General features: G+C 38.6%; 46 protein-coding genes, 2 pseudogenes and 1 riboswitch. Of the genes and pseudogenes, 39 read left to right on the forward strand and 9 right to left on the reverse strand.

The window, feature by feature from the left end; translation table 11 throughout:
• The first annotated feature begins 484 nt into the window (after nucleotides 1–484).
• From ACFX4L_RS17380 to ACFX4L_RS17415, 8 genes are all read left to right on the forward strand, one after another.
• The gene (locus tag ACFX4L_RS17380) at nucleotides 485–1,213 is read left to right on the forward strand and encodes an amino acid ABC transporter ATP-binding protein (protein ID WP_089364249.1); all 729 of its coding nucleotides are present in this window, start codon (nucleotides 485–487) and stop codon (nucleotides 1,211–1,213) included.
• 22 nt (nucleotides 1,214–1,235) lie between these two features.
• A complete protein-coding gene (locus ACFX4L_RS17385; RefSeq protein ID WP_289337499.1) occupies nucleotides 1,236–2,063 on the forward strand; it encodes a transporter substrate-binding domain-containing protein in 828 nt (275 codons plus the stop codon).
• A gap of 107 nt (nucleotides 2,064–2,170) precedes the next feature.
• Complete coding sequence (locus ACFX4L_RS17390; protein WP_089364247.1) at nucleotides 2,171–2,809, forward strand: amino acid ABC transporter permease; 639 nt, start codon at nucleotides 2,171–2,173, stop codon at nucleotides 2,807–2,809.
• 14 nt (nucleotides 2,810–2,823) lie between these two features.
• Complete coding sequence (locus ACFX4L_RS17395) at nucleotides 2,824–3,474, forward strand: amino acid ABC transporter permease (protein ID WP_034307000.1); 651 nt, start codon at nucleotides 2,824–2,826, stop codon at nucleotides 3,472–3,474.
• Nucleotides 3,475–4,063: 589 nt separating this feature from the next.
• Nucleotides 4,064–4,345 carry a DUF4190 domain-containing protein gene (locus tag ACFX4L_RS17400; protein WP_284470611.1) on the forward strand — a complete coding sequence of 94 codons (282 nt, stop codon included), beginning with the start codon at nucleotides 4,064–4,066 and terminating at the stop codon, nucleotides 4,343–4,345.
• 109 nt (nucleotides 4,346–4,454) lie between these two features.
• Complete coding sequence (locus ACFX4L_RS17405) at nucleotides 4,455–4,775, forward strand: type II toxin-antitoxin system HicB family antitoxin (protein ID WP_061463409.1); 321 nt, start codon at nucleotides 4,455–4,457, stop codon at nucleotides 4,773–4,775.
• A 392-nt stretch (nucleotides 4,776–5,167) separates the two neighbouring features.
• Entirely contained in the window at nucleotides 5,168–5,593 is a 426-nt protein-coding gene (locus ACFX4L_RS17410) for a nucleoside 2-deoxyribosyltransferase (RefSeq protein ID WP_284470612.1), read from the forward strand.
• Nucleotides 5,594–5,703: 110 nt separating this feature from the next.
• The gene (locus tag ACFX4L_RS17415; RefSeq protein WP_377385689.1) at nucleotides 5,704–5,832 is read left to right on the forward strand and encodes a hypothetical protein; all 129 of its coding nucleotides are present in this window, start codon (nucleotides 5,704–5,706) and stop codon (nucleotides 5,830–5,832) included.
• Nucleotides 5,833–6,231: 399 nt separating this feature from the next.
• On the opposite strand, the gene ACFX4L_RS17420 is transcribed toward ACFX4L_RS17415, so the two are convergent.
• Nucleotides 6,232–6,978, reverse strand: coding sequence for a L,D-transpeptidase family protein (locus ACFX4L_RS17420; protein ID WP_284470613.1), 747 nt, complete (start codon nucleotides 6,976–6,978; stop codon nucleotides 6,232–6,234).
• Between the two features lie 217 nt (nucleotides 6,979–7,195).
• Between ACFX4L_RS17420 and ACFX4L_RS17425 the strand changes: the two genes are divergently transcribed.
• On the forward strand, nucleotides 7,196–7,648 hold the full coding sequence (locus tag ACFX4L_RS17425) for a YueI family protein (protein WP_377385694.1): 453 nt from the start codon (nucleotides 7,196–7,198) through the stop codon (nucleotides 7,646–7,648).
• A 438-nt stretch (nucleotides 7,649–8,086) separates the two neighbouring features.
• Here the strand turns inward: ACFX4L_RS17425 and ACFX4L_RS17430 are convergent.
• From ACFX4L_RS17430 to ACFX4L_RS17440, 3 genes and pseudogenes are all read right to left on the reverse strand, one after another.
• Nucleotides 8,087–8,228: pseudogene (locus ACFX4L_RS17430) on the reverse strand (IS5/IS1182 family transposase); the annotation flags it as partial.
• A 556-nt stretch (nucleotides 8,229–8,784) separates the two neighbouring features.
• The gene (locus tag ACFX4L_RS17435; protein WP_284470615.1) at nucleotides 8,785–9,852 is read right to left on the reverse strand and encodes an AI-2E family transporter; all 1,068 of its coding nucleotides are present in this window, start codon (nucleotides 9,850–9,852) and stop codon (nucleotides 8,785–8,787) included.
• A 309-nt stretch (nucleotides 9,853–10,161) separates the two neighbouring features.
• The gene (locus tag ACFX4L_RS17440) at nucleotides 10,162–11,430 is read right to left on the reverse strand and encodes an L-lactate MFS transporter (protein ID WP_284470616.1); all 1,269 of its coding nucleotides are present in this window, start codon (nucleotides 11,428–11,430) and stop codon (nucleotides 10,162–10,164) included.
• Nucleotides 11,431–12,123: 693 nt separating this feature from the next.
• Between ACFX4L_RS17440 and ACFX4L_RS17445 the strand changes: the two genes are divergently transcribed.
• Nucleotides 12,124–13,212 (forward strand): branched-chain amino acid aminotransferase, encoded by a 1,089-nt coding sequence (locus ACFX4L_RS17445; protein WP_377405739.1) that lies wholly within the window; start codon nucleotides 12,124–12,126, stop codon nucleotides 13,210–13,212.
• Between the two features lie 40 nt (nucleotides 13,213–13,252).
• Here the strand turns inward: ACFX4L_RS17445 and ACFX4L_RS17450 are convergent, their stop codons facing one another.
• Nucleotides 13,253–13,939: a helix-turn-helix transcriptional regulator gene (locus ACFX4L_RS17450; protein WP_377385698.1), complete on the reverse strand. Its 687-nt coding sequence runs from the start codon at nucleotides 13,937–13,939 to the stop codon at nucleotides 13,253–13,255.
• A 138-nt stretch (nucleotides 13,940–14,077) separates the two neighbouring features.
• On the opposite strand from ACFX4L_RS17450, the gene ACFX4L_RS17455 reads away from it, so the two are divergent.
• Nucleotides 14,078–14,965: a R2-like ligand-binding oxidase gene (locus tag ACFX4L_RS17455; protein WP_284470619.1), complete on the forward strand. Its 888-nt coding sequence runs from the start codon at nucleotides 14,078–14,080 to the stop codon at nucleotides 14,963–14,965.
• Nucleotides 14,966–15,971: 1,006 nt separating this feature from the next.
• On the opposite strand, the gene ACFX4L_RS17460 is transcribed toward ACFX4L_RS17455, so the two are convergent.
• Complete coding sequence (locus ACFX4L_RS17460) at nucleotides 15,972–16,226, reverse strand: alpha/beta-type small acid-soluble spore protein (RefSeq protein WP_061463398.1); 255 nt, start codon at nucleotides 16,224–16,226, stop codon at nucleotides 15,972–15,974.
• A 265-nt stretch (nucleotides 16,227–16,491) separates the two neighbouring features.
• On the opposite strand from ACFX4L_RS17460, the gene ACFX4L_RS17465 reads away from it, so the two are divergent.
• The 8 genes and pseudogenes from ACFX4L_RS17465 to ACFX4L_RS17500 form a co-directional block, all read left to right on the forward strand.
• Complete coding sequence (locus ACFX4L_RS17465; RefSeq protein ID WP_377405741.1) at nucleotides 16,492–17,226, forward strand: YqcI/YcgG family protein; 735 nt, start codon at nucleotides 16,492–16,494, stop codon at nucleotides 17,224–17,226.
• Nucleotides 17,227–17,453: 227 nt separating this feature from the next.
• Nucleotides 17,454–18,095 carry an FMN-dependent NADH-azoreductase gene (locus ACFX4L_RS17470; protein ID WP_375166223.1) on the forward strand — a complete coding sequence of 214 codons (642 nt, stop codon included), beginning with the start codon at nucleotides 17,454–17,456 and terminating at the stop codon, nucleotides 18,093–18,095.
• A gap of 114 nt (nucleotides 18,096–18,209) precedes the next feature.
• On the forward strand, nucleotides 18,210–20,006 hold the full coding sequence (gene pepF, locus ACFX4L_RS17475; protein ID WP_284470621.1) for an oligoendopeptidase F: 1,797 nt from the start codon (nucleotides 18,210–18,212) through the stop codon (nucleotides 20,004–20,006).
• 234 nt (nucleotides 20,007–20,240) lie between these two features.
• Entirely contained in the window at nucleotides 20,241–22,487 is a 2,247-nt protein-coding gene (locus ACFX4L_RS17480) for an AAA domain-containing protein (RefSeq protein ID WP_284470622.1), read from the forward strand.
• Between the two features lie 288 nt (nucleotides 22,488–22,775).
• The gene (locus tag ACFX4L_RS17485) at nucleotides 22,776–23,774 is read left to right on the forward strand and encodes an LLM class flavin-dependent oxidoreductase (protein WP_377385710.1); all 999 of its coding nucleotides are present in this window, start codon (nucleotides 22,776–22,778) and stop codon (nucleotides 23,772–23,774) included.
• Between the two features lie 92 nt (nucleotides 23,775–23,866).
• A complete protein-coding gene (locus tag ACFX4L_RS17490) occupies nucleotides 23,867–24,889 on the forward strand; it encodes an LLM class flavin-dependent oxidoreductase (RefSeq protein ID WP_377405743.1) in 1,023 nt (340 codons plus the stop codon).
• Between the two features lie 92 nt (nucleotides 24,890–24,981).
• Nucleotides 24,982–26,727, forward strand: coding sequence for an aminodeoxychorismate synthase component I (gene pabB, locus ACFX4L_RS17495; protein ID WP_377385713.1), 1,746 nt, complete (start codon nucleotides 24,982–24,984; stop codon nucleotides 26,725–26,727).
• Between the two features lie 315 nt (nucleotides 26,728–27,042).
• Nucleotides 27,043–27,653, forward strand: a pseudogene (locus ACFX4L_RS17500) (D-serine ammonia-lyase); the annotation flags it as partial.
• 426 nt (nucleotides 27,654–28,079) lie between these two features.
• Here ACFX4L_RS17500 and pdxR read toward each other — a convergent pair.
• Complete coding sequence (gene pdxR, locus ACFX4L_RS17505) at nucleotides 28,080–29,474, reverse strand: MocR-like pyridoxine biosynthesis transcription factor PdxR (protein WP_089364658.1); 1,395 nt, start codon at nucleotides 29,472–29,474, stop codon at nucleotides 28,080–28,082.
• A gap of 133 nt (nucleotides 29,475–29,607) precedes the next feature.
• On the opposite strand from pdxR, the gene pdxS reads away from it, so the two are divergent.
• From pdxS to ACFX4L_RS17580, 15 genes are all read left to right on the forward strand, one after another.
• On the forward strand, nucleotides 29,608–30,495 hold the full coding sequence (pdxS, locus tag ACFX4L_RS17510; protein WP_089364659.1) for a pyridoxal 5'-phosphate synthase lyase subunit PdxS: 888 nt from the start codon (nucleotides 29,608–29,610) through the stop codon (nucleotides 30,493–30,495).
• Between the two features lies 1 nt (nucleotide 30,496).
• Nucleotides 30,497–31,096 carry a pyridoxal 5'-phosphate synthase glutaminase subunit PdxT gene (gene pdxT / locus ACFX4L_RS17515; RefSeq protein ID WP_061463386.1) on the forward strand — a complete coding sequence of 200 codons (600 nt, stop codon included), beginning with the start codon at nucleotides 30,497–30,499 and terminating at the stop codon, nucleotides 31,094–31,096.
• 166 nt (nucleotides 31,097–31,262) lie between these two features.
• Nucleotides 31,263–32,009, forward strand: coding sequence for an SDR family NAD(P)-dependent oxidoreductase (locus ACFX4L_RS17520; protein WP_089364661.1), 747 nt, complete (start codon nucleotides 31,263–31,265; stop codon nucleotides 32,007–32,009).
• Nucleotides 32,010–32,143: 134 nt separating this feature from the next.
• Nucleotides 32,144–32,731, forward strand: coding sequence for a TetR/AcrR family transcriptional regulator (locus ACFX4L_RS17525; RefSeq protein WP_089364662.1), 588 nt, complete (start codon nucleotides 32,144–32,146; stop codon nucleotides 32,729–32,731).
• Nucleotides 32,732–32,956: 225 nt separating this feature from the next.
• A complete protein-coding gene (ssuE, locus tag ACFX4L_RS17530; RefSeq protein ID WP_284470628.1) occupies nucleotides 32,957–33,490 on the forward strand; it encodes an NADPH-dependent FMN reductase in 534 nt (177 codons plus the stop codon).
• A 279-nt stretch (nucleotides 33,491–33,769) separates the two neighbouring features.
• Nucleotides 33,770–33,876: riboswitch (SAM riboswitch) on the forward strand.
• Nucleotides 33,877–34,074: 198 nt separating this feature from the next.
• Nucleotides 34,075–34,191: a YezD family protein gene (locus ACFX4L_RS17535; RefSeq protein WP_375166291.1), complete on the forward strand. Its 117-nt coding sequence runs from the start codon at nucleotides 34,075–34,077 to the stop codon at nucleotides 34,189–34,191.
• A gap of 186 nt (nucleotides 34,192–34,377) precedes the next feature.
• The gene (locus tag ACFX4L_RS17540) at nucleotides 34,378–35,082 is read left to right on the forward strand and encodes a phosphoadenylyl-sulfate reductase (RefSeq protein ID WP_250211839.1); all 705 of its coding nucleotides are present in this window, start codon (nucleotides 34,378–34,380) and stop codon (nucleotides 35,080–35,082) included.
• Nucleotides 35,083–35,112: 30 nt separating this feature from the next.
• On the forward strand, nucleotides 35,113–36,261 hold the full coding sequence (gene sat / locus ACFX4L_RS17545; protein WP_377385720.1) for a sulfate adenylyltransferase: 1,149 nt from the start codon (nucleotides 35,113–35,115) through the stop codon (nucleotides 36,259–36,261).
• Between the two features lie 43 nt (nucleotides 36,262–36,304).
• Nucleotides 36,305–36,904 (forward strand): adenylyl-sulfate kinase, encoded by a 600-nt coding sequence (cysC, locus tag ACFX4L_RS17550; protein WP_284470629.1) that lies wholly within the window; start codon nucleotides 36,305–36,307, stop codon nucleotides 36,902–36,904.
• A 16-nt stretch (nucleotides 36,905–36,920) separates the two neighbouring features.
• The gene (locus ACFX4L_RS17555) at nucleotides 36,921–38,546 is read left to right on the forward strand and encodes a nitrite/sulfite reductase (RefSeq protein ID WP_284470630.1); all 1,626 of its coding nucleotides are present in this window, start codon (nucleotides 36,921–36,923) and stop codon (nucleotides 38,544–38,546) included.
• Nucleotides 38,547–38,566: 20 nt separating this feature from the next.
• Complete coding sequence (locus ACFX4L_RS17560) at nucleotides 38,567–38,782, forward strand: DUF3906 family protein (RefSeq protein ID WP_061463378.1); 216 nt, start codon at nucleotides 38,567–38,569, stop codon at nucleotides 38,780–38,782.
• Between the two features lie 19 nt (nucleotides 38,783–38,801).
• Nucleotides 38,802–39,578, forward strand: coding sequence for a uroporphyrinogen-III C-methyltransferase (gene cobA / locus ACFX4L_RS17565; RefSeq protein ID WP_284470631.1), 777 nt, complete (start codon nucleotides 38,802–38,804; stop codon nucleotides 39,576–39,578).
• The gene (locus ACFX4L_RS17570; RefSeq protein WP_061463376.1) at nucleotides 39,578–40,339 is read left to right on the forward strand and encodes a sirohydrochlorin chelatase; all 762 of its coding nucleotides are present in this window, start codon (nucleotides 39,578–39,580) and stop codon (nucleotides 40,337–40,339) included. The genes cobA and ACFX4L_RS17570 overlap by 1 nt, the downstream gene beginning before the upstream one ends.
• Nucleotides 40,320–40,934, forward strand: coding sequence for an NAD(P)-binding protein (locus ACFX4L_RS17575; RefSeq protein WP_284470632.1), 615 nt, complete (start codon nucleotides 40,320–40,322; stop codon nucleotides 40,932–40,934). Before ACFX4L_RS17570 ends, ACFX4L_RS17575 begins: the two co-directional genes overlap by 20 nt.
• Before the next feature lie 174 nt (nucleotides 40,935–41,108).
• Entirely contained in the window at nucleotides 41,109–42,011 is a 903-nt protein-coding gene (locus ACFX4L_RS17580; protein ID WP_089364668.1) for a sulfite exporter TauE/SafE family protein, read from the forward strand.
• A gap of 320 nt (nucleotides 42,012–42,331) precedes the next feature.
• On the opposite strand, the gene ACFX4L_RS17585 is transcribed toward ACFX4L_RS17580, so the two are convergent.
• A complete protein-coding gene (locus tag ACFX4L_RS17585) occupies nucleotides 42,332–43,477 on the reverse strand; it encodes a glycosyltransferase (RefSeq protein ID WP_377385727.1) in 1,146 nt (381 codons plus the stop codon).
• On the reverse strand, nucleotides 43,474–43,833 hold the full coding sequence (locus tag ACFX4L_RS17590; RefSeq protein WP_377385730.1) for a hypothetical protein: 360 nt from the start codon (nucleotides 43,831–43,833) through the stop codon (nucleotides 43,474–43,476). The genes ACFX4L_RS17585 and ACFX4L_RS17590 overlap by 4 nt, the downstream gene beginning before the upstream one ends.
• Nucleotides 43,834–44,291: 458 nt before the next feature.
• On the opposite strand from ACFX4L_RS17590, the gene ACFX4L_RS17595 reads away from it, so the two are divergent.
• The 5 genes from ACFX4L_RS17595 to ACFX4L_RS17615 all read left to right on the forward strand — a co-directional run bounded on the left by ACFX4L_RS17595 (nucleotide 44,292) and on the right by ACFX4L_RS17615 (nucleotide 46,896).
• Nucleotides 44,292–44,603 (forward strand): hypothetical protein, encoded by a 312-nt coding sequence (locus tag ACFX4L_RS17595; RefSeq protein ID WP_377385733.1) that lies wholly within the window; start codon nucleotides 44,292–44,294, stop codon nucleotides 44,601–44,603.
• Nucleotides 44,604–44,616: 13 nt separating this feature from the next.
• Nucleotides 44,617–44,832 carry an LSm family protein gene (locus ACFX4L_RS17600; RefSeq protein WP_377385736.1) on the forward strand — a complete coding sequence of 72 codons (216 nt, stop codon included), beginning with the start codon at nucleotides 44,617–44,619 and terminating at the stop codon, nucleotides 44,830–44,832.
• 456 nt (nucleotides 44,833–45,288) lie between these two features.
• Nucleotides 45,289–45,807: a mismatch-specific DNA-glycosylase gene (locus ACFX4L_RS17605; protein WP_377405745.1), complete on the forward strand. Its 519-nt coding sequence runs from the start codon at nucleotides 45,289–45,291 to the stop codon at nucleotides 45,805–45,807.
• A 31-nt stretch (nucleotides 45,808–45,838) separates the two neighbouring features.
• The gene (locus ACFX4L_RS17610; protein WP_377385742.1) at nucleotides 45,839–46,579 is read left to right on the forward strand and encodes an AzlC family ABC transporter permease; all 741 of its coding nucleotides are present in this window, start codon (nucleotides 45,839–45,841) and stop codon (nucleotides 46,577–46,579) included.
• Nucleotides 46,570–46,896, forward strand: coding sequence for an AzlD domain-containing protein (locus tag ACFX4L_RS17615; protein ID WP_125162687.1), 327 nt, complete (start codon nucleotides 46,570–46,572; stop codon nucleotides 46,894–46,896). The genes ACFX4L_RS17610 and ACFX4L_RS17615 overlap by 10 nt, the downstream gene beginning before the upstream one ends.
• The last annotated feature ends 330 nt before the right edge of the window (nucleotides 46,897–47,226 follow it).

The raw sequence follows: 47,226 nt of genomic DNA on the forward strand, positions 1-47,226 counted from the left end.
GTCTCGCACTTCCGCTCCAATCAACCTTAAATAGTTTCGTTTTAAAAACAACAATCTTTACGAAAAGAGCCTTTTTTTATCATTTAAAGCTCGATATGCTTACGGGAAATAAATATTTTTTTACAAAAAGAGGGAATAGTTCAGGGGATATAAGTTTATAATATCAGTTTTATGAAATACAGCAATTAATATCATAAAATATGATATCATTTTTAACAATTTAAAGTTTATATGGTAATTTTAAGAAATATTATATATAATGAAAAATGAGAATATTGAATATATTATTTAAATTACTAGTTTAAAATAACAAAAAAAAGGGCTTTTCACTATCGCTAACGAAATATTGGGAAATAATACTTGAAGAAAGGATTATACATAAGTTTTGATTCAAGTTAAGGAGAATGCTATATTACGTTCTCTGAATTCTGACTATTATAAATTTTCAGTTTTGGCGGTTTGATTATGGGCAGGGAGGTTAATTATGATAGTTTTTGACCGAGTGAATAAGTATTATGGCGATTTCCATGTATTGAAAGAAATTAATCTTACAATTAAGAAGGGGGAAGTGGTAGTGGTCATCGGACCGTCCGGATCAGGGAAAAGTACACTGCTTCGATGCATTAATCGTCTAGAGACCATTTCGGAAGGTTCCCTTTCCATAAATGGTTTAAATGTAGCGGATAAAAAAACGGACATAAACAAACTCCGTCGGAATATCGGTATGGTTTTCCAGCATTTTCACTTGTATCCTCATAAAACTGTGCTCGAGAATATCATGCTTGCTCCCAGGAAGGTTTTAGGGCAATCCGAAGAGGAAGCAAAAAAGATTACACTAAAGTATCTGGATAAAGTGGGGATTGGCGATAAAGCGAATTCATTTCCTTCTCAGCTTTCAGGTGGACAGCAGCAACGGGTAGCGATCGCCAGAGGTTTGGCAATGGGTCCCGAAATCATGTTATTTGATGAACCTACCTCAGCCTTGGATCCTGAAATGATTGGCGAGGTACTGGATGTAATGAAAGCACTTGCCCATGAAGGAATGACGATGGTGGTGGTCACGCACGAAATGGGATTTGCCCGTGAAGTAGCGGATCGAATCGTATTCATGGACGAAGGCAGGGTTTTAGAAGAGGCATCACCGGCTGAGTTTTACGCCAATCCTCGGGAAGAGAGGGCTCGTTTATTCCTTAGCCGTATATTAAATCATTAAATAAAAAACAGGGGTGAATTACATGTTGAAGAAAAAGAAATGGTTAAAATTATCTTTGCTATCATTACTGGCTGTCATTTTATTAGCTGGATGTGGCGGGGGGAATGTTTCAGACAAAGCTGAAAAGGCTGGAGGTAAAGTCCAAGAAATTGATGTTCTTGCCCAAGTGAAGGAAAAGGATAAGATCGTTTTTGGGGTGAAAAATGATACAAGGCTATTCGGTTTGAAGAATCCTAGTACTGGAGAGGTAGAAGGCTTTGATATTGATATCGCAAAAGCTCTTGCAGCAGAAATCCTTGGTGATGAGAATAAAGTTGAATTTAAAGAAGTGACTTCTAAAACTAGGATGGCCTTATTGAATAATGGTGATATCGACGCAATTGTAGCAACCATGACAATCACGGAAGATCGTAAAAAAGAAGTTGACTTCACTGATGTTTACTTCGACGCGGGACAATCTTTGTTAGTCAAAAAAGGCAGCGATATCAAGGGCATTGATAGTTTAAAAGGGAAAAAGGTATTGGCAGTCAAGGGCTCTACTTCTTCCATAAATATCCGTGAAAAAGCTCCTGACGCACAAGTGCTTGAATTTGAAAACTATTCCGAAGCTTTCGCTGCACTTAAATCAGGACAAGGGGATGCATTGACCACGGATGATTCCATCCTTTATGGAATGGCGGATGAGGATCCAAATTATGAGCTTGTTGGCGGTACATTTACAGACGAGCCTTATGGAATTGCTGTGAAAAAAGGAAATGCGGACTTTGTTGCCGAATTAAATAAAGCCCTTAAGTCACTTAAAGATTCAGGCAAGTACGATGAAATCCATGATAAATGGATTAAACATTAAATATTTTTAGCAAATGTATAAGGGAAGCTGACCCTAAATAACATTTTAACATTTGTCTGTGAGGATGAGCGTTTTGCTCATCCTTACTAGTTAAAGGAGTGTATGCCGTGCTAGATTTCTCCATTTTAACAGAGAATCTGGATATGTATTTATTAGGCTTTAAAAATACAATCATGTCGAGTTTGATTGCATTGGTAGCGAGTTTGATTCTTGGTGTGCTTATTGCTATCATGCGGATTGCGCCGATAAAGCCACTAAACTGGCTGGGTACCGCCTATGTCGAGTTCATTCGGAACATACCGTTATTGATCATTACCTTTTTCTTCTTTCTTGGTCTTAAACTAAGCGGTCTATACGCAGGGACATTAGCATTGACCATTTACACTTCATCTTTCATAGCTGAGGCAATTCGAGCAGGCATACTTTCCGTGCCAAAGGGTCAAATGGAAGCTGCCCGTTCTTCAGGTCTGACATATGGGCAGGCAATGAGGCTCGTCATTTTGCCACAGGCCGTTAAAATAGTCATTCCTCCTTTAGGAAACCAATTTATCAATCTAGTTAAGAATTCTTCCATTTTAGCCGTCGTTGCAGGACTCGATCTTATGTACCACGGGGATTTGATTTCTTCAAGGACATTTGTCGTGTTTGATGTGTACATTTTCGTTGCAGCATTTTACTTAATACTTACCATTCCTTTAAGTTTTGGCGTTGGTTATTTGGAAAAACGTCTGGCTAAGAGTAATTGAGGGAGGTATATCATATGGATTTTGCAGGTGCCTATACACCAGATAATCTTAAGTTTTTATTAGAAGGATTTTGGGTAACGCTCCAGGTAGCTTTTATATCCATTATTCTAAGTTTCATTATTGGCGGGCTTGTAGGTATAATCCGATACGCAAAGGTGCCGGTGTTATCACAAATATTGGCTTTGATTGTAGAAACGGTACGTAATTTACCGCTGTTATTAATAATATTTTTTACGTATTTTGCTTTGCCGGAAATAAGGATTAAACTGGAAATCATTCCAGCAGCCATTGTTGCCTTGACAATTTTCGAGTCAGCCATGCTTTCTGAAGTCATTCGAAGTGGGCTAAAATCCATCGATAAAGGCCAAATGGAAGCTGCCCGTTCATCAGGCTTGAGCTATACACAGGCATTGATACATATTATTCTGCCCCAAGCGCTGCGCCGCATGGTTCCTCCTATTGTCAGCCAATTCATTTCTTTATTAAAGGATACCTCTTTAGCTGTTGTCATCTCTTTACCGGAGCTGACTCATCATGGTCAAATCATTTATGGACAAAGTCAAAAGTATTTAATACCGATTTTGATCCTGGTAGCTCTCATGTATTTCATAGTTAACTATAGCCTTTCTTTGGTAGCACAGAGACTTGAATTGAAACGTACCTAAAAAAACGACTCAGAAATGAGTCGTTTCAAAATGTAGACAAACTCGATGAAAATCGAGTTTGTCTACATTTTTTTTATGGCTTGTACAATTTGAACGCTGATTGGAACGTAGGGTACTCGCTTTCCGCGGGGGCGGCCCACCCTCGGCGTTCTTTGCGCCTGTGGGTCACCCTTGGACACGCTTTTCCTGCTGGGGGAGTCTACTACCATCCGTTCCAATCAACTGGAACGTTTTAAGAAAAAACTGTAGGCTAGGTCTGATCCCGAACCCTTAATTAAGACTAGTTTATACTTTATGGTTTTTACCTGTTTTATGAAACCCTTATTAAATTGACGAAATTCGCGAAACTCCTGCCGAATAACTGGCTGGCGGAGGCCTCACAGACGCTTTCGGCGAGGTGCCTTGTCAGACAGTTGGCGAAAAGGGGACGGATTTCTGAAATCAACTGGTATGTTATGTAAGGATCCGACCAAGGGTATGGAATTTACCGGGAGGGTAGCAAGGAATATTAGAGATGGTGAATACAAAAATAATGAATCTTTTGCTTTTAATAACCGTATATATAAGGGGAAGAAAGAAGGTGGAATTTATGTCGGAAATTAATCCAACCAACAGCAAAGCGATTGTATCATTAATCATGGGGGTATTGTCCCTGCTTATTCCATTCATCGGCATCATATTGGGTATTCTAGGTTTAATATTTGCATCTAAGAGTAAACAAGAAATTAATCTTACTGGTGAATCCGGAAATGGTTTAGTGACAGCTGGTAAAGTGTGCAGCATTATTGGAATAATCCTTAATGTTATCGTGATTTTGATTTTTCTGGTGTTTTTTTGTTTCGTAGTAGATACGGACATAACAACCTATTGAATGTAAAAATAATCTTGACAAACAAAGAAAAAGTAAGTAAATCTATTTTTAATAGAATTTCATGTTATAATTAACTAAAATGCTATATATTGTATGAAGGGATGATATTTTGACCATTCAAATATTTGAGTATCCAGCCGTATTCTATTATGAAAAACACCCATTGATTATCGACTCTTTTTCCGTTCAAGTTTGTTTCCCGGATTTTAGGCGAGAAGGAATTATTTCTACCGTTAGCGGTAGGAATCGGGTAGATGCCTTAGCTTGTGCTCAAGAATTATTGGAATCCATGGTCGAACATTTTATTCATGATAAAAAAACAATACCGGATGCAAGTGATTTGGAAAAGGTAAATCTAGATAGGGGAATTAATATATGTGAGGCTGCACCCTTCAGGATTGAAATAGAAAATATCACATATGAAAAATAAAAAAACCTTGCCGGGTAGAGGACAAGGTTTTTATTTTGGATTTCTTGAAGGGTTTATCATACTTTATCACCCGGAATGTCAGTTTATAAGAATGAAAATCTATACAAAATGGATCGGTGGATTCTAATAGCCCTAAATCATCAATTTTTTTTACATAAGTACATGATCTTTTTTGTAAGGTTAGCTCCGGAATTTAATTTTTTTAACGAAAAACCATCATTATCTGTAAAGGAATGATGGTTTTTTCGCTTCAAATTTCTTTGATTGAAACGGTGTCATTTAATTATTTTTAATTTTTAGGGAAAGGATATTGCGTTCTTTATAACGAATATGTATAGTATAGTTAATATAGGTAAAAAGTATCAATAGTTAAATATTTTGGAGGTGTATGAGTGAAATATTATATAGCATCAGACGAAAAAAATTTGAAGCAAGTAAGGTCATTGATCAAGAAATTGACTTCAAAAGGATTTACATGTGTGAATGACTGGAATTTAATTGCGGATGATGAAAATAACCAAATTGCTGAAGGTATTGGAGAATATGAAAAAAGGGGGATTGAGGAAGCTGATTTCATGCTGATCTTCCTAACTGCAGGTAAAGGCAATCTTTATGAGCTTGGATATGCTTTATCATTAAATAAGAAAATTATTGTGTATTCACCTGAGAAAGACAATTATCATATTAATAAAAAATCAATTTTTCATAATCTGCCCGAGGTAACCATCTGCAGTGGGACATTTTATAAACTGGTTAAATTGATACATACGCTTTCTCCGGAAGGATCTGAAAAAAATGGTTCACTGCACCTTAAATAATTGTCAAATGTAAAATTAAAGGGCTACCCTCTAATAAAATATCTTTTGAACGAACTGTTTAATGTATTAAAAATGAGGGTAAAGACCATTAAAAAAGGGAGAGGACTATTTTGGCCATTATTGATATCGACCAATTATTGCGAGCGACTGAAGAGATTGCAGAAGAATCAGTTCCAATCCTTATTGATACATTTGATATTGATCAAATTTTAGATAAAACGGATTACTGGAATTGGTAAAGCAAAGCATGCCCAGTGAGGATATGCTTTTTTTTCTGAGTGAAATTAACCTGATTACCAGTATGAACATAATACAAGTAATCAGGCAATAAGGATATTTTAAAGAATTGGGTAATTTAAAACTTGCGTCCTTTTACGAATCCTAAAATCACAAACATTGCGATGGTGCCGATAACAAAAATTGACTTAATGGATAATATGAGAAGTTCATCGTACATTTGTATTACCTCCTTATATGTAATGCAGTGCGATTATGATTAGCTGTTTATGTAAAAATTATAACATAAAGCCAATAAGTGGCGGTGGGAAATTACAGACAATATGGGTAATAATGTATGGTTTGTTACAGTTTAGACAAAAAAAAAATATCCTCTAATCAGGGGATATCAGTAATAGTAATTATTTAAGTCCAAGTGCTTTTTTTGTTTGTGGTCCGACGACCCCATCAGATGTAAGATTTTTAGCCTTTTGAAATTTCTTTACAGCCATTTCGGTATTTTTTCCAAATCCCCCATCAATTCCTTTAGTGCTGTATCCAAGTTTCGTTAATCTTTTTTGTAGCTCAATTACTTGGGGGCCACTACTTCCTTTCTTCAGGAAAATGTAGGTATTCTGTACAGGTAGGCTTTTAGATCCGCTCACCTTATATCCATTCGTAGCAGCTATGGAAGCAAATGATTTATTCGAACTGGCAATTAAGACAACAGTGTTCATTCCCACTTTATCGTACAGCCATTGAACATCATCGTTATACATGCGAATACAACCGGCACTTATATACTTGCCAATGCTTTTAGAATCATTATTGCCGTGTATTGCGTACGTATTACCTGGTGTATTCCGTGCATTTATCCCCAGCCATCGTTTCCCCAGAGGGTTTTTTGGATCTCCTCCTTTTATGTTGCCTTTATAATAGGGACGATTCACAATCTTTGTCACGACCTTGAACTTTCCTTCAGGAGTATATGAGGCTTTTTTTCCTGTCGCCACGATGAACACCTTCACCAATTTATCATTTTCATAATAGGCTAGCTGGTTATTGGCTTTATTGATGATGATCAGTTGTCTTGCGGCTGCACCTGAAGTATTGCTGAACCCAACAAAACTAAAGGCGAATATCAATACAAATACAATTAATTTTTTCATGTTTTTCCCCGTCCCTCTTTTAAGCAACCTATATTCACACATATACTATCCTATGCATGAAGCGAAGCTAGGGTGACAATTTTTTTAAGGAAGGGTAGACTACAAAAGGGGAAAGTTAACCCCAACTACTTTTTACATTTAGCATTCCAAAGGAGATGGGCACTATTTTTGGCCATTTTTCATACATTATTGAAGTGAAACCGGAGGTGGGAAAAAATTGTCACGCCTAAAAGTGGAGGACTATCTAGAGCAAGGAATCTACGGTCCAAAAGAAATCAAGCCTGGCGAACGAAGGGAATTCCTGGGTACATTACGGGAGCGAGTCGTCATCGTCCTAAAAAAAAGCCAAGTCTTTGAAATGAATGTATATCCGGAGATTGAGCAAATGATGAAGCGGCATCCCCGTTCAAATTTGTTTTTAAATGGTCAGATGGACTATCAATATCTAGGGAAATATATTAAATTGGCAATAAGTCATAATATTCCTTACAAAATTGTTCTCAACAAAGACCATAACTCCGATTTGGGTCTAGTACTAGCAGAAAATAGTGCCATAAACAATGAAGTAATTTATATTGAGAAGAAAAATCAAGCCATTCAAGTAATAAAAAAGAAAAGCGTCAAAGCGTTTTTCAAACGGTGGATTAAAAAAATATTAAACAAACACTGAAGAACAAAGCCTAAAAATGAGTCACAGATGTTTAATATCTGAATTACTTTATTTACAGGAATTCGAGAGCATTGTGCATTTTTTAGACAAGAGCTAGAAGATTATATACATTCCTGCAATCATCAACGAATCAAGCTGAAATTTTAAGGCATGGGCCCGAGATTATCGGGTTCACGCTGCCTAACTAAATATCTTCGCTTAGTCCGTATACTACTTTTGCTTTTTCTTGCGGCCGGACACTATTCTTTTCTGAAATCAGGCACTTAATTTTTAAAATTGGCAATCTCGATCCATACTCATTACACCTCTTGAAAACAAAAAAAATCGGATAAGGCAGTTTGTAGACAAAAGGGGTTCGGAATTAAAACATTCCGAACCCCTTTTGAAATTCCCTTTGAATTTTTCTCAATTTTTATGGAATTGGGTCTCTACGAGCTGTTAGGCCATTTTTAGACCTTGCCAGGTCCAATTGGCCATCTTCTTTACTTTCATTGCAGGGAAAGTGACCATCGCCTGATCGACAATTTTTAAGTCCCCTTAAAGTAGTCCAACGCATACCATGCTTTTCTTTTGCATCTGCTTGCAACAGCTTCGGGTTTCCCAACTTTTTCAATTACTTGGCCAACAAGTGACTCTAAGATGTGACTATCATGCGTATTTCCAGGTGTACAATTGTCCCAAAAACAATGGCGGCCTCCATTTTACGAGCCAAATGGTTCGCTGGATCTTTTAATCTAAAGTAATCATTTCAAGATGATCTCGCTGAATAGAATCATGTTTAGAAAGCATCCTTATCACCTCAAGTTTTAATCCTTCTATTTTAAAACAAAAAAGACCGTAGGCAAAAGTGAACTGCCCCGTAAATGTTAGACACCAAACTAACATCGCCATGTTCTTTAAATTGAGGCTCCCAATTCTCTATTAAGTATTAGATTAACAATATATTTCAGTGGCAACCGTTGACAAATAATCCTTTGCTTTTATGGAAAAACAGCTATTACATTTATCTTAATGAAGAGTTGGTCATAAAAAAACCTCCAATTGTTAGATGGTTGTTAGATGGTGATCAACGGGGTGCAGTTCTAGGATAGGTCCCCGTAAATTGGTGGATATAAGGGGGATACAACCATTCCTGATTATGTGATCCTTTTTCGTAACCTATAAAACTTCCTGAAGTTTCCTATAATCGTTTTTACTACGGAATAAGTGGGGATAGCTATTAAAATGCCAATGAAACCATATATTGATCCTGCAGCAAGCAGCAATAAAATAATCGTCAGTGGGTGAATGTTGAGCCGTTTTCCCATAATATTCGGTGTAACCAAGTGCCCTTCGACCTGTTGAACGACTGTAAGTACAATGAGCACTTTCACTGCCAATCCAATGTCTTGCTGTAAGGCGATGAAAAGAGCAGGGATGATGCTTATAAATGGACCAAGGAATGGTACAACAGTAAAAATCATGGCGAATAGGGCTAATACGAGTGCATAATCGAGACCGATAATTAGGTAGCCAATATACATCAAAGTCCCAATGACGATTGATACGATGAATTGTCCGATAATATAAATTGATAGAGCTCTATCAACGTCTTTTAAAATCGTGTTCCCCTCTGATTCTACGTCGTTCGGAATAAATTTTAATAGAAATGGTCTTAGTTTATCTCCATCTTTCAAGAAATAAAATAAAATGAATGGTGTAATGACCAAAACGGTCAATACACTAGTGATCGTGGAGAAAATAGTATGGACATTCCCTAAGAGTTTTTCCGAATAATCTTTTAAATGTGTGACCGCTTTTTCTTTCAGATCTTCCATATTAACCATGCCAAAGTCATTTTTTTCAATTATATCTTCGGATTCTTTAGAGAATTCCTTGACTTTGCTTGGGAGGTTTTCAGATAATTTTTGAAATTGGTCCACAATTACAGGACTTCCAAAGTAACTTACCATCCCAATCATGCTGAATATAATCAAAAAGACGATGAAAATGCTAAAAGTCCTAGGGATATATTCAGTTAAAAAGTTAACGACTGGCCGTAATATGTAGTATAAAAGCCCAGCCACTATAATAGGGAAGAATATAGCTGCAATGATTTTTTGTAGCGGGAGCAAAACATAATCAATCTTACCTAGTAAAAATATAATTAAAATGATCAAAATTATTCCGCTTGCATATTTAAAAAACGGTTTATTGATCCACAAAACAATCCCCCCCTAATTCCATCTCTTACTTGATTCCCTTATTTGGCTTCATGTTAAACTATATAACTTGTTCAGTTTCCTATGACCAGTAACAGGGTTGGAATTCGAATTTCTTTTACTTTTGAAGTTCCCATATTTTTGACGGGCGCCAAGGTAGGAAAGGGGAGTCTGTCCAGATGCTTGTGAAGACTTATATTTATTGGATAATGTTCAAAAAACTAAAAAAAGGCATCATCAAAGTTAACCGCCGTTTTTGGAAGTTTACTTGAGAAATGCCTTTTTGCCAGGTCATAAGATACTTGTTATAAATTAGGATATTTTACTTAATGTATTCGTTAATCCTTGTTTCTGTCTTCTTTGCATTTTTTTAATGTCCAAACGCAACCAGATAGAGATGGCGAATGCTATCGCAATTAATACGGCGAAAACGTAGAATACCGGGATATAACTGTTCGTACTTTCCCTAATCGCAGTAACCAACATTGGTCCGCAAACTCCGCCTAGAGACCATGTAGTTAAAAGATACCCGTGAATGGCCCCAATTTCCTTGGTTCCAAATAAATCCCCGGCAAATGCAGGTAGATTTGAAAATCCTCCCCCATAACAACTAACGACTAACAAGATGAGTCCTTGGAACAATAGTGTATTTGTAGTAGTTGGAAGTAAAAGGAACGCTCCAATTTGTATGATGAAGAAAATGACGAAGACATTTGGACGGCCTATATAATCAGAGGCCGCTGCCCAGCCAAGTCTACCTCCGCCATTAAAGATTCCCATAATACCGACTAATGTTGCAGCACCTGCCACAGAAAGCCCAACAACGTCTTGAGCCATAGGTGAAGCTACCGAAATCATCATGATACCCGCACTTGTATTAATTAATTTCATTGACCATAACATCCAGAAGTGTTTAGTTTTAACCGCTTCTTTTGCAGTTAATTGCCTTAGGTCTTTCTTCAATTCTTTTTTACCGGACTCAATATCTCTCATCATTCCTTCAGGTAGCCAGTTAGCCTTTGGAGGTGCAATATAGGTTGCACCTAAGAACATTAGGATGAAATAGCCTGCGCCTAAAATATAATAAGTTGTATAAATGCCAACGGATTCCATAAGGCTTGCAGCTACTGGGGCTGTTATGAGGGCTCCGGCACCGAAACCTAATACTGCCATTCCTGTCGCCAATCCCCTGCGATCAGGGAACCATTTAACTAAAGTGGATACTGGTGAAATGTACCCGATCCCCATACCAAGACCACTTAAAACCCCATATGTCAATAGGTAAAGTGGTAGTGAATCGACCATTACAGCCAACCCGGAACCAGCTTGTCCTAAACCGAATAATAAAGCAGCAACCAAAGCTGATTTTCTTGGACCATTTTTTTCTACATATTTCCCAAAGAAGGCTGCAGAAGTTCCTGCAAGCGCCATCATTATTGTGAATGCTAACGTGACTTCAGTTTCTGACCACCCCATAGTCTCAACCAAAGGTTTTTTGTATACGCTATATGCGTATGCACCACCAATGGAAAGGTGAATAGCGATAGCGGATAAAGCGATTAACCACCTGTTTTTTGTCATGTTGTTACCCCTTCTCGTCAAAAATAATAAAGTACCATGCGTTTTATCTATAATATTTTGATTTGCATGCGTTTTATCTATCTTGGGGATAAGTATATAAGATTATTTTTTAGTAGTAAACTACTAAATTGAATTTAACAACAAATTTGTATCTATGTACCATAATGGATTGAAATTGGAAATATATCTAAAAACCCATTCATGACCCCACTTTATGAAATGGTATAAAAAGTGTTTCATTCCTTATATGTTCCTTGTTAATATACATATAAGTATTAAGTTGAGTATCGGTTCGGATGCTGTAGCTCATAAGGAATCCGCTACACATCTTTTTATTCAGTCATTCCATTTTAAAGGAGTGGAAACGACAAGCGGATTACTGTCTGTTCCATGTTGAAAGAAATACAAAATTCACATTGGCATTATTGTTGATAATTTGTTAAAATTAACCCTAATATTCAGGAATTCAAGAAACCTGAACGAACAACTGGTTTTGATATTTATTGAAAAGTTTTAGGAATAACCGGTTCTTTTTTCAGGAATCATAGTAGGAAGTCTAACTCGTTTATTTTAAAAAATTCCGAAAATTTGGTCAAAAGGCTTGAACTATGATTCCTGATAGGAGTAAACTAATTAAAGATAGATTTTATGGAAGTGAAATCTTGTAAATTTATTCAACAAGGGGTTTTGGTAATGAAGGAACACGACATGCAAATCACGCTTTGTACAACAAAGAAAGAAAAACCACAGGCGGACCAGCTTGAGTTCGGTAAGCAGTTTACCGATCATATGTTTATTATGGATTACACACAAGGGCAAGGGTGGCATGATCCAAGAATTGTTCCTTATCAACCGCTCGCACTAGAGCCGTCAGCTATGATTTTCCACTATGGTCAATCTGTTTTTGAAGGATTAAAAGCATATGCAACACCAGAAGATGAAATAATCTTATTCCGTCCGGAAAAGAATTTCCAACGCTTAAATAGTTCAAATAGCCGATTGTGCATACCGGATATCGACGTTGATTTTGCATTGAAGGCCTTAAAAACTTTAATTAGCGTTGATAAGGATTGGGTTCCTCAGGCAGAAGGTACATCCTTATATATCAGGCCATTCATAATAGCTACTGAGCCTTACCTTGGAGTTTCTCCATCAGAAAAATATCAGTTCATCATCATCATGTCACCTGTAGGTTCTTATTATAAAGAAGGCATTCATCCAGTTAAAATAGCCGTGGAGTCAGCTTTCACACGTGCAGTTAATGGTGGTACAGGAGAAGCTAAAACAGGCGGGAATTATGCATCGAGCCTTAAAGCCCAGGAAGTATCCGAAAAGATGGGTTATGCCCAAGTTCTTTGGTTAGACGGGGTAGAGAAAAAATATATTGAAGAAGTTGGAAGCATGAATGTTTTCTTCAAAATTAATGGTGAAATTATCACTCCTGCTTTAAATGGAAGTATCCTTCCGGGTATTACCCGTGATTCCATTATAGAATTGCTTAAACATTGGAATCTTCCCGTGACGGAAAGACGTATTTCCATGGAGGAAGTCAAAGAAGCATATAAATCAGGTCATTTGGAAGAGGCCTTTGGAACGGGTACAGCCGCGGTTATATCGCCAATTGGTGAATTTTTATGGAATGGTGAAGAAATGATCGTTCAAAGCGGGGAAACTGGGGAACTATCTAAAAAGCTTTATGATACACTGACAGGTGTCCAAACAGGTAAAATTTCAGACGAGTTAAATTGGACTGCGAAAGTTGAAGAAAAAGTGACTCAATGATACTTAAACAAAAAAACCTTCTTTGAAGGTTTTTTTGTTTTCACATAATCATTTTGTGCCTTATTGCAACAGCCACCGCCTCAGTTCGGTGATTCACTCCTAATTTCCTGATTGCAGAAGAAATATGATCTCTGACAGTAAATTCACTAACGCTCATTTTTGATGCCATTTGCTTTAATCCTAAACCATTGGCTAAATATTGAAGGACCTCCGTTTCACGTTTACTTAGATGGTAAGTGGGAGGAGCCGAATCCAATGTTGAACTGACAGCCAGTTTCAAATAATGGGACAGCTTCATTAAATCATTCTTGGTAACTGGCTCGTTTGCCTGAATGGGGTCAACCAAAACAAAACCGATGACCATGTCATTTACAATTATCGGTATGATTGCCAATGATGAGATGGAAAATTTTTTAACGTATTTTGCAGGAATGGAGGATTGCGCATGTTGAATGGTTAAGTATATGGGTTTGTTATGGATGACAGCTTGGTGGATAGGATATATATCATGAATGTTTTCTTTAATATTATGTAATGAAAAAGTATCTTCACCAGTACATGCGCATATTCCTTCACCCACTCCTGTTAAACATGAGTAACTGAATAAAGATGCACGTTGAAAAGAAAAAAAATTCACACAGCCCTTTACAATCATTTGTGATTTATTTGCAATATCCTTTTGTTGGGAAATCTTTTTTACATGATTCATCAGGGTTTCCTCAAGCATTCGACTTTATTCCTCCCTACATTTTCAGTGCTAGGATAAATGCTAGTAATATCTTACAATATAATGAAAACTCTTACCAATTAAATAATTCCTTATGGATTCAGAAGTTTTCAGATCATATTTCAAGGAGGCATTTACATGAAAAGAAAGAATTTAACGACCACCAGCCGGAGTTTTAGAGAAGATACCCTACCATTTAAACTTTATCAAAAGGCAAAGAAATTCGGTATATGGAATCCCCGTGACATTGATTTCAGCCAAGATAAAGAAGATTGGAAGTCATTTACTGATAATGAAAGGGAAGTATTATTACGGATCATCTCCCTTTTTCAGGGCGGAGAAGAAGCCGTGACTTTGGATTTGCTCCCCCTCATTATGACGATAGCCAAAGAAGGTAGAATCGAGGAAGAAATGTACTTAACGACATTTTTATTCGAGGAAGCGAAGCATATGGAGTTCTTTCGATATACATTAGATCAAGTTGGTGAAAAGGGTGATTTGTCGGTTTATCACTCAGACATTTATAAATCCATTTTTTATGAAATATTGCCGGAAGCGATGGGGAAACTTTTATCAGACCAATCCCCTGAAGCATTGGCAGAAGCGGCCACTGTTTATAATATGTTTACAGAGGGCGTTCTTGCAGAAACTGGATATTTCGGGTTCTATCAGACTCTCGAAGCTAGTAAAATGATGCCTGGTTTATTAAAGGGCGTGGGTCTTTTGAAAAAAGATGAATCACGCCATATTGCTTATGGGACTTTCCTGCTGCAGAGAATCATCAGTGAACATCCACATATCTTTAAACAAGTTGAAAAGAGGATGGAGGAACTTTCACCATTGGCCATCGCGCTAAATACAGAGGGATATGATCGGTTAGGCAATCCATTTGGTAATGACAAACAAGCTGTTTTCGATTTTACCATGAAACAATTATCAGTACGGATGGAGATCTTGGCAAGGGCAAAAGGAAAGGGAATTGAAGAAATCTATCAAAGTAACGTAAAGGAATATGGGGTTTTGTGAAGCCGATACAGGTTACTAAGCTGCATTTCTGATTTTGGATGCTAAAGAAGGATTCCACAATGAATGGACACCAGGAACATGGAAGCTCGAATTGAAAAATCTTAATCGTAAATAAAGACAAGTTTATCTAAGGTGAATGGAAATCCTAGTTTCTGGTTAATGCCTTAGATTTACAGTGGTCCCAATACTCGTTCAATCATTCCGGACCTAATCAATGGTCATGGGGCCCATAGGATTATTCTCGTGAGTGATGTGGGTTTGGATAATGCAGGTGTAGTTAAAAAGTTCCGAAATTTTTGAGCAGACTTTAGGCACCAAAGCTGTTCCACCTACAAAGACATCAATAACTGTTGCTCATGCATTTCAGGCGATTTGGGTTATTGGAAAAAATTACCGATAGCAGTGAAGGATGGAAAAAGATTTAGGCAAGAATGGAAATGTTGAGTGGAAGCATGATGGGAATCACTGCATTTTGAAGTGCGCAGAATGCGATTCCGGTTCATAAAGGCATATGGAGCGGTATGACGTATTCCGAATGGTTTGGCCAATGCGGGTGTTATAACCGGTTGTCATGGAGTAAATTCCCGAAGTAATACCTGCCATAGACCCATTGAGAGCCAAAGCCTTTAAAGTGAAAATACATGATGAAGATTCAAAAGGGATCTTAGCGAAAGTGGTAGAAAAGCTCCGGGTTTCCTATTTGTTCTTGGGTATCCTCTGACTTCAGTGATATGGAATTAGCCAGACACATAGGAGAGAATGCTGACTGCAATATTGAGGGATACAGCTGCCACTAACTATCCGAAGTCGTCGGAATTATTAAGCTCAGAAATTTCAAGAGTTTTACCCGTGACCATCATTAATTTTTAAAAAAAGCCGCCCAAGAAGGGTAGCTTTTTTGCGAGTGCAATAACTGCCCTCCATCATGATAAGTCCCAAAATATTCGTTTTGTCAGTTTTCGATGATATGCCTACTGAAGCGAGCGTAACATTTTGGATTGAAAGGTTAATGTTTTTTTCCTAAGTTTTCCTGTGCCATCTTTATAAGTTCCTTGACCATGCCGCCTCCTAACTTTCCGCCTATTTTTCCATTCTGCTTGGATGTCAGCTCACCGTTATAGTCTTTTTTCAGCGGTACGCCAATATCTTTTGCTACTTCAAACTTGGCCTCTTCAGGATTCTTTGTACCAGCAACTTTGGCTTTTAAATCATCGAGTCCTTTTCGCGCTTCAGCTACCAGAATTTTTTTTCTCCTTGCCATCAAACATCACTCCTTGTTTTTTGTTAGGTTAACCTAAAGGAAAGAAAATGATTATCATGCGGAGTCAATTGTTTTTTTGCTGAACCGGTATTACATTTCTTGAGTGGGAATTGGAATCACAATGGAACGGGGAGGCACTTATCAAATCTTAAATAAAGAAGAATTTACATGAGGTGTACCTGATTGTGGTGATTGGCAGTTCGAGAGATGTTTTAGTTTATTTATAGTGGGTATCATTTAGTAAAACGATTTAAGGAGAACAATGATGCTGACTGTTAATTCAAATTTGTTAACGAAAGAAGATATGACAAATCCCGATCGAGTGCCGCAATGGCTAATTAAAGAATATCAAACTTTCCATAATACAGTGAAGGATAAAACGTTTCCTTGTTATTTTGGTATGAAAGCTGAAAATAAAGGGGAACTTCGTTATGCTTATATCACACAGGAAGATTGGTCCAATCTTCCAAAAGCAGTGGAAAGTTTTCTGGATTTATTTCAAGAACCACCATATATCAGGCATGGCCTGTTTGTCTTTATGGAGCCTGAACAAATAGAGGGAGATATAGGACTGTACCGAAAAAAGTTTTGGGATATCCTGCAATACCTACATAAAGAGGATAAAAAACCTTGGCCAATTAAAAAGCCGAAAGATCCCGAGCATTATTTATGGGACTATCATTTTGCAGGTGAACCAATCTTCGTCTTTGGCAATGCACCTGCTTATAAACAGCGAAAAACCCGTGATTTAGGAAATAGCCTTGTTCTTGGATTTCAACCCCGGATGATTTTTGAAGGATTAGAAGGAACGGAAAAAGGCGGGATTATGTCACGTGAAAAAGTTCGTGAACGAGTAGAGGAATGGGATAACCTGCCTAAACATCCTGATATCAGTCATTTTGGTGATGTAGATCATAATGAATGGAAACAATTTTTCATCGGGGATGATATAGAGCCGATAAAAGGGAAATGTCCCTTCCATCATAAAGAGTTAACTTAACCGAGGGCAAATTGCTCTCGGTTTATTATGACTTTAGGGTTGTAAAAAAACCAAGAGAAAATTCCTGAAATGCCCATTTTAATATAAAAAACATATTTCTTGCCTTCTTGGATTATCAGTCTTATAATGTGAATGTAGTAATTGCAGTTAATTCGAGATATATGGATTGAATATTTATTTTGAAACTGTACTATTTTTTCATGGCAAATATATAAAAAAATTAACTATTGGGGGAACTGACAATGTCTAAAGTATTATTTGTTAAATCAAATGACCGTCCAGCGGATCAAGCCATTAGCGTGAAAATGTATGAAGCTTTTTTGAACACATACAAGGAAGCGAATAGTAACGATGAAGTAACTGAATTGGACTTATTTAAACTGAACTTACCATACTATGGAAATACAGCAATTACTGCCCTTTATAAACGCAGCCAAGGTATGGAATTGACTGAGGAAGAAGTGGAGATTGCTGATATCGTGCAACAATACTTGAATCAATTCCTTGCTGCCGACAAAGTGGTATTTGCCTTCCCACTATGGAACGCAACTGTACCAGCTCCACTTGTAACATATATTTCTTATCTTGCCCAAGCGGGTACAACTTTTAAATACACTGCTGAAGGCCCAGTTGGTCTTATTCCTGAGAAAAAAGTGGCTGTACTTAATGCTCGCGGATCGGATTATGCTTTACCTGGAATGGAAGCTGCTGAAATGGCAGTGAAATACGTAACGATGAATTTAAAATTATGGGGCATAACGAACCCGGAAACAGTTGTTATCGAGGGACATAATCAATATCCAGACCGTACACAGGATATCGTTGCAGCAGGATTGGCAAAGGTTGCTGAAACTGCAGCAAAATTCTAATTGATAAAAAAGAAAACCAGTATGTATTTTTAGCATACTGGTTTTTCTATGCAGATTTTTCTGAAAGTCGATTATAATAAAGGGTAAGCCTATAAGCCTGAAAGGAAGTGTCATATGCAAACGTTTAAATCACGTGATGAAATCAAAGAAGAAGAAACATGGAACTTAAAGGATATTTACGATGATCAGGCCAATTGGGAAAAAGATTATCAAGAAGTCCTTAGGATGACAGAAAAATTAAAAACTTATGATGGGCATATTCAGTCTGCTAAAGATTTGTTCGAGTATTTACGATTAAGTGAGGAACTCGGCTACATTTATAACAAGCTATATGTATATGCCATGCTACAAACAGATTTGGATACACGGGTTACCTCATCGCAGGCATTACAAGATAGAGCAGGTCAGTTAGGGCAAAAAATTAGTAATGCATCTGCCTTTTTCATGCCATTTCTTTTGAGTCTTGAAGAACAAACATTAAAAGGGTACATAAAAGAAATCGAGGGCTTAAAATATTTTGAAGAAGATCTACTGGATTCCTATCGCTATAAATCCCATGTGTTAACGAAAGAACAAGAAGAGGTCCTTTCTCAAGTAGGCGAAGCCTTTTCAGCACCACAAAAAACGTTCGGGATGATCAACAATGCTGATATTAAATTTGGGGAAGTCACGAATGAAGACGGCGAAAGGGTTGAGCTTACACGAGGAATGTATTCCAAATTGATTGAACACGATGATCGTGATAAGAGAAAAGAGGCGTATATCGCATATTATCAGCCATATGTACAGTTGAAAAATACCATCGCTTCCACACTTTCTACGGCAATCAAGAATAATGTGAATCTTTCAAAACTAAGAAATTATCCATCTGCCTTGGAAAAATCCTTATTCGGAGATCAGGTTCCAAAAGAAGTATATGATAATTTGATTATGTCTACTAAACAAAATATCGGACCCATGCATAAATACATCAATTTAAGAAAAAAATTGCTCGGTGTAGAAGAACTACGTGCATATGATTTAAGTATACCATTGGTCGAAGGTGCTAAAGAGGAGATTTCTTACGATGATGGATTTGCTTTGATGATGGAAGCATTGAAACCTCTTGGCGAAGAATATATCACAATTCTGAAAACCTTTAAGGAAAAAAGATACATCGACGTCAGGGAAACACCTGGAAAACGTTCAGGCGCTTATAATTTAGGACTTTATGGTGTTCATCCTTTCATCTTATTAAATCACCGTGATGATTTAGACAGTGTATTTACACTTGCACATGAATCCGGACATGGCATGCATTCATACTATAGCTCAAAGTACCAGCCGCAAATAAGTGCAGGGTATTCCATTTTTGTTGCTGAAGTTGCGTCCACAGTGAATGAAATCCTGCTGATTCGCCATTTAATTAAAACAACAAAAGACGTGAAAAAGAAAAAACACTTACTCAACCATTTCATAGATAGTTTTAAAGGAACATTCTTCACACAGGTGATGTTTGCGGAATTTGAAAAGATCGTACATGAAAAAGCTGAAAATGATGAGCCTCTAAATGTCGAGGTTTTTAACACAGCTTATGAATCGATATTCCGTGCTTATAATGGAGATGAGATAATTTTTGATGAAGAAGTGAAGTTTGGCTGGTCACGCATCCCACACTTTTATCGTCCGTTTTACGTCTACAAATATGCCACTGGTTACGTTTCAGCAATTACAATCGCAGATAAGATCCTTTCTGGGGACCAAAAAACTCTTGAAAGTTATTTGACCTTCTTGAAAAGCGGGAGTTCCGATTTCCCATTGGAGCTGCTTAAGAAAACAGGCGTAGATTTGACTAAACCTGATCCAATCGAAAACGCAATGAGGATTTTCAGTGATCTTGTCGACGAATTCACAGAGTTGTCAGAGGGCTAATCTAAACCATTTCTTCCAAAAGAGCCCATGGTGTGTCTGTTATAAAAATGCTATAGTTACACTATTGGCGTATGAGAGGCCCAATCTTTTGATTGGGCCTTCTTTTATATGGTAAAAAAACAGGTGCCTTTGTAAACAATTCCATATGGACAGTAAATTATTTTACATCAGAGCCTAGCCACTGGGCCAGCTTCTTAATACTTCAATGGCATATTTTGTGAGGAAAGTGAAAAAATGAATTCAACAGTTAATTTTATAAAAGAATGGCAGCAGGCACTTCAGCTTGAAATCCTGCATTTAAAAAAATATGGCAGCACAAAATACCTGGTTTCGAACGGTCATCTGCTTACAAGTGACGGTTCTTTCAGCTATTATTTTGAAACAGGTTCATCGATAAAAGTTCCTGTCGGTTCCGTCGTTCGACTTGAATGGGGAGGAATTAAACAGGATGGCAGGATTCTCTCATCGGAAGGGAAAAGTATAATCATTGTTTTTGATCGCTCGTTAGGCGATATGATCGGCGAAGCCTTTTTATACCATGATCCATGGGAATTGCTTGAACAATTGATTATCCGCTTGGACGAAATCAAGAGAAGCAAAAAGAAAAGGCTTCGGATAAAACGCCTGATGGATCCGTCCATGCCGCAAAAACATCCTGTAAATGAAAAATTAAGCAGTGTGAAAGAATTATATGCCCGCTCGAAGTTCAATCCTGTCACATTTGTCTGGGGTCCACCTGGAACAGGAAAAACCTATACATTGGCACGTACGGTGGCCAATCATTATTTACAAGATAAAAAAGTGCTGGTCTTGTCCCATAGCAACCAGGCTGTCGATGTTTTGATGGCTGAAATTTCTTCATTCATTAAAAAGAAAGATCTTTTCAAAGAAGGCGATGTGCTTCGCTATGGGTCTCAAATCGGTGAATCCCTTGCCATCCATGATGATATTGTTACGGGGCAACTTTTAGGTAAACATGAACCGGCATTAATTAACGAAAAAGAACAGCTAGCTGAAGAGAAACGTTTATTAAAACATGACTTGGCTGGCTCCTTCAGCAAAAGGGATACGGATCAATTAATCGAGATAGAGAAAAAACTGGCAAAAGTTTTGGAGAAAATACGCCATAAAGAGATGCAATTCGTAAAAGAAGCAAAAATCATCGGAACGACCTTGGCAAAGGCCGCAAATGATGAAACGGTTTATCAAAAGGAGTATGATCTAGTAATTTTGGACGAAGCGAGCATGGCTTACGTACCACAGGTGGCTTTCGCTGCAGCGTTATCCAAACATATTATCGTTTGTGGTGATTTCAAACAATTGCCGCCTATTGCTTCCGCTCGTGATTCCCTTGTGAAACTTTGGCTAAAGGAAGACATCTTTCATCGGGCGGGTGTTGCTCAGTCTGTGGAGGAAGGGGAACTTCATCCTCATTTATTCCTACTAAAAGAACAGCGCCGCATGCATCCGGATATTTCAGCATTCACTAATCGTGTCGTCTATAACAATTTTGTAGGTGATCATGAAAGTGTTGCCACAAGCAGGGAGAGCATAATGCTGGCGGAACCATTTGCCAATAAGGCGGCGGCACTTGTAGATACTAGCTTATCAGGGGAATATTGCATCACGGAACGCACTTCCCACTCGAGAATGAATATATGGCAATTACTTTTATCTTTTCAACTGATTCATGAAGCTTATGTGGGAGGGACAAGGTCAATTGGTTATGTCGCTCCGTATCGTGCTCAGGCAGACTTGATGGAAAAACTATTGGATGATTTATATGCCAAAGAACGGCAAACGGCCGATATCATCGCTGCAACTGTACATCGTTTCCAGGGAAGCGAACGGGAGATGATGATTTTTGACACAGTTGATAGTTATCCGCAAAACAGGGCAGGAATGTTATTGACCGGAAGGGAAAGTGAAAGGCTCATTAACGTTGCAATAACAAGGACTAAGGGTAAGTTCGTACATGTTAGTGACACTTCATTTGTTAACAAACATGTTTATCGCAGCAAAACACTTCGTCAACTTGTCGATCATCAAATTCAAAATGATCAGATTGTGTCAAAGAAAGACATTGGAAAATGGGTTAAACACCAGCACCCGAAATTAAAATGGATGCATGCCCGTAAGTTAGGCGATTTTCTGGAAGATATTGAATCAACAAAACAAGAGTTGGTAATAGCAGTGCCGGATTTGAACAGTTTGTCGGAAGAATGGCAAGAGTTTTTAATGAAACGAAACCCTGCAGTGAAATTGACGATCATATCAGCAAAAAGGAACCCTGATATCATCTCTGATCATTTTATTTGTTCACCAGTTTCCTTTTCCTTTATCATCTTTGATAAACGAGTAATCTGGTTAGGTTTGCCCGTAGAGTCCAATAATCGGATCCAGCCCCCATTTATAGCGGCTCGTTTGGATTCGCAAATAATGGCTGATGAATTACTATCTCAATTCATAAAAAGTGAATAGCTCTGGAAAGGCCCTATATTAGGGCTTTTCTTCATTTTTCAAAGTGTATATTCCCTAAGTGACCTCGATAGAATAAATATTAATAGGAACACCTTCTAAAATAATAATATATTAAACCAAAGACCTCGTCAGAATATATATTCCACTCACAAACTCCAGTCTGGATTCAACTCCATATAATTTCCGCTAAAGGTTGCAAACTAAAATAACAAACCAAGCTTTTCAGGCGACTTTCGGCTAATTATGATTTACCATTACGTTACGAAAGAGAAGAAAGGAGGTAACAAAATGAAACTGGGCATTTTAGATCAATCACCAATTGCAACCGGACAATCAGCACAAGAGGCATTGCAGGCTTCACTGCAACTTGCACAAGAAGGAGATAGACTCGGTTATAGCAGGATCTGGTTAACTGAACATCATGATCTGCCGGGATTGGCATGTTCCGTTCCAGAGGTATTGATAAGCTATATTGGTGCGCAAACAAAAAATATACGAATTGGATCTGGGGCAGTTCTGCTTCCGCATTATAAGCCATATCGGATAGCAGAGATTTATAATATGCTTGCCACCCTATTTCCAGGCAGGGTCGATATGGGCATAGGACGTGCTCCTGGGGGATCTGCCGAAGCTACGATGGCATTATCCGATAATTTTTTGCAGAATGTTTACAAAATGCCTGAACTTGTTCAGGAACTGTTGAATTTTCTTAGAGATGAATTCCCGAAAGAACATTTGTTTTCAAATACCTCTGCTGCTCCTATCCCAAAGGTACCGCCTGAACCGTGGATATTGGGAACAAGCGGGAAAAGTGCAAAACTTGCTGCTGAAAATGGTACTGCATACGCATTTGGTGAATTTATGAGTGAAAATGATGGATTGAAGAGTCTTCAACAGTACCGTGAAAACTTCCAAACAAAAGGTTTTCTTGAAGAGCCAAAAACGATCGTTTCGGTTGCGGCCATATGTGCAGAAACCGAGGAACTTGCGAAAGAAATCGCTCTTAGCAACACCCTATGGAAAATACAAATTGGACAAAGGAACAGAAAACAGGTTCCAAGTATAGAAGAGGTAAGGAATCATGATTGGACTGAAAAAGAAAAAGTACTGATGGAAACCATGCATGAAAAACTGATTTTTGGTACACCTTCTCAAGTGAAGTATCGCCTTTTGGAAATTCAGGAAAAATATCAAGCAGATGAAATAATGCTGATAACCATCACTCATAAATTGGAGGACAGGCTGAATTCTTATCGCTTGATTGCTAAGGAACTCCTTAACAATTAATCCCCTTCGAGCATTTTATGTGCATTTTGTGTGCATTTTCTATATGATGACTTTGCGTCCATTTAATATCATAATTGAAAGAAGTTGAAGATATGAATGCTGATCAACATGGAAAAAAACTTAGCGACATTTCTTTTTCCGTACTGGACCTAGCTTCAATTGTTGAAGGTGGTACAGTTTCGGGAGCTTTTAAAAATACAATAGATTTAGCAAAACATGTGGAACAATGGAACTACAACCGTTTCTGGGTTGCAGAACACCATAGTATGCCTGGGATCGCAAGCTCTGCAACTTCCGTGCTGATAGGATATGTTGCAGGGAAGACAGAAAGAATTCGTGTGGGTTCTGGAGGCATAATGCTACCAAATCATGCACCACTGGTTATCGCAGAACAATTTGGAACATTGGAAGCAATGTATCCCGGTAGAATAGATTTAGGACTGGGGCGCGCTCCGGGAAGCGACCAATATACTGCCATGGCGCTCCGGGGTGATGTGCGTAATAATGGACAGGATTTTCCTGAACAATTGGCGCAGCTCCGCAGTTATTTAGATGCGGATTCTAAACATAATCGTGTTCGGGCCATCCCTGGCGAAGGACAGGACATCCCGATTTGGCTTCTTGGTTCAAGCGGCTTCAGTGCAGCATTATCAGCACAGCTTGGATTGCCATTTTCATTTGCAAGCCATTTTTCCCCTGAAAATACTCAACCGGCTTTAGCTCGTTACCGCAATAATTTCCAACCATCCGACGTTCTCGATAAACCTTATGTGATGGTTGGTGTCAATGTATTTGCAGCTGATACAACTGATGAGGCACAAAGGATTGCCACATCTTATCAACAGCAGTTTTTGAATTTGATAAGGAACACACCTGGACAACTTGCTCCTCCAGTTGATACGATGGAAGGCATCTGGACAGAATATGAAAAGGCCATTGTCATGAAACAATTGAATGCCTCCATTATCGGAAATCCGGAAGAGGTAAAAGAGCAGTTACAGACCTTTTTAGATAAAACACAGGCGGATGAAATGATTATAAACTCTGCCATTTATGATCAGAATGCACGCCTTCGTTCTTATGAAATCATTGCAGAAGTTACTGGAATGAAATAAGTGTCAATGAATGAGCTTGCAGATCACTTGTCTGCAAGCTTTTTTATAAAATACATACCGATTGACTCTTTAAACAAAGATAGGAGAGAAGAATGAAACGAGAAGATCCTATATCCTTAATATTTCACTTCACAGATAAACAAGGTGAGAGCAGGCCGCTCTATTTTACGAAGCCGAAAAAAGTGTTTACTGCCCATTCCATTGGGGATGTCCTTCCTCAATTTCAAAAAGTCCAGGAAGCGATCGACCAGGGGCATTATGCAGCGGGATATGTATCCTATGAAGCGGCACCTGCTTTTGAAAAATCTTTTAAAGTAAAAGATGGAGCCAAAATGCCATTATTATGGTTCGGTATTTTTGATAAACCGGAAGAATTCCCTGAAAAAATGCCAGGGGCTTTTAAGTTAGCTGAATGGCAATCAGAAATGGATTCAACAACCTATCATACGGGCTTTCAAAAAATAAAATCCGAAATTGAGAAAGGCAATACGTATCAAGTGAATTATACGATGCGTTTGCAATCCAAGTTCGAAGGGGACGACTTCGCTTTCTTTGATCGCTTGAAGAGAGCTCAACGATCGAATTATAGTGCATATTTGAACGTTGGGACACATCGTATCCTCTCGGCATCACCCGAGTTGTTTTTCCGCTGGGAAGATGATCAGCTAATTACAAGGCCTATGAAAGGAACGGTAAAGCGGGGAACGACACTGAAAATGGATCAATACAATGCAGACTGGTTAGCAGCCTCGGAAAAGAATCAAGCTGAAAACTACATGATTGTGGACCTGCTCAGAAATGATTTGGGAATGATTGCAGAACCAGGAAGCGTCAAGGTTCCAAAACTTAAGGAAATTGAAAAATATCCGACCGTTTGGCAAATGACCTCCACAATAACAGCTGATACGAAACCAGGAACAACAATCATTGATATATTCAAGGCCCTTTTTCCATGTGGTTCGATAACAGGTGCACCTAAAATAAAAACAATGGAAATCATCACTGATATCGAGAATTCACCACGTGAAGTTTATTGCGGTGCAATCGGGTTTATCACCCCTGAATCCGAAGCAGTTTTTAATGTGCCGATTCGTACGGTCGTGATCGAAAAGGAAACAGGTAATGCCGAGTATGGGGTAGGCGGGGGAATCACTTGGGATTCCGAGTTAACCGAAGAATATGACGAAGCCTTTTTAAAGGCCAAATTATTGACGGTGGAAAGGCCTGCTTACGAATTATTGGAATCGATGAAGCTAAGCGATGGCGAATATTATTTGTTGAATGATCATATAGATCGAATGAAACAATCTGCTGATTACTTCAATTATCAGTTCTTTGAAATGAAACTTAGAGATGAACTCCAAAAGTATGCGGATTTAAACCAAGGCAAATTGCAAAAGGTAAGGGTACTGCTTAAAGAAAATGGTGAAATGGAAGTTTCCGGACAAGCAATTAAGCCGCTTGATTCAGAATTAACGGCTATCTTGGCTGAAACTCCAATATCAAGTGGAAATCCCTTTCTTTGTCATAAGACGACTAATCGTGATGTATATGAAGGCTTTCAAAAGAATAATCCTGACTTCGTTGACGTTCTACTTTGGAATGAAGAAGGATTCATCACGGAATTCACGAACGGGAATGTAGTGGTGAAGATAAATGGTGACTACTATACCCCTCCTGTGGAATCAGGTCTGCTCGCTGGAACTTTTCGTCAAGAATTAATAAGGAAGAAGGAAATCAAGGAAAAGCCCATTTTAAAAACTGACCTTAATAGCGCTGAGGAAATTTGGTTTATTAATAGTGTGCGAGGGAAATTAAAAGTGAATTTGACATTCTAAGCTGATTTTCCCTAAAAAAATGATTAATCTCCATGGCAGTTTGTTGCGTTATAGCAGATGATGAATACTGTTTTTATACATATTCTAAGAGGGACTGCTATGGAGAAGCAAAAAATCGCAGGTTTTATCGATGACGGAGTGGAAGGCGAAAGATCCATTACTTTAAAATCTTATAAAGATGGATGGAAGTCTTCTTGCTGAATCCAGATTACGGAGCCGTTCAAGAAGATCCAATCGTCCAAGCGGAACAGAGTTAAATCGGCAGAGGACAGATTGGATAGGTTCGCAAATTATATTGTTAATGCCTTTCGTAACGTCCATATGTCGGTAGATGGCAAACAGTGGAAAAAGGAAAAATTGACAAGTCTTGGTGTCATTGTAAAAGTATATGATGATGATAGTAAAGCTGTAAGAAGGCCGTTATGAAGCTCACTTAATCCCGATTGCCATTTTATTGATGATGAAAATTCAATGGTTCTGCTGCTCGGTTACGCGGCGGCTGCAACACGCCAGAAGAATCAGCTGAAAGATATGCCAATTCCAATTGACGAAGATCACCCTTTATTTGTGTACTTACCATGCGGTGTCGGCGGTGGTCCCGGTGGTCCCGGTGGTATCAAATATGAGCTCAAGCTGGCCTTCGAGGATGATGTTCATTGTTTTTTGCAGAGCCGACGTATTCACCATGCATGACGCCCGGATTGATGACAGGTCTTCATGATAAAGTCTCGGCACAGGAATTTGGAATCGATAATTTGATTAAAGCGGATGGACTGGCTGTCGGAAGGCCTTCAGGATTAGATTCCAGTATGATGACTTCCATGTTACTGCTGGATAAAATGAACCAGTCCACACATATCATCTGGGCGACAGGTGGTAGCATGGTACCAAAGGATATGTTGGAACAATATTTATCTAATAGTTAAAAAAAGAAGTTCACGACAGTGAACTTCTCAGACTGTAGACAAACTCGAAGAAAAGCGAGTTTGCCTGCAGTATTTTTTTAAAAAAACGTCTCAGTTGTTTTCAGCCGGAGCAAATATTCGGCCGTACACCGTACTTTTTCGTCCTACATCGCACTTTATTCGACCGTTCCGCATTATTCGGATTCCGTAGCATTCTTTTTGCGGTCCACATATTGAAATAGGCTTCTTCCCGCCGGTTCCTTGCCAAGCTCCTCACCGCAAGCATCTAGCGGTGAGGAGGCTCCAGACTTTTGGCAGGAGTGTCGCAAAATTCCTCAATTTGGTTTCATCACAAATAAAAGTCTTATATTAAAATCATGAAAGGGAATCGGGATGAGAGCATTCCGAACCCCATTTTAATCGACAAACTTAAAGAAGTTCACGTCTTCATAAACCCCATGATTTCAATAAAAGGTGAATGGCCTTTTCCAATTCATCTTCAGGAATCCCCGCGAAGCCCAAAATGATTTTTGGAGGATTTTCGTCAATTTTTTCGATTGAATATGTGGAAAGTCCATATATTTTAATATGGTCTTTGTTTGCCTTTTGAATAAGTGTCTGTTCGTCCATGCCGTTCTTAACGATGAGAACGATATGTAATCCTGAGCGTTCACCAATGATGTTTATTTGCTCATGGGGTTTAAACAGATCGATCACTTTATCCAACTTGCGCCTGTAAACTTTCCTCATCCGATTTAAATGCTTTTCGAAATCCCCTTCCTTCATGAACTGTGTCAACACATGTTGATCAATCCGTGAAACGCTTGAATGGTAAAAGGATAATTCCTGTTGATGCATTTGTAACAATGGGGCGGGAAGAACCATATAACTGATCCGAATTGATGGCATCAAAGATTTGGAGAATGATCCTAAGTAAATCACCTTTTCACCAGCATCCATACTTTGTAAGGAAGGAATTGTTTTTCCACTATAACGAAATTCACTATCATAATCGTCTTCGATAATATAGCGGTTTGCTGCACCTTGAGCCCAGTTCAACAATCGAGTCCGTCTGTTAACAGATAGGATTGTCCCATAGGGGAAGTGATGTGATGGAGTGACATACACTACGTCGATCTTTGAATTCTCAATTGGGTTGACCTTTACGCCTTCTTCATCAATTTGCAGTGGATGGACTTCATTTGGGTAGCTGCGTAATATCCGGTGAATCAAGTGATACCCTGGATCTTCAACACCATAAATGGTATTTTTATCGAAAAGAAGGACAAGCTGCTGCAATAAAATTTCCATTCCTGCACCAATGATGATCTGTTCGGGAACGCATTGAACTCCGCGTGCATGATACAAATAATGGGCAATTTCACATCGTAATTCATATTCTCCTTGAGAATCCCCCAGTAAAAGAAGTTCTTGATGTGCTTCATCAATTTTATTTTTCGTGTATTTTCTCCATTTTTCAAAAGGGAAGTTTTCCGTGTCAATTTGGCTGGGATGAAAATGATACAACACTTCCCCTTCTTTATCATTAATTTTTTCCAAGGAAACTTGGTTGGTTTGTGTATACTCTAGATCCTCAAATGTTTGAATATAGTAACCTTTTCTTGGTATGACTTCAACGTATCCTTCAGCAGTTAATTGTTCATATGCAGTCTCGACAGTGTTTTGACTAATCTGAAGGAACTCTGCCAATTTACGTTTGGAGGGCAGTTTTGTGCCGTAAAGTAGACGGCCATCAATGATTTCTTTTTTAATATGTGAATATAATTGTTCGTACAAAGGAACTTCACTAAATCGATTTAAATCACAAGTTAGCATATTCATTTTGTTTCCACCTTTTTAGATAAAATTAACTGAACCCATTAAATTTATTAAAACTGACACTTTCAATGCGGTCAACATTTTTTTATACTAAGCCTAACAAATCTAAAAAATGCAAATATTAGGGGGAAGAGAAATGGAAAAATTATTAGGAACTGACACAGTAAAAAGAGGAATGGCACAAATGCAAAAAGGTGGCGTAATTATGGACGTCATTAATGCAGAACAAGCAAAAATCGCTGAAGCATCAGGTGCTGTTGCAGTCATGGCATTGGAAAGGGTTCCTTCAGATATTCGTGCTGCTGGTGGAGTAGCAAGAATGGCGGATCCGCGAATCGTTGAGGAAGTAATGAATGCTGTATCTATCCCGGTCATGGCTAAAGCAAGGATTGGCCATATTGTTGAATCAAGGATTCTGGAATCCATGGGAGTGGATTATATCGATGAAAGTGAAGTGCTGACTCCTGCCGATGAAGAATATCATATTTTAAAAAGTGATTTCACAGTTCCTTTCGTTTGTGGTTGCCGTGATTTAGGCGAAGCTTCACGCCGTATTGGCGAAGGAGCATCGATGCTTCGTACAAAAGGAGAACCAGGTACGGGTAATATTGTGGAAGCTGTGCGTCATATGAGAAAGGTACAGTCCCAAATTCGTAAAGTGAGCATCATGAGTGATGATGAATTAATGACTGAAGCAAAAAATATCGGTGCCCCTTTCGAAATTTTAAGAGAAATCAAACGGACAGGAAAATTGCCTGTAGTTAACTTTGCTGCTGGCGGAATTGCCACTCCAGCAGATGCAGCGCTTATGATGGAATTGGGAGCAGATGGCGTATTCGTGGGATCTGGTATTTTTAAATCAGAGAATCCAGAAAAATTCGCTTCGGCAATCGTTCAAGCTACTACATATTTCACCGATTATGAGTTGATTGGCCGGTTGTCCAAAGAGTTGGGCAGTGCAATGAAAGGAATTGATATTTCTAAACTAGCTCCAGCAGAACGGATGCAGGAACGTGGATGGTAATATGATAACTATCGGTGTTTTGGGATTACAGGGTGCAGTCGAAGAACACTTGAACCAAATCAAAGCTGCCGGCCAACAAGCAATAATAGTAAAAAAACCCGAACAGTTGCATGAAATCGATGGCTTAATCATTCCAGGCGGAGAAAGCACTACGATGAGAAAGCTAATGGATCGATACGGATTTATGGAACCGATCAAAACTTTCTTCGAACATAAAAAACCTATTTTCGGTACATGTGCGGGGATGGTATTGGCGGCCAAAGAATTGAATGGTGATGAGAAGGCCTATCTTGAACTAATGGACATTTCCGTGAAAAGAAACGGGTTTGGCCGCCAAAGGGATAGTTTCGAGGCCGAACTATCAATCAAAGGACTGGAAGAACCTTTTAAGGCAGTTTTCATCCGGGCGCCATTCGCGGATGGTATTGGAGAAGATGTGGAGATATTGGCTGTTTATGAAGAGAATGTTGTGGCTGCGAGACAAGAACATGTCCTTGTCAGTGCTTTTCATCCAGAATTAACAGGGGATGATCGTTTCATGCAGCTTTTCATAGAAATGGTGAAGACATCCATATTTAAAGAAGAATTGAAAACCTGTTAACCAAAGTAAAAGCTATCCTAATGATAGGACAGCTTTTACTTTTATGCATTATTGACTGAAAGTGATTAAAATAATATATTGCTTGAATTTACTATTCTATAGTTCTATAATAAAAAAAGTAAGTATTTACTTACATTTTTATTTTGGCTTTGAAAGGGGAATGTATATGACAGCAAGAGTTGCAGTTATTACAGGAGGAGCAAGCGGAATTGGCCGAGCAGCATGCTTGAAATTCGCAGAAAAAGGGGACAAGGTCGTTGTTGCGGATTTTAATGATGAAATGGGACAGGAAACCGTTGAACGGATTAAAGCGGATGGCGGAGAGGCCATTTATGTAAAAACGGATGTTTCTAAGCTTGAAGAGGTTGAAGCGTTAATCAATAAAGCGGTGGAAGCATACGGAAGGATCGATATCATGTTTAATAATGCCGGCATCGGGGGCGGTGGGATGATCCTCGATCAAGATATGGAAGGGTACTTCAAAACGATTGGTGTGAACCAGCATGGAGTGGCCTTTGGAATCATGGCAGCGGGACGAAAAATGAAGGAACTAGGTAACAATGGTGTCATTATAAATACAGCCTCTGTGTTTGGCTACTTAGCTTCCCACGGGACTTTCGCCTATCAAGCGTCTAAAGGCGCCGTAAGGATGATGACACAGACAGCTGCTTTGGAATTGGGTGCTTACGGAATACGCGTAGTGGGCATTGCACCAGGGGGTGTTGACACTCCAATCATACAAGGCTATAAGGATATGGGAATCATCGATAAATTGCATGCAAGTCAAATGCGCGGTAAATTAATTAAGCCAGAAGCAATCGCAAATGCTGTCTATCTATTATCTTTGGAAGAAGCGGATGCAATTAATGGAAGTGTAGTCATGGTTGATGATGGCTATGCATCTTTTAAATGATTTTCTATATATGATATTTGGGAATATTGATTTCTATAGATCAAAGGTAATATTGACCGATTAGCACCATCGAGATATCATGGGAAATAGATTGGTGAAACCGGTCTTATCTTTATAAAAGAAGGTTGATATTTTTGAAAAAAGGGCAGCAAACCAAAGAACGAATCATAAATGTAGCCCGGACGCTTTTTGCCACCAAAGGTTTTGACATGACAAGAACGAATGAAATTGCCTCTGCATGCAATGTTTCCGAAGCTACTATTTATAAATACTTTGAAAGCAAAAAAGATTTGCTTCTGGCTACAATTACTCCTAATGAAAAAGAGGAGTCTGAAGACGGGACTAGCCATCTATCTACGGATGATCTTGTGGAGAATCACGTTTGCACCATGATAAACAAAATTCTGGAAAATAAAGAACAATTTTCGATATTATTTCGGGAAACGCAATTCGATCAAGATATTTCAAAGCAATATGTGGATCAGATTTTCAAGCCGAATGCCAAACATGTAGAAATACAAAAAAGAATAGATAGCGGAGAGATACATTATATTTCTGATATTATTCTATTTAATGTAGGGATCATTTCCTTCACATTGGCGTTATCCACTCATTATGAGATTCATCAACAGAAAAAGGAACCATATTTTACTGCTGAGCGAATTAAGAGCATTGCTCAACTTTTGGTTTATGGTATTCATGGGAAAAACAATCATACATAATAAAACGGTCATATTTAAAGGCATGAGCATCAAGTCGTAAATATGACCGTTTTATTTTTGAATGGGTAGCGATCATTCTTATTGACGAAGTCAATTCGTGAATTAAATAAACAGGAGTGTAAAATTTGACTTATATTTTTCAGACTATTACGATAAATACATACTGCACGATATGACATTATGAGGATTTTATCTGGAAATCATGTAACATGGAGGGGATTTATAATGAGCGAAATCGTAATTTTATCAGGAAGTCCAGCGGTTCCATCAAGAACGGACATATCACTAAAACATATTCAATCTTTAGTTGAAAAAGAAGGATTTACCACAACTTATTACTCAATTACGGAATTCTCAGCAGATGATTTATTCCAGGGGAAATATAATAGTGAAGAAATTTTAAAGCTTTCAGAAAAAATTCAAGAAGCTAGAGGAATTATTATTGGTTCACCTGTATATAAGGCCTCTTACACAGGCATATTGAAAGCCTTGATTGATATGCTGCCAGAAGGAGCTTTTAAGGGAAAGCCAGTGCTGCCAATTATGATTGGCGGAAGTAACAGGCATTTATTGGCGATAGACTACGCGCTTAAACCATTAATTTCAATATTGAAAGGCGAGCCGTTGCAGGGCATATATTTTGTGGATAAGGAAATAGATAAACAGAATTCAGAAAACCCGATTAATGATTTGAATTTAGTGGATCGGGTTCAGAGTCAGGTTCAGGAATTTGTAGAAGCGATTCAATTAAGGAATTAATGGCTGCAAGCTATCGACTTCAACAAAAGGACTGGTATTCGAATATTTTTTTAAAAAATAATTCCAGACGTCAATAATAGGCTAATTAATGAAATAGGCGCATTTTTTTGGAGACTTTAACTAAAAAAATGAGTCTATTTTCGTATTTAAATGAACATAAAATCATTAATGGAATAGTGTGTATAAAAATAACAGTTCATCCAGTATATTAAACCAAGTTAATTTATAAGAAAACTCCATTGACAAGGATTAAATTTATGTTAATATTTAAAATAATAAAACTTATCCAGAGCGACGGAGGGAATTGGCCCTTTGAAGTCCAGCAACCTGCATGATATGCAAGGTGCTACATCCAACAAAATGTTGATCATTTTGGAAGATAAGGTAATGAATATTTACCTTGGAATCTTTCCATCATGGAAAGATTTTTGTTTTTCGAAAAAATTATTGGCAAACCATAGCAATGTAAGGTTGTTAGGAATTATATAAATTTAAGAAATTCGTTTAATCAGCCTCTAAAAAAAGATATTCCGGAATTCCTTAAAGGGGGAACAGGTTTGGATAAAGAGAATCAGCTTGCAGAAATATTTGAACGACTTCAAGAAATGCTTAATTCAATGAAATATGGATCCATTACACTTATTGTCCAAGATGGTAAAATCATTCAAATGGAAAGAAATGAAAAACTAAGAATTAAATAAGGTATCTGCTGACTAGAAAAACTAGAGGCGGGTTTAACTGATATAAAAAGAGTATTGGTTAGATTCGTCTCTTTTTCCTAGGATCATATAACTCGAGAAGATTACAACGGGAATTGATCTACAGTTACTCTAACCTGTGAAACATAGAGCAAGTTCTTAGAGGGGGTAATAAAGTTGGCTGCATTAATAAATTATGAAAATTTCAACACCGGGGATTTACCTGCATTTCCTGAAGATAGTGAGACAAAAGGTGCTTTGGAAGTTCTGCAATGGGCGAATGAACAATATGGAAACAAACTCATTTATGCCTGTAGTTTTGGTATTGAAGGCATCGTGCTTACGGATTTATTGGCGAAGGTCAACCCATCGGCAAAAATTGTTTTCCTGGATACAGATGTACATTTCGAGGAAACTTACCAACTGATCGATCAAGTGAAAAAGAGATATCCAAAGCTTTCGATCGAAATGAAGAAACCTGCCTTGACGCTTGAGGAACAAGCAGCGGAATATGGAGATGAATTATGGGTTAGTGATTCCAATAAGTGTTGTAACATCCGGAAAATCACTCCGCTTACTGATGTGCTTTCAACGGCAACAGCCTGGCTTTCTGGACTGCGGAGGGAGCAATCCGAAACAAGGGCGCTGACCGAGTATATCAACAAGGATAATAAGTTCAAATCGATTAAAATATGTCCACTCATTCATTGGACATGGAAAGATGTTTGGCGTTACGCCCACAAAAATGGACTTCCGTATAATATCCTGCATGATAATGGATATCCGAGCATTGGCTGTAAAACGTGTACGGCACCTGCCATCAATGCCGATGACTTACGCTCAGGCCGTTGGCAAGGTGCGCAAAAAACAGAATGCGGATTGCATTTATCTTAAAATAAATAGAAACCATAGGGGGAAATTAGCATGACAATCAGTCTACCGCACGGAGGAACATTAATCGATCTTTGGGAACCAAAATATGATTTTAGTAAAATAACAAAGTCAATCGAAATTGATGAAATAGCATTAAGTGACCTTGAATTGATAGGCACTGGTGCCTACAGTCCGATTAAAGGATTCTTTACGAAAAGTGATTATGAGACAGTTGTCAAGGATATGAGACTTAGCAGCGGCCATGTTTGGAGCATCCCGATTACGCTGCCTTTGACTGAAAAAGCTGCAGAATCTCTTATTATAGGTGAAGAAGTGAAGCTGACTCATGAGGGTGAAACATATGGGGTCCTCTCCGTTTCTGATATTTTCACTCCCGATAAACAATTGGAAGCGACTTTAGTATATCAAACGGATGATGGGGAGCATCCTGGAGTGAGAAATTTATATAACCGCGGGGATGTATATGTCGGCGGAGAAATAAAATTAGTCAAGAGAATAAAGCGTCCGCTATTTCAAGCCCATTATTTGGACCCAGTTGAGACAAGGAAAGCCTTTGCTGAAAAAGGCTGGGAAACCGTTGTCGGATTCCAAACGAGGAACCCTGTTCACCGTGCGCATGAATACATTCAAAAGACAGCTTTGGAGATTGTCGATGGCTTATTCTTAAACCCTCTTGTAGGGGCCACTAAATCCGATGACATTCCGGCAGATGTACGAATGGAGAGCTATAAAGTGCTGCTTGATAAATATTATCCCAAGGATCGTGTCTCTCTTGCCGTTTTCCCTGCTGCCATGCGTTATGCAGGACCAAGAGAAGCCATTTTCCATGCGATGGTCCGTAAAAATTATGGTTGCACCCATTTTATCGTCGGACGTGATCATGCGGGTGTGGGCGATTATTACGGCACATATGATGCTCAAAAAATCTTTGGGAATTTTAACGCGGATGAATTAGGGATCACACTATTATTCTTTGAACATAGTTTTTACTGTAAAGCATGTGGCAATATGGCTTCAGCTAAAACTTGTCCGCATGGAAAGGAAGACCATGTCATCCTTTCCGGAACGAAGGTAAGGGAAATGTTGCGAAATGGAGAAATTCCTCCAGCTACCTTTAGCCGTAAAGAAGTCATCGAGGTGCTGATCGAAGGTCTAAAAAAGAATGAAGTTTATAACTGATTGGACATAAATTGAAGGATCACATGATGAGGGGGATTATTATATGAGTAAAAGTACGAATGTCACTTGGCATGAAACGTCATTGACCAAGGAGCTCCGCCGGAAGCAGAACGGGCATGATAGCACAGTTCTTTGGTTTACAGGACTCTCGGGTTCCGGAAAATCAACGATTGCTAACGCGGTCGCTAAAGAGTTATATAATCGGAATATTCGAAGTTATGTTTTGGATGGTGATAATATCCGCCATGGTTTAAATAAAGATTTAGGTTTTTCTGAAGAGGATCGAACCGAGAATATCAGGCGGATAGGTGAGGTTTCCAAGCTCTTCGTGGATAGTGGGCAGTTCGTATTGACCGCCTTCATATCACCTTTTAGAGCTGATCGGCAGATTGTACGTGATTTACTCGAAGAAGGCGAGTTTATTGAAGTATACATAAAATGTCCGATCGAAGAGTGCGAAGTGCGTGATCCAAAAGGTCTGTATGACAAGGCGCGTAAGGGAATCATTAAAGACTTTACCGGAATCGACTCTCCATACGAAGAACCTGAACAACCGGAAATCATTTTAGAATCCGACCAATACAGCATTGAAGAATGCGTTGAACAGGTAATCGGCTATTTGACAGCAAAGAAAGCGATCTAATCAAGGAGGAAATGTAATGGTTTACGAGAAATTTTGGTCGGAAAATCCACTAATCGCTAAAAATAAAACGGAAATCTGGAAATTGGAAAAAGACGGATTGAAGATATTCGATGATATTCCACATTACGCTGCAAATGGTTTTGATTCCATTCCTAAAGAGAATTGGGATATGTTCAAATGGGCAGGCCTATACCTGCAACGGCCAAAAGAAGCTGGTTACTGGATGATGCGTGTCGTTATTCCCGGAGGTATCCTGACTTATGATCAACAAATGGCACTAGCTAACATCGCTAAAGATTATGGGAGGGATGTATATGATATTACAACCCGTCAAGCCATTCAATTTCACTGGTTGACCATCGAACAAGTCCCGGATATCTTAAGCCGTTTAGAACAGGTTGGACTGACTACGGCCGGTGCATGCGGTGATATCACACGTAATATCATCGGGAATGCATTAGCTGGCATCGACCCTGACGAAATTTTTGATACACGTGAAGTCCTAAATGATGTATTTGAGTATTTCCGCCTTAACGAAGACTATTCGAACCTTCCAAGGAAATATAAAATGTCCATTAGTGCTAATATCCATAATGCTTCGAATGCTGAAATCAACTGTGTTTCATTCAATCCAGCTACAAAAGAAATTGATGGAGTAATGGAAGTTGGCTTTCACGTAAAAGTGGGCGGGGGGCTTTCCTCCGTTCCGATGCTGGCAGAAGAACTTGACTTATTCATTTTACCTGAAAAAACAGTCGAAGTAGCAGCAGCCATCACGACCATATTCCGTGACTTTGGCTACCGTGAAAAGCGTCATCGCTCCCGATTGAAATTCCTTGTGGCTGACTGGGGTCCTGAACAATTCAAGGAAAAATTGCTGGAATACACGGGGCCGCTTCCTGAAAAGGGAGAAAGTGCAGTGAAGGGATGGAATGCAGGTTATTTCTATGGCATCCATAAACAAAAACAAGATGGTCTGAACTATGTTGGAGTCAATATACCAGTTGGTCGTCTAAATCCAGACGAAGTGATCGAGTTTGCCGAACTTGCGAAGAAATATGGAAATGGTGAAATCCGCAACTGTAATTCTCAAAATTTAATCATTCCAAATGTGCCGGATGCAAAACTTGAGGAATTAAAACAGGAATCCATCTTTGAAAGATTTCCATATCAACCAAAAAAATTCATTGGTTATTCCGTTTCTTGTACAGGCATCGAGTATTGTAACCTGGCACTCGTTGAAACAAAAAAACGAATGAGGACCATTTCTGAAACACTGGACAAGGAAATAGATCTCGATGTGCCTGTAAGGATGCATATGGTCGGTTGTCCGAATAATTGCGGTCAAAGAGCAATCGCCGAAATAGGGCTTCAAGGCATAAAAATGAAAAATCAGGACAAAAAGATGGTCGAAGCTTTTGAGATATACGTCGGAGGAACGCTGAATGAAGGCGGGAAGTTCAATGAAAAACTTAAAGGAAAAGTGGAAGCTGAACAGCTCTATCATGTTCTGAAAGAACTAATCCTATTTTTCAAAGAAACAAAGCTTCTATCCGAAACCTTCCTTGATTTTGTGGAAAGGGTAGGAATAGCAGAGTTACAAAGTAAGCTTGATGATATAATGGCCGAAGTGGCCGTTTAATAGGGGAAGGTAAGCAATTCATGAATCTATACAGATTTGAAGTCACTATCAAGGAAGAGCCAATCCATGTCATCATTGTTGCCGATTCAGATGAAAAGGCGTTTGAACTTGTTGATATCGAGCTGGAAAAGCATTATTTGAAAATGCCTGAGGTGGACGACATCTCATTATACGAAAAAAAGAAAATTAAAAATGGAGCTGGTTTCATTTTATCGGAATTCGAAACGATTCTCTAAGGGAAGGCAGGTTGCATAAATGGGGAAAGTATATCTAGTAGGAGCCGGTCCCGGAGATCCAGATTTAATTACATTAAAAGGATTAAAATGCATTCAAGAAGCTGATGTCATTTTATATGATCGACTTATCAATAAAGATCTATTAAATTATGCAAAAGCCGATGTAGAGTTGATTAATTGCGGTAAACTTCCGGATTACCATTTATTGCAGCAAGATACTATCAATCGTTTCCTGATCAAATATGCAAAAAAGGGAAAAGTCGTCACCCGATTGAAAGGTGGCGATCCATTCGTCTTCGGTAGAGGCGGAGAGGAAGCGGAAGCCCTTGCCACAAGTGGAGTGAGCTTTGAAATTGTACCAGGAATTACAGCTGGAATTGCCGCTACAGCCTATGCAGGAATTCCAGTTACACATAGGGACCACGCATCATCTTTCGCGTTCGTCACCGGTCATCGGAAAAAGGATGAAGAGGATAATATCAAGTGGGAAGCCCTTGCAAAAGGAATCGATACATTAGCCATTTACATGGGTGTTAAAAACCTGCCATATATTCAAGGAAAACTTATGGAGCATGGAAAAAGTCCAGAGACTCCGGTAGCTCTCATCCATTGGGGGACTTTAAAAACACAAAGGACAGCTGTCAGTACCTTGGCTAATGTAGTGGATACGGCCAAAAACGAACAGATTTCGAACCCTTGCATGATAGTCGTGGGCGATGTCGTTAATTTGCGTGAAAAAATTAAATGGTTTGAAGCAAAACAAGCCGAAAATTTGTTGGCAAATGAGGCATTTTAATGGAAGCCATTTTATACATTTGCCATGGAAGCCGCGTTAAAGAAGCTTCAGCCCAAGCCATTGACTTTATTAAAGTTTGTATGGCAGCACAGCCAAATTCCATTCAGGAGTATTGCTTCTTAGAATTGGAAACTCCAACGATAGAAGACGCCTACGAACGGTGTGTACAAAAAGGAGCGACGAAAATCATCGCTATTCCCGTTCTATTGCTGACTGCTGTACATGCAAAATATGATATACCAGTCATATTGAACAAAATGAAAAAACGGTTCCCTGCAGTTGACTTGAGATACGGAAGACCGATTGGTGTCAGTGATAAAATGGTTGACATTTTAGTGGAACGGTTGGAAGAAACAAAAGAGCGGGTTACTGAGGATTCTTTGGTTTTATTGGTCGGAAGGGGCAGCAGTGATCCCGATGTGAAAAGGGATTTAGGCCGAATAGCGGATTTGCTTAGGAACAGGTTTCCTAAAAGCCGGGTCCAGGAATGTTATTTGACAGCTGCCACACCAAGCTTTGAAGAAGCATTGGATTTTGCTGAGGAATCCCGACCAAACCAAGTTTTTATCATTCCTTACCTATTGTTTACTGGTATCTTAATGAAGTCAATCGAAAATAGGCTGAGAAAGATCCAAAAAAAGGGAAGGCAAAAAATCATACTTTGCCGTTACTTAGGTTATCATCCAAAGATTGAACATGCAATATCAGAACGAATTCATGAAGTGAGTGGAGAGGGAGCTTATGTATCCAATTACGCTTAATATCGCGAACAAGAAGTGTGTCATTATCGGCGGTGGAAAAATAGGTTACTTTAAAGCCGGCCCCTTGTTGGAAGCTGGTGCTGAAGTGACCATCGTAAGCCCTGAGATATGCGAGGGATTTCAACTATTGGAAAAAGAAGGCAAGGTTCGAGTTTTACTAAAAGAAGTGGAAGAAACCGACTATAAAGATGCCTTTTTAATCATAGTTGCAACAAACTCTACATTAGTTAATGAACGAGTTTATGAGAATACATCCCAAAGTCAGTTAGTAAACGTAATTAGTAATCATGAGCTGGGTAATTTTCATATTCCGGCTACATTGAATAGAGGCATGCTTTCCATAAGTGTTTCTACCAATGGAGCAAGTCCGACACTGGCAAAAAAAATCCGGAATGACTTAGGGGAAGTATATGATGAGTCATTTGAAGAGTATCTTGAATTCCTTTTTGAAGCAAGGATGATTATTAAGAAGAGTTCATTTTCAAAAGAGGCAAAATCTAAGTTGTTGAAAGAGTCAATAGAGGATGTTTATAAATATTCCCTAAAAGAAAGATATCGTTTTTTAGCTAGGCTTTTGCCAGTAGAAGCTGAATAAGTAAATCATTGGGCTGATCAGAAAAACTGAAGGCACCTAACCAACATGTCATTTCATTTTGGTTAGGTGCCTCTTCGTGTCTTAAAAGAAATTTGAATGATCTATTCAGGCAACTGTAACCGTCTGTCGGGTCGATGTTATCAAGGTTCTATTTTATTGAAAAAGGGGAAGGTCATGAAAAAGTTAATTGTTTTAGCCTTTATCGGGTTTTTAGCCCAATTAATAGATGGTTCACTTGGAATGGGGTATGGGGTGAGTTCCACTTCCTTATTGTTGACATTCGGGATTGCCCCTGCAGTAGCATCGGCATCCGTTCATTTATCAGAAGTAGTGACCACAGCAGTGTCCGGAGCTTCACATATAAAGTTTGGGAACGTGGATAAAAATATGGTCTATCGCTTGATCATTCCAGGTTCGGTGGGCGCATTTGTAGGTGCATGTTTCCTGAGCAACCTTCCTGCCGAATTAGCTAAACCGTATATTGCCATATTTTTATTTGGCCTTGGTGTGTACGTTTTATTCCGCTTTTTATTTATTTTTAAACCGTCAAAGGAAAACGAAACGGTAAACCCATTAACCGCAAAACAATCCATTCCGTTGGGCCTTTTTGCCGGCTTTTGTGATGCAACTGGCGGAGGTGGATGGGGCCCGATTGCAACGCCTGTTTTATTGTCAAAAAAAGGGATGACTGCGAGAAAAGCCGTAGGAACTGTAGATACGAGTGAATTTGCCATCGCTTTCTTTGGAAGTCTTGGTTTTATCCTTTCTCTTGGATGGGAAGCGGTCAATTGGCTTTGGGTGGCCGCGTTGATTATTGGCGGAGTGGTTGCGGCACCAATTGCAGCCTGGCTCGTCAGAATGCTACCTGCTCAATTAATGGGTGTTTTAGTAGGTGGTTTCATTATCTTAATCAATGTACGAACCCTATTAGCCGCATGGATTCCGATTGAAGCCCATATATATATCTATACAGGCATCGTGATTATATGGCTTTCAGGAATTCTTTTTACCATCAATAAGATGTCCACAGCAAGAAAAGATGATCATATCGAACAACAACAGCAGAATGTTTCCTAATTCCCGAGTTAGGCAGAGGTTGATGTATACAAAAGGAAATTCAGTTACCTATTATGAAAACTCGTAGGTACATAAATACCTACGAGAAAAGTCATTAAAGTCATTCGATGAAACTAGATCCTATTTATAGACTCAATCAGTTCCCAGCCCCATAGCTGTGTCCATTAAGTATACGCTTTTTAGTTATCCTAAAAATCGAGAGACTTATGCCTCCAATATCTATGTAGTTTTATTCTCCTAGCAAAGAATCAAGAGCACCCCTATCCTAGAACATCTTTATCATTGTGAGAGTATTATATTTCAAAACAGCAGCAGAACCATTAATTTATGGCCTGCTGCTGTTCAAATGATTGAATTGTGCTTTCATATAATTCAATAAGCGGTAATATATTTTTTTTACTATCGAAATGTTCCAATACCAATTTTCTTAAATCCCTGCCTGTTTGAACCCCAATACTTGATTGATGGAGGTTTCGTAAGTCCCGATAAATAATGGCCTGGCTGCTGGCCTGCTTTGCAGCATGATCCCCAAAGTAGCATTCCCACGCTTGTTGAAAGTTATTACTATTCACTGCACCAAAGTATCCGAGATTTCCACACGAAATAACGGGTCTTTCGCATGCCATTGCTTCCAAAGCGACCCTGCCAGTACCTACAACATAGTCTGCAAGTGCATAATAGTCCTTCACATTTTGTTGTTCCCCGGTGAAATGAATGAACTCTTCCTTACACGAAGAATGGATACTTGCTGCCATATTCTTAATATCCTTTAGTTGGCTTCCGTTGCCTACGATGATCACATGAAGGTTGGGAATATCCTTTAATTTTAAATCCCTGCAGGCTTTGATTAAAAGCATGCAGATTTTTGCTTTATGTCGAGTTATCCTGCTGCAGTAAAGAATTACTTTAGCTTTCGGAGGAATATTCATTTTTTTCCTTAATTCCAATGAAGGGGAAGGGGAAAAATCGGTTGTATCAATACCATTTGCAATTATTGAAATATTCTTAGGGAAAAATGGCTGAATTTGTTTTTTTACCGGTTCACTAACTGCAACTGCGGCATCTGTAATCCGTAAGACACTTTTTATGTCGGATTTAGGGAAGTATGTCCCGTGAAGAGTGAATACGAATGGAATGTTTGAGAGTTTCGCTGCCTTGGCAGAGATGTTGCCGGATGTAATCTGGTGACCGTGCACTAGTGAAATTTGTTCTTTTCGTAACAAATCTACCAAACTGTTTAATAATAGAGATTCTGCCTCGGAATTGATTGTTAATGTTTTAGGAAAATTCATTTGATGAATTTTACATCCCGTTTCTCGTAATCGACTTATCATACTCCCGTTTCCTGTAACAACTGCTGTATAAATCCCTCTAGACTGTAATTCCTTCACAAGACTCAAAACATGCGTTTCCGTTCCACTTACATCCATCGCATCTAACACCATCATTACTCTTATTGATTTCATGATATCTTCCCTCTTGGGGAAACTTCACCCGATTCAGGAAATGAAAGAAGTTTAATTTGATTTGAAGAAAATGGGGAAATAACGCTGTTTATTTCTTGTCTTAAGAATGAGATGGGCTCTTGATCCGTCCTAGTTACGGCACAACAAATAATATCGTCAGCATCAAATTGCCCCCATCTAACATAATAACCATTATTTAATGCTTCTGAAAAAACAATATTAATAGGAAGTGAACATTTGAAAAATGGGTAAGTTGCTTGACTTGACCCTGTATCCGGACATTCTTCGATTAGTTCAGATGTTTTGTAGCATGAAGGAATTAAGCTTATGTAATCCCTTATTTGTCTATATTTCATAGTTATCACCTCAACTGTATCATATTCAGCCTTTAAAGAAATGGACATGGATTTGTAAAACCTTCAAAAAATAATTCAAGTAATTAAAAAAAAGGTTGTTTAGTCCAAGCCGAAAGACCAGTCATCAATATACTACTTTTGAAGCGATATAAGAAAGGCGCAGCAATATGACAAAATCCTCAAAGAAAGCAATTGACTCTGATGGATCAAGGAATTCAAGGAGATCGAATCTAGGTAACATAGTAGCAAAAATCCAGATCGAAATTCATTTTCGGTTGGAACCATACAAGGATACACATTCTCGATCGACAACGAGTTCAGTGCTGTATTAAGGAAAAGAAGGGGGACCGTTGCAAAAAGGAAGAGGAAAAAAGAAATCCGAGCATTGGGGATGAAGGAAATAAAGAAGTGAAAAATGATGAAGGAATAAAATAGAAAATAAAAAAGGTGGTAAAAAAATGAGCAGTGAGAAGCAAGAGAAGCAATATAAAAAGAATTCCTGCGACTATCTCTACTATAAATGGCTTATTGAAAATGGAACAGCTCCGGGGAGACCTGGAGCCCCAGGGGCATCAGGAGATTCGTACAATGATTTGAAAGGGGTTTTAAGAAGATTACTAGGAAGAACGGTAACGGTTTCAACTGATTTTGCACCTGTGACGGGAATATTAAGTGTTATTGAGGAAGATTATATCGTAATAACTGAAGCAGCTGGATCTGTTGTACTTGTTCCGCTTTACGCCCAAAATTCAGTTAGAGAGCCTATTTAAGGAGGAGAATGCATTGTTAGCTAGTATTTTTTATAGACAATTAAGACATTACATTGGGAACACGATTGAAGTGGCTACGAGCAGTGATTTAATCGTGGGAGTGTTACATGAAGTAACCGATGAAATAATTCGATTAACAGAAACGGCTCCGGGCTATGAAAGTAACTTAGATATCATTACAATACCACTGGATCAGATTGAATATGTTCGCGTAGATAGCCCACTATAAGTTATATGAAGAAGCAGCCACCCATCAGGTGGCTGTTTTTTTGTAGGTTTGAAATGCCCTCGGATTCGTACATGCCGATTGGTTAAGCAAAGGTATATCATATTAATCAGTCATTCTATTCATTAGGGAAGTAAATGAAAGGGGCTGTGTTAATTGGTCGGGGTCATTTGATTCCATAAACTACACTCATTAGATAAAGAGACGTGAGTGTAGTTTTTTCTAGTTTTATAGCATGTATCTTTCTGTGAAAAAAGAATACTGAATTCAAGAGGTGCAATAGATCTTCAATATTCCATTTGACAGGATGTCATAAAATTATGGAGTTATCATCTTTCATTCTACTTAAATCGTTGTTAAGTTTTTGGATATAAGTTTGTGAAATTGGCGGAAAAGGTAGTTAAATATTTTTCAGTTTTGTACAATAATTATATAAGAGATTTGAAAAGGAGTTTTATAATGGAAGGCATCGCTGATCATTTGAAGGAAAATCTGGATATATTGTTTGTTGGTTTCAATCCAAGCATTCGGTCAGGAGAGACTGGCCACCATTATGCGAATCCAAACAATCGTTTTTGGAAAATCCTCTTCGAGTCAGGGCTGACGCCAAGGAAATATCACCCAACTGAAGACTCGTCATTGATGGATTTAGGTTATGGTTTTACCAATATCGTTTCCAGGCCTACAAAAGGTGCTGACGAAATCACTAAAGAAGAGTACATAAAAGGAAGGAAGCAGCTAAAAAGGAAAATTGAAAAGTATAAACCTAAACTTGTCTGTTTTGTTGGCAAGGGTGTCTATCAGGAATATCGTCAATTACGGAAGATCTTTTGGGGGCTGCAAGGAGATCCTTCATCGAAGCGGACAATGGAATTCGTTGCCCCTTCTTCAAGCGGTTTAGTGAGAATGCGGATAGAAGAAATCATTGAAATATATAGTGAGTTGCCAATTCTGCTCGGCAAGCTGGGGGGGAATTGAAGGAACTTATTAAAATAAGGGTGGAATTCTTATGAGTCAGGATAGTGCTGAATGGAAAAGTGATGGCTTTTCCGAAGTTAAAGGAGGGGAAGGCTTTTGGCAAGGAGTTAAGGATTGTATACCTACATTATTGGGATATTTAAGTATCGGTTTTGCTGCAGGAGTCGTAGAAAAAACGTCAGGCTTAAGTATGATTGAAGTGGCATTTATGTCGCTTTTACTCTATGCAGGGTCAGGACAATTCATAGCGGCTGGGATGATAGCTGCAAGTCATCCAGTATCGGCCATTATTTTTACGATTTTTTTTGTTAACAGTCGTCATCTTTTACTTAGTGCTGCATTGGCACCATATTTCAGGCATCAAAGTTTGAAACAAAACATGATAACGGGAGCCCTATTAACGGATGAAACGTTTGGGGTGGCCGTCACATCAGCACAGAAAAAGAAACAACTCGATTTTAAATGGATGCTTGGTTTGAATCTTGCAGCCTATTTAAATTGGTTCATTGCAAATATGGCCGGCGGTTTCTTTGGACAATGGATTCCTGATCCCGAAAAATATGGGATGGACTTCGCCTTGCCAGCGATGTTCATCGGCCTTTTAGTTTTGCAAATTTTAAGTAAAAAAGCCTTTTTTATAGATCTTGCAGTCGCAATTAGCAGCATATTAATCGTTGTTGCAGTAAGCTTCTTCTTTCCTGGCAGTACTGGCGTCATAGTAGCGACGATTGTAGCTTCAACGATAGGGATGGTGATTGGCAGATGGAAATAAGCGGATATATCCTTGTTGTCATCATAGGGACTTCGATTGTAACTTTCATACCTAGAGTCGTTCCATTGATGCTGCTTAGTAAAATGCAGATTCCTGAGTGGGGCATTGACTGGCTGAAGCATGTGCCAGTGGCTGTAATGGCGGCGTTGTTGGCTCAAGAGCTACTATTATCGGAACAGGTCTTTTCAATTAAGGATAATGCATTGAATTTAGCCGCAGCTTTACCAGCTTTCCTGGTTGCCATTTTTACGAGGAGTCTCTTGGGTACGGTTATGATTGGAGTGCTTTCCTTGATGATATTACGATTTTTCTTTTAATAAGTACTAAAAATTTAAAGGATGGGCCGATATAACCAGTAATGGATTTTCCATTACTGGTTTTTCATTTCACATAACATAATTTACTATAAGCAACTATTTGACTTCGTCCATTTCGGTTAGGCAAATAACGATTTTTAATGAACATGGTCAGCTTGATTATCAAACAAGACAGTGATTACATAAACTAGGGTGATAACTTCTGAAGAGTCGTTTTGGTTAACTGGAATGAAAGCGCTTCTAATTTAAAATGAAGGCTGTTTTCACATACTTTGTTGCTATTTACCAGGTAGTGAGTTGTGGTTGATTTCCCCTCCAGATGCTCGCTTT

Source organism: Peribacillus sp. YIM B13482, assembly GCF_042787975.1.
GTDB classification, from domain to species: Bacteria; Bacillota; Bacilli; order Bacillales; family DSM-1321; genus Peribacillus; species Peribacillus simplex_A.

Excerpts from the sequence above, each read along its gene's own strand:
- ACFX4L_RS17485 (WP_377385710.1), top strand. The coding sequence starts at position 22,776 with ATGAAACTGGGCATTTTAGATCAATCACCAATTGCAACCGGACAATCA.
- ACFX4L_RS17400 (WP_284470611.1), top strand. The coding sequence starts at position 4,064 with ATGTCGGAAATTAATCCAACCAACAGCAAAGCGATTGTATCATTAATC.
- ssuE (WP_284470628.1), top strand. The coding sequence starts at position 32,957 with ATGAGCGAAATCGTAATTTTATCAGGAAGTCCAGCGGTTCCATCAAGA.
- ACFX4L_RS17445 (WP_377405739.1), top strand. The coding sequence starts at position 12,124 with ATGAAGGAACACGACATGCAAATCACGCTTTGTACAACAAAGAAAGAA.
- pdxR (WP_089364658.1), bottom strand. The coding sequence starts at position 29,474 with ATGAATATGCTAACTTGTGATTTAAATCGATTTAGTGAAGTTCCTTTG.
- cobA (WP_284470631.1), top strand. The coding sequence starts at position 38,802 with ATGGGGAAAGTATATCTAGTAGGAGCCGGTCCCGGAGATCCAGATTTA.
- ACFX4L_RS17575 (WP_284470632.1), top strand. The coding sequence starts at position 40,320 with ATGTATCCAATTACGCTTAATATCGCGAACAAGAAGTGTGTCATTATC.
- ACFX4L_RS17605 (WP_377405745.1), top strand. The coding sequence starts at position 45,289 with ATGGAAGGCATCGCTGATCATTTGAAGGAAAATCTGGATATATTGTTT.
- ACFX4L_RS17380 (WP_089364249.1), top strand. The coding sequence starts at position 485 with ATGATAGTTTTTGACCGAGTGAATAAGTATTATGGCGATTTCCATGTA.
- sat (WP_377385720.1), top strand. The coding sequence starts at position 35,113 with ATGACAATCAGTCTACCGCACGGAGGAACATTAATCGATCTTTGGGAA.
- ACFX4L_RS17560 (WP_061463378.1), top strand. The coding sequence starts at position 38,567 with ATGAATCTATACAGATTTGAAGTCACTATCAAGGAAGAGCCAATCCAT.
- ACFX4L_RS17585 (WP_377385727.1), bottom strand. The coding sequence starts at position 43,477 with ATGAAATCAATAAGAGTAATGATGGTGTTAGATGCGATGGATGTAAGT.
- ACFX4L_RS17455 (WP_284470619.1), top strand. The coding sequence starts at position 14,078 with ATGAAAAGAAAGAATTTAACGACCACCAGCCGGAGTTTTAGAGAAGAT.
- ACFX4L_RS17520 (WP_089364661.1), top strand. The coding sequence starts at position 31,263 with ATGACAGCAAGAGTTGCAGTTATTACAGGAGGAGCAAGCGGAATTGGC.
- ACFX4L_RS17440 (WP_284470616.1), bottom strand. The coding sequence starts at position 11,430 with ATGACAAAAAACAGGTGGTTAATCGCTTTATCCGCTATCGCTATTCAC.
- ACFX4L_RS17480 (WP_284470622.1), top strand. The coding sequence starts at position 20,241 with ATGAATTCAACAGTTAATTTTATAAAAGAATGGCAGCAGGCACTTCAG.
- pdxT (WP_061463386.1), top strand. The coding sequence starts at position 30,497 with ATGATAACTATCGGTGTTTTGGGATTACAGGGTGCAGTCGAAGAACAC.
- ACFX4L_RS17555 (WP_284470630.1), top strand. The coding sequence starts at position 36,921 with ATGGTTTACGAGAAATTTTGGTCGGAAAATCCACTAATCGCTAAAAAT.
- ACFX4L_RS17465 (WP_377405741.1), top strand. The coding sequence starts at position 16,492 with ATGCTGACTGTTAATTCAAATTTGTTAACGAAAGAAGATATGACAAAT.
- ACFX4L_RS17450 (WP_377385698.1), bottom strand. The coding sequence starts at position 13,939 with ATGCTTGAGGAAACCCTGATGAATCATGTAAAAAAGATTTCCCAACAA.
- ACFX4L_RS17610 (WP_377385742.1), top strand. The coding sequence starts at position 45,839 with ATGAGTCAGGATAGTGCTGAATGGAAAAGTGATGGCTTTTCCGAAGTT.
- ACFX4L_RS17595 (WP_377385733.1), top strand. The coding sequence starts at position 44,292 with ATGAGCAGTGAGAAGCAAGAGAAGCAATATAAAAAGAATTCCTGCGAC.
- ACFX4L_RS17395 (WP_034307000.1), top strand. The coding sequence starts at position 2,824 with ATGGATTTTGCAGGTGCCTATACACCAGATAATCTTAAGTTTTTATTA.
- ACFX4L_RS17570 (WP_061463376.1), top strand. The coding sequence starts at position 39,578 with ATGGAAGCCATTTTATACATTTGCCATGGAAGCCGCGTTAAAGAAGCT.
- ACFX4L_RS17385 (WP_289337499.1), top strand. The coding sequence starts at position 1,236 with ATGTTGAAGAAAAAGAAATGGTTAAAATTATCTTTGCTATCATTACTG.
- ACFX4L_RS17460 (WP_061463398.1), bottom strand. The coding sequence starts at position 16,226 with ATGGCAAGGAGAAAAAAAATTCTGGTAGCTGAAGCGCGAAAAGGACTC.
- ACFX4L_RS17490 (WP_377405743.1), top strand. The coding sequence starts at position 23,867 with ATGAATGCTGATCAACATGGAAAAAAACTTAGCGACATTTCTTTTTCC.
- pepF (WP_284470621.1), top strand. The coding sequence starts at position 18,210 with ATGCAAACGTTTAAATCACGTGATGAAATCAAAGAAGAAGAAACATGG.
- ACFX4L_RS17590 (WP_377385730.1), bottom strand. The coding sequence starts at position 43,833 with ATGAAATATAGACAAATAAGGGATTACATAAGCTTAATTCCTTCATGC.
- ACFX4L_RS17580 (WP_089364668.1), top strand. The coding sequence starts at position 41,109 with ATGAAAAAGTTAATTGTTTTAGCCTTTATCGGGTTTTTAGCCCAATTA.
- ACFX4L_RS17420 (WP_284470613.1), bottom strand. The coding sequence starts at position 6,978 with ATGAAAAAATTAATTGTATTTGTATTGATATTCGCCTTTAGTTTTGTT.
- cysC (WP_284470629.1), top strand. The coding sequence starts at position 36,305 with ATGAGTAAAAGTACGAATGTCACTTGGCATGAAACGTCATTGACCAAG.
- ACFX4L_RS17615 (WP_125162687.1), top strand. The coding sequence starts at position 46,570 with ATGGAAATAAGCGGATATATCCTTGTTGTCATCATAGGGACTTCGATT.
- pabB (WP_377385713.1), top strand. The coding sequence starts at position 24,982 with ATGAAACGAGAAGATCCTATATCCTTAATATTTCACTTCACAGATAAA.
- pdxS (WP_089364659.1), top strand. The coding sequence starts at position 29,608 with ATGGAAAAATTATTAGGAACTGACACAGTAAAAAGAGGAATGGCACAA.